General features: G+C 29.7%; 55 protein-coding genes (1 of these 55 running past the window's edge). 50 read left to right on the top strand and 5 right to left on the bottom strand.

Annotation, left to right across the window (positions count from 1 at the left end):
• Positions 1–160, bottom strand: partial view of a hypothetical protein gene (locus KQI30_RS07655; protein ID WP_216462714.1) — the 5' portion only. Its footprint begins 89 nt before the window's first position; 160 of the gene's 249 nt are visible here — the first part of the coding sequence; the start codon lies at positions 158–160; the stop codon falls past the left edge of the window.
• Positions 150–1,037, bottom strand: coding sequence for a ParM/StbA family protein (locus KQI30_RS07650; protein WP_216462713.1), 888 nt, complete (start codon positions 1,035–1,037; stop codon positions 150–152). Before KQI30_RS07650 ends, KQI30_RS07655 begins: the two co-directional genes overlap by 11 nt.
• 839 nt (positions 1,038–1,876) lie before the next feature.
• On the opposite strand from KQI30_RS07650, the gene KQI30_RS07645 reads away from it, so the two are divergent.
• From KQI30_RS07645 to KQI30_RS07495, 32 genes are all read left to right on the top strand, one after another.
• The gene (locus KQI30_RS07645; RefSeq protein WP_216462712.1) at positions 1,877–2,626 is read left to right on the top strand and encodes a hypothetical protein; all 750 of its coding nucleotides are present in this window, start codon (positions 1,877–1,879) and stop codon (positions 2,624–2,626) included.
• Positions 2,627–2,710: 84 nt separating this feature from the next.
• Positions 2,711–3,385, top strand: coding sequence for a hypothetical protein (locus KQI30_RS07640; protein WP_216462711.1), 675 nt, complete (start codon positions 2,711–2,713; stop codon positions 3,383–3,385).
• Positions 3,382–3,528 (top strand): hypothetical protein, encoded by a 147-nt coding sequence (locus KQI30_RS07635; protein ID WP_216462710.1) that lies wholly within the window; start codon positions 3,382–3,384, stop codon positions 3,526–3,528. Before KQI30_RS07640 ends, KQI30_RS07635 begins: the two co-directional genes overlap by 4 nt.
• Positions 3,529–3,575: 47 nt before the next feature.
• Entirely contained in the window at positions 3,576–5,606 is a 2,031-nt protein-coding gene (locus KQI30_RS17520; protein WP_216462709.1) for a carboxypeptidase-like regulatory domain-containing protein, read from the top strand.
• A 401-nt stretch (positions 5,607–6,007) separates the two neighbouring features.
• On the top strand, positions 6,008–13,777 hold the full coding sequence (locus KQI30_RS07625; protein WP_216462708.1) for a DNRLRE domain-containing protein: 7,770 nt from the start codon (positions 6,008–6,010) through the stop codon (positions 13,775–13,777).
• A gap of 20 nt (positions 13,778–13,797) precedes the next feature.
• A complete protein-coding gene (locus KQI30_RS07620) occupies positions 13,798–14,175 on the top strand; it encodes a hypothetical protein (RefSeq protein WP_216462707.1) in 378 nt (125 codons plus the stop codon).
• A 1,077-nt stretch (positions 14,176–15,252) separates the two neighbouring features.
• On the top strand, positions 15,253–16,200 hold the full coding sequence (locus tag KQI30_RS07615) for an RHS repeat-associated core domain-containing protein (protein ID WP_216462706.1): 948 nt from the start codon (positions 15,253–15,255) through the stop codon (positions 16,198–16,200).
• 57 nt (positions 16,201–16,257) lie between these two features.
• Entirely contained in the window at positions 16,258–16,689 is a 432-nt protein-coding gene (locus KQI30_RS07610; protein ID WP_216462705.1) for a hypothetical protein, read from the top strand.
• Between the two features lie 3 nt (positions 16,690–16,692).
• Complete coding sequence (locus KQI30_RS07605) at positions 16,693–17,184, top strand: hypothetical protein (RefSeq protein ID WP_216462704.1); 492 nt, start codon at positions 16,693–16,695, stop codon at positions 17,182–17,184.
• 82 nt (positions 17,185–17,266) lie between these two features.
• Entirely contained in the window at positions 17,267–17,413 is a 147-nt protein-coding gene (locus KQI30_RS07600) for a hypothetical protein (protein ID WP_216462703.1), read from the top strand.
• Between the two features lie 100 nt (positions 17,414–17,513).
• On the top strand, positions 17,514–17,657 hold the full coding sequence (locus KQI30_RS17050; protein ID WP_253287430.1) for a hypothetical protein: 144 nt from the start codon (positions 17,514–17,516) through the stop codon (positions 17,655–17,657).
• A 47-nt stretch (positions 17,658–17,704) separates the two neighbouring features.
• Positions 17,705–18,793, top strand: a complete 1,089-nt coding sequence (locus KQI30_RS07590) for an RHS repeat-associated core domain-containing protein (protein WP_367397837.1) — start codon at positions 17,705–17,707, stop codon at positions 18,791–18,793.
• A gap of 27 nt (positions 18,794–18,820) precedes the next feature.
• Positions 18,821–19,282: a hypothetical protein gene (locus tag KQI30_RS07585; RefSeq protein WP_216462702.1), complete on the top strand. Its 462-nt coding sequence runs from the start codon at positions 18,821–18,823 to the stop codon at positions 19,280–19,282.
• Between the two features lie 465 nt (positions 19,283–19,747).
• Positions 19,748–19,912, top strand: a complete 165-nt coding sequence (locus tag KQI30_RS07580) for a hypothetical protein (RefSeq protein WP_216462701.1) — start codon at positions 19,748–19,750, stop codon at positions 19,910–19,912.
• Positions 19,913–19,998: 86 nt separating this feature from the next.
• Positions 19,999–20,433: a hypothetical protein gene (locus tag KQI30_RS07575; RefSeq protein ID WP_216462700.1), complete on the top strand. Its 435-nt coding sequence runs from the start codon at positions 19,999–20,001 to the stop codon at positions 20,431–20,433.
• A gap of 178 nt (positions 20,434–20,611) precedes the next feature.
• Entirely contained in the window at positions 20,612–21,046 is a 435-nt protein-coding gene (locus KQI30_RS07570) for a hypothetical protein (protein ID WP_216462699.1), read from the top strand.
• Between the two features lie 603 nt (positions 21,047–21,649).
• Positions 21,650–22,546 (top strand): RHS repeat-associated core domain-containing protein, encoded by an 897-nt coding sequence (locus KQI30_RS07565; RefSeq protein ID WP_216462698.1) that lies wholly within the window; start codon positions 21,650–21,652, stop codon positions 22,544–22,546.
• Positions 22,547–22,568: 22 nt separating this feature from the next.
• A complete protein-coding gene (locus KQI30_RS07560; protein ID WP_216462697.1) occupies positions 22,569–23,237 on the top strand; it encodes a hypothetical protein in 669 nt (222 codons plus the stop codon).
• A gap of 240 nt (positions 23,238–23,477) precedes the next feature.
• Complete coding sequence (locus tag KQI30_RS07555; RefSeq protein WP_216462696.1) at positions 23,478–24,446, top strand: RHS repeat-associated core domain-containing protein; 969 nt, start codon at positions 23,478–23,480, stop codon at positions 24,444–24,446.
• A gap of 38 nt (positions 24,447–24,484) precedes the next feature.
• Positions 24,485–24,856 (top strand): hypothetical protein, encoded by a 372-nt coding sequence (locus KQI30_RS07550; protein ID WP_216462695.1) that lies wholly within the window; start codon positions 24,485–24,487, stop codon positions 24,854–24,856.
• Between the two features lie 251 nt (positions 24,857–25,107).
• Positions 25,108–25,230 carry a hypothetical protein gene (locus KQI30_RS17325; protein WP_301281811.1) on the top strand — a complete coding sequence of 41 codons (123 nt, stop codon included), beginning with the start codon at positions 25,108–25,110 and terminating at the stop codon, positions 25,228–25,230.
• A gap of 172 nt (positions 25,231–25,402) precedes the next feature.
• Positions 25,403–26,341: an RHS repeat-associated core domain-containing protein gene (locus KQI30_RS07545; RefSeq protein WP_216462694.1), complete on the top strand. Its 939-nt coding sequence runs from the start codon at positions 25,403–25,405 to the stop codon at positions 26,339–26,341.
• Positions 26,342–26,411: 70 nt separating this feature from the next.
• Positions 26,412–26,780, top strand: a complete 369-nt coding sequence (locus tag KQI30_RS07540; RefSeq protein ID WP_216462693.1) for a hypothetical protein — start codon at positions 26,412–26,414, stop codon at positions 26,778–26,780.
• 331 nt (positions 26,781–27,111) lie between these two features.
• The gene (locus KQI30_RS07535; RefSeq protein ID WP_216462692.1) at positions 27,112–28,809 is read left to right on the top strand and encodes an AAA family ATPase; all 1,698 of its coding nucleotides are present in this window, start codon (positions 27,112–27,114) and stop codon (positions 28,807–28,809) included.
• 264 nt (positions 28,810–29,073) lie between these two features.
• A complete protein-coding gene (locus KQI30_RS07530) occupies positions 29,074–29,733 on the top strand; it encodes a hypothetical protein (protein ID WP_216462691.1) in 660 nt (219 codons plus the stop codon).
• A 430-nt stretch (positions 29,734–30,163) separates the two neighbouring features.
• Complete coding sequence (locus KQI30_RS07525) at positions 30,164–30,859, top strand: hypothetical protein (protein WP_216462690.1); 696 nt, start codon at positions 30,164–30,166, stop codon at positions 30,857–30,859.
• Positions 30,860–31,077: 218 nt separating this feature from the next.
• On the top strand, positions 31,078–31,524 hold the full coding sequence (locus KQI30_RS07520) for a hypothetical protein (RefSeq protein WP_216462689.1): 447 nt from the start codon (positions 31,078–31,080) through the stop codon (positions 31,522–31,524).
• 112 nt (positions 31,525–31,636) lie between these two features.
• Complete coding sequence (locus KQI30_RS07515; protein WP_216462688.1) at positions 31,637–32,077, top strand: hypothetical protein; 441 nt, start codon at positions 31,637–31,639, stop codon at positions 32,075–32,077.
• Between the two features lie 18 nt (positions 32,078–32,095).
• The gene (locus KQI30_RS07510; protein ID WP_216462687.1) at positions 32,096–32,821 is read left to right on the top strand and encodes a hypothetical protein; all 726 of its coding nucleotides are present in this window, start codon (positions 32,096–32,098) and stop codon (positions 32,819–32,821) included.
• 220 nt (positions 32,822–33,041) lie between these two features.
• Complete coding sequence (locus KQI30_RS07505; RefSeq protein WP_216462686.1) at positions 33,042–33,413, top strand: hypothetical protein; 372 nt, start codon at positions 33,042–33,044, stop codon at positions 33,411–33,413.
• An 80-nt stretch (positions 33,414–33,493) separates the two neighbouring features.
• Entirely contained in the window at positions 33,494–33,892 is a 399-nt protein-coding gene (locus KQI30_RS07500; protein ID WP_216462685.1) for a hypothetical protein, read from the top strand.
• A 179-nt stretch (positions 33,893–34,071) separates the two neighbouring features.
• Positions 34,072–34,659, top strand: a complete 588-nt coding sequence (locus KQI30_RS07495; protein ID WP_216462684.1) for a hypothetical protein — start codon at positions 34,072–34,074, stop codon at positions 34,657–34,659.
• A gap of 216 nt (positions 34,660–34,875) precedes the next feature.
• On the opposite strand, the gene KQI30_RS07490 is transcribed toward KQI30_RS07495, so the two are convergent.
• The gene (locus KQI30_RS07490) at positions 34,876–36,075 is read right to left on the bottom strand and encodes an iron-containing alcohol dehydrogenase (RefSeq protein ID WP_216462683.1); all 1,200 of its coding nucleotides are present in this window, start codon (positions 36,073–36,075) and stop codon (positions 34,876–34,878) included.
• A 204-nt stretch (positions 36,076–36,279) separates the two neighbouring features.
• Between KQI30_RS07490 and KQI30_RS07485 the strand changes: the two genes are divergently transcribed.
• The 13 genes from KQI30_RS07485 to KQI30_RS07425 all read left to right on the top strand — a co-directional run bounded on the left by KQI30_RS07485 (position 36,280) and on the right by KQI30_RS07425 (position 48,375).
• Positions 36,280–37,617: a sodium-dependent transporter gene (locus KQI30_RS07485; protein ID WP_216462682.1), complete on the top strand. Its 1,338-nt coding sequence runs from the start codon at positions 36,280–36,282 to the stop codon at positions 37,615–37,617.
• Between the two features lie 184 nt (positions 37,618–37,801).
• Positions 37,802–38,305, top strand: coding sequence for a signal peptidase I (locus KQI30_RS07480; protein ID WP_216462681.1), 504 nt, complete (start codon positions 37,802–37,804; stop codon positions 38,303–38,305).
• A gap of 35 nt (positions 38,306–38,340) precedes the next feature.
• Complete coding sequence (locus KQI30_RS07475) at positions 38,341–39,159, top strand: hypothetical protein (RefSeq protein WP_216462680.1); 819 nt, start codon at positions 38,341–38,343, stop codon at positions 39,157–39,159.
• Positions 39,160–39,192: 33 nt separating this feature from the next.
• The gene (locus tag KQI30_RS07470) at positions 39,193–39,843 is read left to right on the top strand and encodes a hypothetical protein (protein ID WP_216462679.1); all 651 of its coding nucleotides are present in this window, start codon (positions 39,193–39,195) and stop codon (positions 39,841–39,843) included.
• On the top strand, positions 39,840–39,986 hold the full coding sequence (locus KQI30_RS07465; protein WP_216462678.1) for a hypothetical protein: 147 nt from the start codon (positions 39,840–39,842) through the stop codon (positions 39,984–39,986). The genes KQI30_RS07470 and KQI30_RS07465 overlap by 4 nt, the downstream gene beginning before the upstream one ends.
• A gap of 40 nt (positions 39,987–40,026) precedes the next feature.
• Positions 40,027–42,063 (top strand): carboxypeptidase-like regulatory domain-containing protein, encoded by a 2,037-nt coding sequence (locus KQI30_RS17515; protein ID WP_216462677.1) that lies wholly within the window; start codon positions 40,027–40,029, stop codon positions 42,061–42,063.
• 758 nt (positions 42,064–42,821) lie between these two features.
• Complete coding sequence (locus KQI30_RS07455) at positions 42,822–43,319, top strand: signal peptidase I (RefSeq protein WP_216462676.1); 498 nt, start codon at positions 42,822–42,824, stop codon at positions 43,317–43,319.
• A 13-nt stretch (positions 43,320–43,332) separates the two neighbouring features.
• On the top strand, positions 43,333–44,175 hold the full coding sequence (locus KQI30_RS07450; RefSeq protein WP_216462675.1) for a hypothetical protein: 843 nt from the start codon (positions 43,333–43,335) through the stop codon (positions 44,173–44,175).
• Between the two features lie 76 nt (positions 44,176–44,251).
• A complete protein-coding gene (locus KQI30_RS07445; RefSeq protein ID WP_216462674.1) occupies positions 44,252–44,887 on the top strand; it encodes a hypothetical protein in 636 nt (211 codons plus the stop codon).
• Positions 44,888–44,909: 22 nt separating this feature from the next.
• Positions 44,910–45,065, top strand: a complete 156-nt coding sequence (locus KQI30_RS07440; RefSeq protein ID WP_216462673.1) for a hypothetical protein — start codon at positions 44,910–44,912, stop codon at positions 45,063–45,065.
• A complete protein-coding gene (locus KQI30_RS07435) occupies positions 45,062–47,071 on the top strand; it encodes a carboxypeptidase-like regulatory domain-containing protein (protein WP_216462672.1) in 2,010 nt (669 codons plus the stop codon). Before KQI30_RS07440 ends, KQI30_RS07435 begins: the two co-directional genes overlap by 4 nt.
• Positions 47,072–47,334: 263 nt before the next feature.
• Positions 47,335–47,772 (top strand): GNAT family N-acetyltransferase, encoded by a 438-nt coding sequence (locus tag KQI30_RS07430; protein WP_216462671.1) that lies wholly within the window; start codon positions 47,335–47,337, stop codon positions 47,770–47,772.
• Positions 47,773–47,931: 159 nt separating this feature from the next.
• Positions 47,932–48,375, top strand: a complete 444-nt coding sequence (locus tag KQI30_RS07425) for a GNAT family N-acetyltransferase (protein ID WP_216462670.1) — start codon at positions 47,932–47,934, stop codon at positions 48,373–48,375.
• A gap of 249 nt (positions 48,376–48,624) precedes the next feature.
• On the opposite strand, the gene KQI30_RS07420 is transcribed toward KQI30_RS07425, so the two are convergent.
• A complete protein-coding gene (locus KQI30_RS07420) occupies positions 48,625–49,128 on the bottom strand; it encodes a hypothetical protein (protein ID WP_216462669.1) in 504 nt (167 codons plus the stop codon).
• Between the two features lie 132 nt (positions 49,129–49,260).
• Between KQI30_RS07420 and KQI30_RS07415 the strand changes: the two genes are divergently transcribed.
• From KQI30_RS07415 to KQI30_RS07405, 3 genes are read left to right on the top strand one after another with little or no spacing between them, the layout of a single operon-like run.
• Positions 49,261–51,183, top strand: coding sequence for a PrkA family serine protein kinase (locus KQI30_RS07415; RefSeq protein ID WP_216462668.1), 1,923 nt, complete (start codon positions 49,261–49,263; stop codon positions 51,181–51,183).
• 6 nt (positions 51,184–51,189) lie between these two features.
• Entirely contained in the window at positions 51,190–52,371 is a 1,182-nt protein-coding gene (gene yhbH, locus KQI30_RS07410) for a sporulation protein YhbH (RefSeq protein WP_216462667.1), read from the top strand.
• Position 52,372: 1 nt separating this feature from the next.
• A complete protein-coding gene (locus KQI30_RS07405; RefSeq protein WP_216462666.1) occupies positions 52,373–53,746 on the top strand; it encodes a SpoVR family protein in 1,374 nt (457 codons plus the stop codon).
• A 165-nt stretch (positions 53,747–53,911) separates the two neighbouring features.
• Here the strand turns inward: KQI30_RS07405 and asnB are convergent, their stop codons facing one another.
• Positions 53,912–55,759, bottom strand: coding sequence for an asparagine synthase (glutamine-hydrolyzing) (gene asnB, locus KQI30_RS07400; protein ID WP_216462665.1), 1,848 nt, complete (start codon positions 55,757–55,759; stop codon positions 53,912–53,914).
• 206 nt (positions 55,760–55,965) lie between these two features.
• On the opposite strand from asnB, the gene KQI30_RS07395 reads away from it, so the two are divergent.
• Both KQI30_RS07395 and KQI30_RS07390 read left to right on the top strand, forming a co-directional pair.
• A complete protein-coding gene (locus KQI30_RS07395; protein WP_216462664.1) occupies positions 55,966–57,111 on the top strand; it encodes a glycoside hydrolase family 5 protein in 1,146 nt (381 codons plus the stop codon).
• Between the two features lie 108 nt (positions 57,112–57,219).
• Positions 57,220–57,671: IS110 family transposase (locus tag KQI30_RS07390; RefSeq protein WP_216462663.1), on the top strand; the 452-nt coding region annotated here is incomplete at its 3' end.

Genomic DNA, 57,671 nt, shown 5'->3' with positions numbered 1-57,671 from the left:
TAGTGGAATGAATTCCACTATTAATCATTACACCTTTTACATCAGAATTAATTAAATAAGTTATATATAAAGAAAAGTTACCAGAAAAAAATTCATTAGCTCTATGTTGTCCTGTTTCTAATACGTCTTGTTGAATACTTATAGTTTTTTTAATTCGCAAATCGCTCAACTCCAATTCTATAAAAAGCATCGGCATTGGCAAAAATATTTTTTTCTTCAATAACGTCTGGTAAGTATTTTCTTAATACATAAGAGCCACCACCCATAAAAATATGTTTTGATATTTCATATTCACGGATTCCGGCCATAATTCTAGTTATTATTCTATTAGCATGAGCACTTAAAATTTGTTCGATAACATCGCTACAATCTATATCTTCACCATCTTTATGAATAACCTTGCTATTAATGATATCTTCAGCTTGTAGAATATCATAAGATACACCATAATTAGCTTTTATAGATTGGACAACAGTGTCATAAAGTTTTAGCATACCTTCTTCATAAGTTCTATAATTTTGGAGCGAAAAGTCGCTATAAAAAGCAACATCAACAGTCATACCACCGATATCAATAACAGTGATATTTTCTTTAAATAAATCCGGATATAATATTACTCCACCGGCAGATTGAGGAAAGACAAGACACTTTGTAATTTCAAAATTAATAGGTTTATTATTTAGTGTCATAGAAACATTTGTATTTTCTAAAGCATCAATCAATTGCTTTTTTTGATCTTTATAGTATTGTATAGGCAAGCCTATAACCAATTCTATAGAAGTATCATGATTTCTTAGATTTCTAGCTATTGCAGAATAGAGGCATAGTCTAAAAATCTTATCATTAATTTTATTCAATTTTACTGAAAAAGAACCGACTTTTTCACCTATAGTATAATCTTTTCCTTCAAAAGATATCTTAGTAGAATTGACATTAATATCTATAGCACCTTCATTTACTGTGCTTCGGAATATATCGAGACCATTTTCAGTACAAACCTTAGTGTGAGAGTATCCCACATCTATTCCCATTATCATTACTTTATCCTCCTTTTGTACGTATAAACAACAAATGTAAAATATTTACAGTTAAGATTATAATCTTTTGTAAGTTATTTGTCCATACAAAATGTGTAAAAATTTTCCATAAAGAATTTTTGCGTAGAATTTCATCGAAATTTTATAGGGTAAAGTAGGTTTCGGAAGTGTTGTATTAGTTGATAGATTAGAGTTCAGCAGTTTTTTAGCAAAATAGAATATCAAGGCACAGGTAGATATCAGGGCACAGGTATGAAGGCACAAGGCACAGGTGTATATCAGTGCACAGTTGTCAGTGCACAGTGCACAGTTATTGATGAAATTCCCTTTGGGGGAATTTCTGAAATTTTAAGTGCAATAATTTTTTGTATAGAATAAGATAGTTTTCTTAATATATTTGTATTTTATATAGAACTATCACAGGGGGCTAATGAAAGCTTTGCTTTCATGTAGCTTGTAGTAGAAACTCATGATTTGAGAAAACAACACTTAAGTATAACAGTTTTATATATGAACTAAATACATCTATTAATACAATTATGAAATGAAAATTTATTAACTGCCTGAATTGAAAATTGCTATCCGCAAAACTAAAATATTTTCTCTATGGGAGAAAATTAACATTCATTGTGAATTGAGAACTGTCTAAATTGTGAATTGATTGAATTGTGAATTAAATATATGTTTTACTTTAATTAAAAAAAATAAGAAAGCATATTGCATTAAGAAATACTATGTGATATTATTTAACAGAACTGTAAAATAAAGTAAATTAAATTATGTTAAACAAAGTAGCTACTGTTTAAATAAATTTTTTTATTTATAGGGGGATATGTTATATGAAAAGAAAGAAAGTTTTAGCGGGAATATTAGGAGCTGTGATGGTTGCAGGAGTTGCAACATCTTTTGCGTACTTTACAGGTAAAAATGATGGAATCGGTGATGGAGCAAATGGAAAATTACAAAAGATTCAAATTACTAATGGTAATGTTGTTGTAAAAGCAGAAGTAGACAATAATGGAGCTGATGAATTTCAATGGTCTTATGATGTAGCTAAACATTCAGGAGCAACTGCAGAAAGAGATGCCAGCCCTGATATCAATGCAGTTAAGAAGGCTAAAGATGCAAATGATATAGAAAGAGCTGTTATTGGATCACCAGTTAAAACACCAGTACAATTTACTAGACCAGGAGATGCATTAGTATTAGGTGTTCCGGGAGAAAATGGTGAAGAAGCAGGATTAGTTTTAAAGAATGAAAGTAATTTAACAGTTAAGATGCAATTAGTTGTTAAAAATGATGAAGCTGCAAAAGCTGAATTAGCTAAACTTACTGGTGCTGGTTGGGTGTTATATGTTAATGATGTAGAAGTTGACTTAGAAAACACATCAGCAGTTGATTTAGGAATAGTTGCAAAGGGTGCTGAAAAGAATGTTGATGTTAGATTCGAATTACCATTAAAAGCAGGAAATGAATATCAAAATGATAGTACATCAACTACTGCAGATGGAGGATTTGATCTTAATAATATAGTTGAATTACAAGCAACTCAAGAAAATAATCCAGGATGGGCAGAAGACGGTAAATAGTTTCTATAAATAATGGGACGTTGCACAATATAATGCATATTAGCAGTATTTTGTGCAACAATGCCTATATAGGTAGGGTGAGATATGAGTAATATGTTAAATAAAGCAAAGAAAATCTTATTACTATGTATTGTCACCATTTGTACAATTTGCTTTACTTCTATAGGAGTTCTTGGTGATGAAGATGACAATTATATTTATAGTAGAGAAAAAGAAGGGGTATGGAAACCTAGTGATATAGTTAATAATACTTTTACTATAAATAATATATGGGGAGAAAAGTGTTATCTCAAAGGAATTTCTTTTAAGAGAAGTTATATAAGTGATATAAATAGTGGCAAGGTATATAGCTTAGATGAAGCTAAAGAAAAGGGTATTTTAGATACAGAATACAATATTAATATTGCTCAGGGAAGTAAAAATATCTATAGTGGTAAAATAGCTGATCTTGCAAATAGGGATATAGATTTTGAGAATCCTATTTATATGGATGTGAATTCTAAGGTAGATTTTAATATGAATATATCATTCAATAGTTTAGCAGGGAATGAGTTTCAAAATAAGAACTATGAATATATATTATATCCCAATGCATACACTGTTACTGTAGAAAAAGATAATGTAATTACTAAAAATTTGACAAAGACAGGTTCAATTTTCAATAAAGAAACTTTAATTTTAGAAGCCTCAGTTTTGATAATTATGGGAGTGGTATTGGCAAGAATATCAAAAATCAATAGAAGAGGTGATAAGATTTGAGTAGAAAGAAAGTTAAAATAGTATTATTATTAGCATCCGTTGTTTTACTTGGATTATTGGTATCTAGTAGTTATGGTTATTTTAATGATGAAACAGAAGCTAAGATACCAACACTAGAAGTTGAGTATAACAATAAGAAATAGATTATATAATTATTATTTTAGTAATTATATAAGGGGTGATAAAAAAAGTGAAAAAGGGGAAGTATGTCATTTTAAGCATCATGGTAGCTTTTGTACTTACGGTAAGTATTAGCTACAGTTATTTTGCTAACAGAGTAAAGGTAACTGGCAATGATGGCAAGAAAATAAATAATCTTTATATAACAAATGGGAATGCTAAGGTTGAGATAGATACATCTAATAGTAGTTGGAAGTGTGGAGGGAATAATATTGATGGGAGCATATTAAACCCTGAAGATGGCTTAGAGGTAAATTATGAAGGGGTGAAAATTACTAATAAGTCTAATTTAACTGCTAATATGGATTTAAGCTTATTATTTAAAGGGGAGAAAATAGGCGGTACAGAAGAAGGAAAACCTAATATACCAGAAGATGATGTGGATGTAGATCATAGGGAAGATACTCCAGGATTTGATTTATTGGTAGGCGATATAGATAACTTAGGATTTGGATATAATGGCATAGATCCATTTACGCAAATTACACCAGTTCACAGTTTGGATGTTTATCCAAGAGAAAATGACGCACAAGGAACTGATAGAAAAATGGCGACAACGGGATTTTATAATCTTATAAAGAAAACTAAGAAAGGTAATATGGGTAATAAATGGAGTTGTATATTATATCAAACGAAGTCAGGGATAACTTTTGGTGAAAATGGAAATTGGAGAACTGAGGCTTATAAGTGGCCATTAGTTTGGAATACTAAAGATCCTAGAAATGGTTGGTGTTGTTTTGGTGGGTATTTTTATGAAAAAGAAGATGGTACATGGACAGAAGAAAGCAAGTTTTACGATGATTATTGGAAGATAGATACCAATAAGATAGGAAGGCTTGTTGAGGATAATGGGGAGATATTTTTTGATGGATATACAAACAGTACCTTAGGTAAGCATTGGAATCATTCACTTAATGGAGTAAACTGGGGAGACTTTCAAAAGGTAGAGCCGCTAAAGTTTGTTTATAGTGACAAAATTGAAAAAGATAAGAAAGTATCAAGTGCTACAATACAAGTAATGTTTGATGATGTTCAACCACAACCATCAGATGATTTCGTAGAGTATAAGAAAAATGATGGAGATTGGATAGTATCAGCTTATTCACCAAAATCAACAAACAAGTATCAAGTCACACTAGAAGTAGAAGGAAATCCAAAGTATCCAGCAGTTAGAGTTCAAGAGTTTGAAGAGATAATAAACAATATAGATCAACATGGACCTAGAGCAAACTTGGTGACTTTTGAAGTTCCAAAGAGATTGCTAAAGTATGTAGAAAATGGTGGTGATGGATTACTATTAAAATTAGATGATCCTAGAGATGGTACTATATATACAGGTATGGTTAATGCAGATGGATCAATAGTAGGTAAAAATTATGATGGAACAGAAATAAAAAAAGGTGATATTGCCGGAGGAGATTCATATGCAATAGACTTTGCCAAGATAATAGTAAATAAGGATATAAATAGATCATCTAATATTAAAGGAAAAGTTACTGATAAGGAAGAAAATCCTATAAGAGGTGCAGTGATAACAGGTAGTGGTATAGAAGGATATGTTACTACTGATGCAAATGGAGAATATTTCATAGAAGATGTAGCACCAGGACAAGTTATATTAAAGGTTACACATCCAGCTTATAATGATAGAATGTGCACAATATATCATTTAGGGGATAATGAAACAGTAACATTAAATATACAAATGCTGCCTAAAGGTACAACACCTATAATAAGTGCAGAGACTAAGTTTACCGGGAATATAATAGTTAATAAGTACAAAAAGGGTAGCAACGTTGCCATAGGAGATCCTATTTCCAAGGAAATAAAGATAGTTAAATCTGGGGAAGAGTATTCTATAGAAGATACAGCTCTAAAGGTAGAACCAGGATATTATTATAAAGTAGACTATAAATTAAAATTAGTATCTCAAGGAAAGATAGATGTTATTGCAGATGAGTTCAAATTAAAATTTGATAGCTCAATTAAAGCAAAAGTGACGCAAGAAAATAATCCAAGTTGGAGTGAAAGTGGAACTTAAAATATGATATGAGGACAAGCATTATGTTGAAGACATGGTGCTTGTTTTTTTAATTTGTATGCAATACATATAAATACACAATATTACAAAATAGGTATAAAAATAATATTTTGTTGTAATAATTACATATAAATGCAAAAAAATCGTATTACATCAAAATGCAATATTCAATGAAATTCAATAAACTAATATCATCAATTATAGTTCCAATTTTAATATTAATAAAACTTGCTATCAAATATATTAATTGTAATAAATGAAATATAAAATATTTTGAAAAAGAATAAAAAATGACATATATAAGTTGTTTAATACAATTTATATCAAATATATAATATTTTATGTATTAAAGGTAAATAATACAAAAATTCAGAAAAAAGTATATAAGGAGATGAATTGTATTGAAAAAATATTTAAAATTTCAATCTATAATTTTAGTATTAGTTATGACGTTAACACTAATATTTAAAGGTATAGATATGAACGTATTAGCAGAAGAAAATATTACTACTTCTAATACTGAAGATGTAGAAGAAAAGAAGGTAGTTGAAGAACCAAAAATAGTTGAAGAACTAACAGAGAAGAGGACGGAAAATACAAAATATTTTCTAAAAGAAGATGGAAGTACAGAAGTAGCTGTATATAAAGATCCAATTCATTATGAAGAAGATGGGCAGTGGAAAGAAATAGACAATACGTTAAAAGAAACTACTACAGAAACAGAAGATAATAAGAAAATAGATGCTATAGGAAGTGAAAATGGAGATTTAAAGTTCAACTTTGCAAAGGATTCCAATGAAGAAAAGCTTGTTTCTATAGTAAAAGAAGGATACGAGATAAGTTGGAATTTAGAAGGAAGTAAAAAAAAGAAGTTAGAAGAAGAAAAGAAAGATAAGAATAAAGAAAAAGAGCAAGTAGATGAATTAATAAAAGAAACAGTAGATAATACAATAAACAATGACAAAAAGTATGACAACATAACAGAAGAAAACAAGAAAGAGATTAAAGAAGTCTTAACTTACAATGAAAACATTAAGACTTTAGAAAGTAATTCAAATATAATAAATTATTCAGACATATTAGATGATGTTACTCTTCAATATATACAAGGGAGTACATCATTAAAGGAAAATCTAATAATAAATAAAAAAATTGATACTGAAAAGTTTCAATTCAATATAACAGCAAAAGATCTTAAAGCTGAATTAAATGAAGATAATACAGTTTCTTTTTATTCAGATAATGATGAAAAGAAAGAGATCTTTTTGATTAAGTCACCGTACCTTATTGATGCAAATGGAGAATCAACTACAGATGTAAAGGTTGAAATTAAAGGAGAAGATGGTAAGTATACACTCATCTTACAGCCAGATAAGTCATGGATGAATGATAAAAATAGAGTTTATCCTATTACATTAGACCCGGTAGTTTCAACATCTACAGATATAAGGGATATAGAAGATAATTCAGTTCATAGTAGATGGGATGTAGCTAATAAAAATTATTACAATACAAATCCATTAACTATAGGTAAGGCAGAAAAGGATGGTAATGATATTTCAAGAACATTTATTAAATTTAAATTGCCATCTGAAATTACATCAGCAGAGATGGTTCTTAAAGCTCAACTTAATTTAGCATTGTGGTCTAAAAGTGATGGAAGATCACAAATAAATGTACATAAAGTATTAGGTGATTGGAACACAAGAAATATTACTTGGAATAACCAACCAGGATACAATAATGTAATCGAAGATTATGCTATGGTAAATGGAAATGGGGGAACTTGGTATAGTTGGGATATAACATCTATAGCTAAAGAGTGGTTTACTACAGGTAATAACTATGGGTTACTTTTAAAAACTGAAGGTGATGGTGGTTATTATCAAGAATTTATATCTTCTGATGTAACTGATCCTAACGTTGTGGCAGGAAGACCTTTAGTACAATTTCAGTTTATTAATGCTTGTGGATTGGAATCATATTGGACATATACTACACAAGATATAGGTAGAGCAGGAACAGGATATGTTAACAATTATAATGGTAATTTAACTTTAATTCACGATGATTTATCAATGAGTGGAAATAGAATGCCTATTAGTATAAATCACGTATTCAATAACTATGAAAGAACTAGAAATATTGGTTATGGAAATGGATTTAGGTTGAACTTAGCACAAACTATTGAACGCAAAAAGTATGGTAACGACTGGTATTATGAACATATTGATGAGGATGGAACTAAACAACGTTATAAGGATGATGGTGGAACAACTCTCAAAAATGAAGTTCAAGAAGAGTTAACATTAACTAAAAATTCAGATGGAACATTTACTATAAAAGATACAGAAGATTCAAAACTGAATTTTAAAGATGGTAAGCTTATTTCAGTAGAAGATAGCAATGGAAACAAGATGACTATAGATTATTGGAATAATAAAATATCAAAGGTTACTGATGGTTCAGGAAGAGTAGTTACCTTAAATTATAATGGGCAAGGTCTATTAGGAGAAATAGTTTATCCTGATGGTAGAAAAAATACTTATGAGTATTCAGGTAATTCATTAACTAAGATTATATATCCCGATGGAAAAAGTAGTAGCTACGAGTATGAAGGTGACAACAGAATAATGCATGCTACTGATTATACTGGTAATAGAGTAAGATATGTATATTACAATATGTCTACATATAGAATGTCTACAGTAATAGCAAATAATGTAGATGGTGAAGAAAACAGTAGAGTAAATTTTGAATATGGAGATAATTCAACAAAGATAACAGATAATTCAGGGAAATACTCTTGTTATCAATTTGATAATACAGGAAAGACAATTTCTATAAGAGATGATGAAGGAAGTGCTAAGTACTATAAGTATGGTGCTTCAAGTAATAAAGGTAAGATAACAGAAGAATCTAAAATGCAAAAATCAGTCCTAAATTTACTTGGAAATCCAGGGGCGGAAGAAGAAAAATGTTGGGGATTTACCAAGGATGGTGGTAATGGATCTGGTGAGTATACTACAAACGAAAAATATGATGGAAATAAGAGTTTAAAGATAACAAAGACAGATGCAGTTTCAAGACAGTATGTTCAAGATATACCTACAGGATTGGATAAAGGTAAGCCATATACTTTCTCTGCTTATATAAAGACAGATAATATAGTATCGACAAAAAATAAAGGTGCTGGACTTGCAATTTACTACTTAGATAAGAATGGAAATTATGAAGAAGTAATTTCAGAATTTATAACAGGAACAAATGATTGGCAGAGGATTCAAGTAACCTTTACAATACCGGCTGATTCAAAAAGTAATCATCTTATTGTAAGACCGTTAGTACAAGAAGCAACAGGAACGGCTTATTTTGATAATTTGCAATTAGAAACTGGAGAAATTGCGAATAGATATAATTATCTAGCTAATAGTGGTTTAAATGGAGTAAATGCATCATCTTCAGGATTAAAGCCAGATTTTTGGAATGGAGGTACTTTTGAAACTGGTAAAGATGGCTTGCTAGAATGTAATGATATAGATCATCCAGAAAACTTAAGCAAATCTGTTATGAAGATTGTTACTAACGTAGATCAAGTAAAAAGACTTATGTGTGGAGCTGGAACTAGAGGTAAGAAAGGTGATGCTTTTGTTTTTAGTTCTTGGTTGAAAGCGGCATCAGTTTCACGTGGGAATATTCTAATTTCTTTGGCGTTTATTTCACCATCTGGTAATGTGTGGAGCCACATTAATATAAATAAGGATTGTAACGATTGGCAATATGTTACTGATGTTATAAAAGCACCAATTGATTATACAGATATACATGTATATGCTCAAGTTTTTAATGAAGCTAATCCAGTGTATCTAGATGGAATACAATTGTTTAAAGAAGAATTTGGAGACAGTTATACTTATGATAGTAAAGGAAATGTAGTATCTGTAAAAGATGCTTCAAAGGAAGAAAGTACTTTTAAATATGATGGAAATAATAATTTAATTAAAACAACAACACCAAAAGGAACGAGTTTTAATTACAAGTATGATGATAAACATAAATTAATACAATCTAATGATTTAAAAATTAGATATATAAGAGATACTCTAGGTGAAAACACGGTAAATAAAGACAATACATGGATAGAAATAAAGGCATTAGATGAAAAAGGTAATAATATTGCAAAAGGTAAAGATGTAATAAGTAATGAAAATGATGCAGTAGGAAGTAAATCAAATGTCGTAGATGAAGATTTAGATTTGGCAAAATGTTATCAAACGGATTCAACAAATTCAACGACAATAAGTTGGGTTCAGGTAGATTTAGGTAAGCAATATAGTATAGAAGAAGTTAAAGTATGGCATTGGTATGATGGTAGAATTTACAACAATACAAAGACAGAAGTGTCTGAAGACGGGAAAACATGGTATACAATTTTTGATTGTGAAACAGAAGGAAAATATTCAGAAACAAAAGATGGTAGAACCTACAAAATATCAGATGCTGTTCCATCAGATACAACTAAAGAAAATGATATATATAGCATTAAGTATGATAAGTATGGAAATCCTATAAAAACATCTATAGGAATGGGAGAAAAAAGTATATCATCATCATCTAGTTACACAGCTAGTGGAAACTATATGTCATCAATGACCGATAGTTTTGGAAACACTGTAAAATATGATTATGATGAAAATAGAGATGTATTAAATAGTGTTACTGATGCTAAAGGAAGTACTACAAATTATCAATATGACAGTTTAAACAGAGTAACATCTGTAAGTAAAAAGGTTGGGAATGAAACAATATCTAATTCCTATACATATAACAATGATAGATTAGAGTCTATTACTCATAATGGTTTTTCTTATAGATTTGGTTATGATAAATGGGGAAACAATACAGATGTATCTGTAGGAAACCAAAAACTTATAACAAATGTTTTTGAAGATAAAACTGGTAAGTTATTAAGTTCAACTTATGGTAATGGTCAAAAGATAACACCAGTTTATGATAAGAATGATAATTTAATTGGAAGAGCATATAGTGGAGATAACTTAGGAACTATCACATATAGTGGAAATGTTGAAGGTGTAGGAAATAAAGTAGCTGTAGGGAATAATTCTGTATTAGGTACAACTGGTGAATCAAAAAGATTAGAATCTTTGAATATAAATATGTCAGGTATGCCAAATGGAATGAAAATAAAATATCAAACTTGTATAGAAGGACAAGGTTGGCAAGAGTGGGTATACGGTGGACAAGAATCTGGAGCAGCAGGTAAGAACAAAAAGTTAGAAGCTGTAAGAATTAAGCTCGAAAATGCACCAGATGGTTATATTGTACAGTATCAAGTGCATATGGAGGATAAAGGATGGAACACACCGCTTTGTCAAGATGGAGAAGTTGCAGGTTTAGAAGGTAAAGGAAAAAGAATTGAAGCAATTAAGATAAATCTAGTAAAGGTAAGAAGTAAAAGTGCTTATGATAACAATGGAAACATTGGAGAATATAGAGATTATGTAAGTGGACTAAATTATAAATATAGATATGATTTATCTAATAGACTTAGAAAAGTAGAAGAATCTACAGGGGCTTTTACTGTTATAAACTATGATAATAAAAATAATGTATCATCAACAGTAGAAACAAGAAATGGTGTAAGTTATGATACAACATATGGATATGACGAAGATAATTATATAAATAATATAACTTATAACAGAAATAATAAAGAATATTCTCAAAAGTTAGCCTATGACGGATTAAACAGGGTAACAACAAAGACAAATATAATGGAAAGTGACACTTCAAGTACTGTAGGGACAGTAACCTATCAAACTAAAAGTGATGGACAAGGATGGCAAGGTAAAAAGACTAATGGAACTATAGCAGGTTCATATGGTAAAAATATTTCGCTTGAAGGAATAAAAATATCAATAAGTGATCTTCCATCAGGAACAAAGGTAAAATATCAAGCACATTGTGCAGACATTGGATGGCAAGATTGGGTATATGGCGGAGCTTTAGCAGGAACAGATGGAACTGGAAAAAGACTAGAAGCAATAAAGATACAATTAGAAGGAGCACCATCAGGATATAGCATAGAGTATAAAGCATATGTAAAAGATAAAGGATGGCAAGAATGGGTACAAAATGGTGAAGTAGCAGGAACAACAGGAGAATCTTTAGCAATGGAAGCAATAAAGATAAGGGTTGTAAAATCTGGAGTTTCTAGCAGCAAAAACTTTACTACAAAATATACATATGAAAAAGGAAAAGCAGAAGGAAGCGGAAGTGTAGTATATCAAAGTAAAGGTGTTAATGATTCATGGCAAGAAAATAAAACAGAAGGTGCATTATCAGGTACTGTAGGTAAATCAAAGGCATTAGAAGGAATAAAAGTTTCACTAAAAGATATGCCATCAGGAAGTAGAGTAAAATATAGAATTTATGATAAGGATGGAGCATGGAAAAATTGGGTATATGATGGTACATTAGCAGGATCAGAAGGAACAGGAAATAGGCTAGAAGCAGTACAAATAGAACTAGAAGGAGCGCCAGAAGGATATTCTATAGAATATAGAGCACATGTAGCAGATAAAGGATGGTTATCTTGGGTAGGAGAAGGAGATACAGCAGGAACAACAGGACAAGGTAAAGCAATGGAAGCTCTTGAAGTAAGACTTGTAAAAACAGGATCATCTGAAAGTACAAGAATAGCTTCAATGGACAACAACGGAAAGAAAATAAGCTATACTTATGATGCTAATGGAAATATAGAAACTATTACAGAAAACGGCAAGACAATAAAATATTATTACAACGAACTAAACGAAGTAGTAAGAGAAGACAACCAAACATTAAATAAAACAATAACTTATAGTTATGACCAAGGTGGAAATATTCTAAACAAAGTAGAATATCCATATACAACAGGAAATCTAGGAACAGCATCTAAAACAGTAGGATATACCTATGGAGATAGCAACTGGAAGGACAAGCTAACAGCATTCAACGGAAAAGAAATAACATATGATGAAATAGGAAACCCATTAACTTATGATGGATATAAGTTCACATGGGAAATGGGAAGACAATTAAAGGCTATTTCAGGAAATGGCAAAGAAATAAGTTATAAATATAACGACAGTGGAATAAGAACAGAAAAAACAGTAAATGGAGTAACAACAAAATATTATCTATCAGGAGATGCAGTAACACTTGAAGATAATGGAACAGATAAGATATACTATACATATGATGCCGATGGCGATTTAATATCTATGAATCTAAATGGCAAGGAATATTTCTATATCAGAAATGTACAAAATGATGTAATAGGACTACATGATAGTGAAGGAAAAGTAGTAGTAAACTATAGTTATGATACATGGGGAAATATAGTATCAATAACAGGAAGTTTAAAGGATAGTGTAGGAGTAAAGAACCCATATAGATATAGAGGATATAGATATGATGAAGAGACAGGATTATATTATCTGCAAAGTAGATATTATAATGGTTCGTGGGGAAGATTTATAAATGCAGATGCATTAATAGGACAACCAGGAGATATACTATCATTTAATATGTTTGCGTATTGTGGAAATAATCCAGTAATAATGGAAGATCCAAATGGATATAGATTTGATATTACTGGTGGACGTGATAATGGTAAATATATAAGTATGGCTATACAATCACAATATCCGGCAATAAAGAAGAATGTTCAGAAGAAAGAAACAATATTATCAGTTAAAAAGACTAATGAACAAATAAAAAGTGCTGTAAAAGGTGAAGCAGGAGGTGCTGCTGATAAAATAGTAGTAGAAGTAGCAAAGAAAATCAATTTACCCAAAGTAGGAAAGCTAGTTGATAAAATTGGACCGGCAGGAAATTACTTTAAATTTCAAGGAATATATTCTGATATGAAAACATGTAAGTTAAATAATGTGAATACTTTTAGATGGGATAATTTGGCTGTATTTGGAGCTATGACAATGTTTGACATTGGAGTAGGAGGATTAACATCAATGTGTATTGTAGGAGCTACAGCAGGAATGGCGTTTGTTCCAACTTTATTAATAGGAGCTGCTATAGGGTTTTCGGGAGCTGTTATTGGAGCTACATTAAAAGAAATGATGGGATTTGAAGAATTAGTAAGATAAATACTTAGGAGGATAAATTTATGAAAAATGAAACAAAAATTCAAGGTATATGTGCAATTATAGGTGGAATAATAGCTATATTAGGATTAACTTTTATAGATGAAGTTAGTATTATGACAATTATTGCAGGAGAATTAATAATTGCTGTAATAATTAGATTTATATATTTAAATATAAAAAAGATAAAGTTTGGAACAGATATAGATATGGCATTAGAGATATCAATATTAATTTTAGGTATATGTTCACCCTTTGCATATATACTAAAAAGTTGTGGGTATGGAGAAGTTAGTGTAATTATAGCTATAATTTCAGTTATGCAGTTTATTATAGTTAAGCCTAAAACTAAAACACATAAAAATTACATAAAACAAAAAGAGTTAGAAAAAGAAAATTAATAGTACTAGTAACTTCAATTATAATAAGGAAGGCAAATTTATTAGAGTATACAATTTAGGATTAAGTGAAGATTTTTATTTTAAAATAGATGAATATGCTAATCTGATAATAGTGACTGTAAGAGGGCATCATGAATTAACTTATAGATTGGATGGAACACTAATAAGTGATAAAACTTTAGATTATATAGATTATAGGGAAGTAAGAGTTATTAAACGTAATTCAAAAACATATACTCTGTCTAATAAATTCTTTTTTACAACTGTAAAATGTGTAGATGAAAAAGGAAATTCAAGAATAATGTACAGAGTACCAATTTATGCAACAATTTTTAGGTTAATACAAGCAATTTCGTTTATAATTTTATTAGCCCTATTTATCAGGTTGTGTATAAAAAAACTAGAGGATTCAGATATTTTTATAGATATAAATATTGGTAATAGGATAAATAAATATAACTTGGGAAATTTCTAATAGTAAAGCTTATGGTAAAAATTGCATAGAGTTATATACAAAGAAAATGAATTAGTGTTTAAAGAAGATAGTCATTAGTAAGTTACAGTATAATTATAATTTTCATTTAAAAGAGATAGAAGACGAAAGTTTTCTATCTCTTTTGTTTTAGTAAAACAATAAAACAGCAAAGCTGAGCCGTAGGCTGTAGAAGATAAAATAGAAATGATGAGATTAAAAGAGAAAGTTAAAAATATAGAAGAAGTAAAACACCAAAGGTGGTGGAGTAGGATATACTTATGGAGAAAGCAACTGGAAGGATAAGCTAATAACATATAATAGAAAAGAAATAAGTTATAAATATAATGATAGTGGAATAAGAACAGAAAAAACAGTAAATGGAGTAACAATAAACAGAGTTCTTGGATTTAGGGGAGCGAAGCGAGACTAAAGGTTAGAAATCGTTATCCAGGGACGTAGCAGCCGTTTATTCACGAAGTGAATATTACGGATGGTAGTCATCGGGCAAAATATTATCTATCAGGAAGTGCAGTAACACTCCTAGTGATAATGGAACAGATAAGATATACTATACATATGATGCCGATGACGATCTAATATCTATGAATCTAAATGGAAAAGAATACTTCTACATAAGAAATGTACAAAATGATGTAATAGGACTACATGATAGTGAAGGAAAAGTAGTAGTAAGTTATAGTTATGATACATGGGGAAATATAGTATCAATAAGTGGAAGTTTAAAAGATAGTGTAGGTAAAAAGAACCCATATAGATATAGAGGATATAGATATGATGAAGAAACAGGATTATATTATCTTCAAAGTAGATATTATAATGCAGAGTGGGGAAGGTTTATAAATGCAGATGCAGGAATTGCAGAAGTGGGCAGTATTCAGGGATATAATATGTTCCAGTACTGCAATAACAATCCGGTGAATATGAGTGATGAAAGTGGATATTTGCCAAAGTGGATGAAGAAAGCAGCAAAGGTGATAAAAAAGGCAGCGAAGGTTGTTGCTGTTGTAGCAGTAGTAACAGTTGCAGTCGCAGTTACTGTATCTACATTGGGATCTGCAGGAATAGGAGCTGCAGTTTTGGCTTCAGCAGCTATCGGTGCAGTAGTTGGAGGAGTTTCTAATGTAGTGAAGCAGAAAGTTGTTGATAAAAAGAAAATGAAAAATATTAATGTAAAAGAGACAGCAATAGCGACAGTGACTGGGGCTGTAGGTGGGGGATTGGCAGCTACAGGAATCGGACTACTGGGTCAAGTAGCAGGGGCAGCAACATTATCGGGTTCGTCAGCAATTTTGAATAATCAAGGACCAATAGAGGTTGTTAGAAGTATGGCAGTTGGAGCTTTTGGTGGTGCGTTAGGAGGTGCAGGTGCATATTCATCTATGAAGTCAGAGGGAGTAAAAGCATTATTCTTTACTAATACAGCACGTACCAAGTATCTAAGAGATTGTGCATCCAGTGCAATTTTTAAAGGTTGGGTTGTTAGTACTGGAAATGATTATTTAGGAATGATAAAGTGGACACAGGATTAAGTAAAGGAGTATGGTGTATAAAAAATAATAGTATAGTTAAGGCTGAGGTGGTTAAAATTGTGGAATGATATAGCTTATTATATGTACATACTTTTTAGACAATGGGTAATGGCAGTAGCGTTTTCTTCTGTTAGGCTGTCTTTTAAGATAGGAGGAGAAATAGAAGCAAGAGGAGTAGGTGTATGGAGAATTCCACCAAGGCTAAAAATATTAGAGAAAATCAATAGGCTTACTTTAAGAAGGGGAAGGTACTACATAAAGATACATGGGGTAATATATTTACTCGTTTGTTTTATACCATGTATGGTGCTATTTATACCTTATGTAATATTATTGCTAAATGGTATAGAGTTTCATGAAACTTTATTAAACATTGTAATGGTAATAGATGGGGTGAGTTTTATTGTGTTTGGTACAATCACGGTAATACAATTAATAATAGAAAATATTCAAAATATTAAGAGACGCAAAAAAAGGAGGCATAGATGATATATGTCAAATTCAAAATTGTTAGAAGTATCAATTGATAATAATAAATATAATATTGAATATAAAAGAAATATGTGGACAGGCAAAGAAATATTAGTAATTAATGGTGAAGAGATTCAATTACCTAAAAAGTCATTTCGAGCTTTTACAGGAATTGATGTTCCAGTTGTGTTAGGAAATGATAAATGTAGGTTTGTATCTATAGGTAGTAAAATTGATATAGCATATAATGGAAAATACTTAATAAGTGGTAACAAATATACAGGATTAAAGTCGATTTCATGGTGGTGTTGGATATTTATAACTCTATGTCTTGCTATTCCAGTTATATCGCTAGGTGGAGCATTGCCAGCAGTAATAGCAGTTATGGGTGTTATGGGATGCACAAGAATTAATGTAGGGGATAAGAGTACAATTTTAAAAGTTACTTTGTGTTTCTTAGTTACAGTTATGTGCTGGATTACATTTTTACTTTTATTATCCATATTAAGTTAAGGGGTTTGTAAATAAATTCAAAATGTATTTATATTATATGAAAGAATAAAAAAGAGATAGAAGACGAAAGTTTTCTATCTCTTTGATTGTAGGGAAACAATTAAACAGCGAAGCTGAGCCGAAGGCTGTAAAAGATAAAATAGAAATGATGAGATTAAAAGAGAAAGTTAAAAATATAGAAGAAGCAAAACACCGAAGGTGGTGGAGTAGGATATACCTATGGAGATAGCAACTGGAAGGACAAGCTAACAGCATTCAACGGAAAAGAAATAACTTATGATGAAATAGGAAATCCATTAACTTATGATGGATATAAGTTCACATGGGAAATGGGAAGACAATTAAAATCAATTTCAGGAAACGGCAAAGAAATAAGTTACAAGTACAATGATAGCGGAATAAGAACAGAAAAAACAGTAAATGGAGTAACAATAAACAGAGTTCTTAGATTTAGGGGAGCGAAGCGAGACTAAAGGTTAGAAATCGTTATCCAGGAACGTAGCAGCCGTATATTCACAAAGTGAATATTACGGATGGTAGTCATCGGACAAAATATTATCTATCAGGAGATGTAGTAACACTTAAAGATAATGGAACAGATAAGATATACTATACATATGATGCCGATGGCGATTTAATTTCCATGAACTTAAATGGCAAGGAATATTTCTATATTAGAAATGTACAAAATGATGTAATAGGACTACATGATAGTGAAGGAAAAGTAGTAGTAAGTTATAGTTATGATACATGGGGAAATATAGTATCAATAACAGGAAGTTTAAAGGATAGTGTAGGAGTAAAGAACCCATATAGATATAGAGGATATAGATATGACGAAGAAACTGGATTATATTATCTGCAAAGTAGATATTATAATGCAGAGTGGGGAAGGTTTATAAATGCTGATGCATTAATAGGACAAACAGGAGATATTTTATCATTTAATATGTTTGCGTATTGTCATAACAATCCTGTTAACATGAGTGATGAAAGTGGATACTTGCCAAAATGGTTGAAGAAGGCTGCAAAGGTAGTAAAGAAAACGGTAAGTAAAGTAGTAAAAAAGGTAAAGGCAGTAGTTAAAACAGTTAAAAATAAAGTAGTTTCATCATATAAAAATGTCAAAAATGCTGTTAAAAATTATGGGCCAGTTATAAAGAGTTCGATAAAGCAGACAAGTAAGAATGTAGCATCATCAGTAAAACAAACGGGTAGTAATTTAATAAATAAGGGAAAGAATTTTGTTACAAGTACCACGTCTGGAGATATAGTTAATGCAGTAGGATCAGGAATAGACAATTCATTATCAGCTATAGAGACTTTTAGCAAGTTTGCAACAAAAGTACAAAAAATAGGGGCGTGCGGAATAGGATTGACGGCATCTGGTATACTTTTAAATTTTAAGGATGGAATTACATTTGATGCAGCTATTTCAAGTGCAATAGATGTAGCTAGTCTGGGAATTGGTTATTTGGCAGGACTTGGAGTAACAGCTGTAATGTCTGCAGTAGGAGCTCCAGCAATAGCTGGAATATTAATTACGGCAGGATTAGGATGGGTAATATCAGTTACCGCAAGTAATATAAAACGAGATGTAATAGAATAAACAAATGAAAGAGAGGAAGTTGATTATATGAAAAGTAATAAGTCAATAAATAATAAAGTAGGCGGGACTTTAGTATTAGTAGCTATGTTTTTAGCACAATGTTTTACCGAAGAATTTGTATTAAAAGGGTGTTTAATAGCAGGTGTTTTGCTTGTATCAACATTAATATGGACTTTAGTTGCTTTTAATAAACCGCATAAGAAAAAGGTAGTAGGATTTATTATATCTGGTTTGGTGTTGTGGATTACTGTTACGATAGCATATTCTGATGGAATACTAATTAATATTAGTGATCGTTTTATATTGATAATATCGGTGATAGGTTTTGTACAGTTACTTATTTATTCAACGTATGTTATGTTTACTCTTGACAATAGTAATGAGAAAATAAAAGAAGCTAAAAAGACATTTTTAAAATCTATGATAGGAATAATAATCATAATAGTTTGTACTACCTTATTTATACTGGTAGTAAAGTGGCTTGAATAGTAAGAGTATTTTTAAATTACTTGAAAGTTTCTTTGTTAGCCTGAATATGGATAAAAATAAATAAAATTAAAAAGAGATAGATACGAAGGTTTTCTATCTCTTTTAGATTACAAAAACTATTAAAAAGAAAGCTAAGCCATAGGCTGTAAACAATAAAAGAAAAATGATGAGATGAAAAGAGAAAGTTAAGATTGTAGAATAAGTAAAAAGACTCCGAAGATATAGGAATAATAACACTAACAGTAGGATGTATCTAAGCAGATAGTAACTAGAAAGAAAATTTAGGATATGCAGTAATGCTTGAAAATAATAGAACAGATAAGGTGAAATATATATATGATGCTGATACGTTAATGGGATAACTTGAAGGCATCTTATTATTTAATATGTTTGCATATTGTCACAGGAATTCTGTAAGTATAAGTGATAAAAGTGGATATTTTTTAAAAGTCGATTAAAACGGCAGTGAAGAAAGCGGTAAGCAATGTAGTAAATAAAGCAAAGAATATTTATAATAATGTTAAAACAAAAGTGATAAATATATTAAAAAACACAGTTATAAAGAATTCATTAAAAGGTTTTGTGCAAGTGGCAGGAGAGAATGTTGTTGAACAAGCTATTAATAAATAATTAATAAAAACAACAACATCAACGAGGTATTTAAGAAGATTGATAATTATTTTGATAAGAATAAAAGGTAGTGAGGAATTATACATATGGAGAAAAAGAATAACATTATTAGAAATTCAGTTATATCGTCATTGTTAGGAATGTTTATTGTAAGGCAGACAGTAATACCAAAAGAGTTTTTATCAGTAATAATAATTATGGGGATTATAGTAGCAATTTTCTATTTTAAGTCAAGAAAAAAACAAGATAAGAAAACAAGAAGGGTAGTAATAATTTTAATTTCTACATTAATACTTGTTATTGGTACAACACTTTCAAATTTAAATGAAGAATATATAAATAGTAAATTAATAAGTGTAATTACTGATATATGTTTTATACAAGTATTTATTGTATTAATAATAGAAAGTATAAAAAGATACAAAACTGAAGAAATGTCTATTGAAGAAAAAATAGCAATGTGGGTTGGAGGAATAGGTTTTGTATTATTAGGAGTATTTCTTATTTTTATTAGTTTATAATTTTAAAAGTAAGGTTATAAAATTGTTAAAAGTGTAGCTGCAGGTTTAATGTTAGGAACAGGAGCTTTTGCAGCAATTAGTGGAGTATTTATTGCTGGAGTTATAGGATGGGAACTATCTGTCGGTGCTAATATTATAAAAGAAAAATATATTAATTAATAAACATGAGGTGAAGTTAATGAAAGATAAAAGAAGTAAGATTATGGGATTAGTGGCGGTTTTAGCTATGGCGTCAACAAGTTTTTTATCAAAAAATAGTATCTTTGTATGTTGTGTATTATCAATTTTAACATTAATAGGGTTGATTGTGTGGGTTTATTTATATCATCCTAAAGGTAAAGATAAAAGGTATTTAGGTATATATATATCTGGTATTATAATGGTAATTATGGTTGCAATAAGTTATAGTAATGCTTTTACTAAAGACATAAGAGGAATAATCTCAATAGTGGGTATTTTTCAATTTATAGTTTATATGTGTTTTTATACTTTTAAACTAGGAAATTCTGAAGAAGAGATAAAATTGAAAAAGGAAGCTACGAAAGGATTAAAGATGGTATTATTCGGTGTTCTGCTTATAATAGGTGCCATACTTTACGCAAAATGGTGCTAGTGTAGTAAGTAAGATAAAAGTATGTTGTAGGATTTATCATAAGTTTTAATGGGTTTTGAGCTATAAATAAAATGAAAAAGTAAGAAAAGAGATAGAAGACAGAAGTTTTCTATCTCTTTTGTTTTAGTAAAGAAATCAAACAGCGAAGCTGAGCCGAAGGCTGTTATAAATGAAAAATATAAGATGAAAAAGAAAGTTAAAAATATAGAAGAAGCAAAACATCGTAGATGGTGCAGTAGGATATACCTATGGAGATAGCAACCGGAAGGACAAGCTAACAGCATATAATGGAAAAGAAATAACATATGATGAAATAGGAAATCCATTAACTTATGATGGATATAAGTTTACATGGGAGATGGGAAGATAATTAAAGTCTATTTCAGGAAATGGAAAAGAAATAAGTTACAAGTACAATGACAGTGGAATAAGAACAGAAAAAACAGTAAATGGAGTAACAATAAACAGAGTTATTAGCTTTAGGGGAGCGAAGCGAGACTAAAGGTTAGAAATCGTTATCCAGGGACGTAGCAGCCGTATATTCACAAAGTGAATATTACGGATGGTAGTCATCGGACAAAATATTATCTATCAGGAGATGCAATGATGCTTGAGGAAAATGGAAAAGTAGTAGTAAACTATAGTTATGATACATGGGAAAATATAGTATCAATAACAGGAAGTTTAAAGGATAGTGTAGGTAAAAAGAATCCTTATAGATATAGAGGATATAGATATGACGAAGAAACTGGAATGTATTATCTTCAAAGTAGATATTATAATGGTTCGTGGGGAAGGTTTATAAATTGTGATAACATAGGTGGAAAAATAGGTGAACTAGGAACTCATAATGCTTTTCAATACTGTTTTAATAATCCAGTAAATATGAGTGATGAAAGTGGTCAATGGCCAAAGTGGATGAAAAAAGTAGCAAAGACAGTAAAAAAGACTGTAAGTAAGGTAGGTAAAGTAGTAAAAAACACTGTAAGTAAGATAGGCAATACGGTTAAGAATGTAATAAAAACTAAAATTAACTCATCACCAATATGTAACACTAATAAAAGAGGAACTGTTACAATTCCTATTATTTCAGGGAGCATAAAAGGTGGTTTATCACTTGGAGGAAGTATTGGAGTAACTATAGATACTAAAGGAAATATATCATTACAGGCAACAGGAAATTTTGGAGGTTCAGCAGGATTACCTAGTGCTAGTGTAGGTGTAGGATCACCAGTAGTTACCAATGCGCCATCTTATAAAAGTTTAGAAGGTTGGGGAGTACAAGTTGGTGGATCAGCACAGTTAACTCCATTTTCAGCAGACCTTGATTATTCTATAATACCTAATGGTAGAGGAGGAGCATATTCTGGAGTTGGTTTAAAAATTGGAGCTGGAGTTACTCCATTATTGGTAGGAGGAGAAGTTCACGCGGAAGCTACATATACAAAGACCTTAGGTGTTGTTAATTTATATGATGGTAGTATAAGAATTATGCCTTAATAATTGAAAGGATATATATAGTATGAAGAATGTAAAAAATAGAAGCATAATATTTTTAATATTAATGTTTATAGTTGTAATATTGATTTTAATTATATATTTTATTTGTTACATAAATGGTCGTGGTGAATCTAAATATGATAATTCACAAATTATTGATTCTAAAGAAGGAATGATAACTAATGTAAATGGTATTGCAGTAGATAATAATAGGAATGTATATTTGGGTGTAGGTGGGAAAATTAATGTTTATAATAGTAGTGCTCAATTTATTCATTCATATTTAATTAATACAGCAGGAAGTTATAGCTTTACTATAGACAAAAATCAACAGTTAATAATATCTGATGTAAGAGGAGAAAGAATATTAAAGTATAAGTTAGATGGAAATTATATTACGAAAGAAGATGATTATAATCTTGTTAAAGGAGAGGAGATAGATAGAAATAGTGATAAATTTATTACAACTAACGGTGAAAAGTACAAGTTAAGTAACACATTATTTTTTACAAAGATATATGGATATGATCAAGAAGGAAAATTGATTTTTGAATACAGTGCTCCTCTTTGGAATGGATTTCTTAGATTATCATTATTAATATCAATAATTATGTTATTTATTAGCTTTTTTATAGCAGTAAAGGTTAATGGAACAAAAGTAGGATGGGGATATAAAATTATATTTAAGTAAGATTCATCACAAGTTTTAACAGGTTTTATAGTATGTATAAGGTGGAAAAAGTGATAAAAGAGATAGAAGACGAAAGTTTTCTATCTCTTTAACTTTATGGAGATGGTTAAACATTAAGCTGTAACTAACAAATATCATAAGTGAAAAAATGAGACAAATAAATAAAAAATAGAATATATTGTAGATAATGGTGACGATGAAGTATAATATACCTATTATGTTTATAACAATCTAATATCTATGAATCTAAATGGAAAAGAGTATTTCTACATAAGAAATGTAGAAAATGATGTAATAGGACTACATGATACAGAAGGAAAAGTAGTAGTAAGTTATAGTTATGATACATGGGGAAATATAGTATCAATAACAGGAAGTTTAAAGGATAGTGTAGGTAAAAAGAACTCATATAGATATAGAGGATATAGATATGATGAAGAGACAGGATTATATTATTTGAAAAGTAGATATTATAATGCAGAGTGGGGAAGGTTTATAAATGCTGATGCAGGGATAGCAGAAGTGGGCAGTATTCAGGGATGTAATATGTTCCAGTACTGCAACAACAATCCGGTGAATATGAGTGATGAAAGTGGATATTGGCCAAAGTGGATGAAGACGGCGGCAAAGGCAGTGAAGAAGGCTGTAAGTAATGTAGTAAATAAGGTGAAAAAAGTATTTTCATCATCTAAATCAAATAATAAACCAAGTAATAATATTAAGAATACTCCTATTACTAAAAATGATGTTTCAAATTCAACAAAAGGTGGAGTTATTACAGCTATAGAAGGCGGAGTTAGTGAGGTTTATAAAAATGTTCCAAGTAAGGTTACATTAAGTACCGTTAATAGAGCGGGTAGAAGAGCTGGGCAGATGGCTGTGACGATGCCAGTAAAAGGCGCCAAGACATTACAAATGGTTTCTAAGGTAGAGAGTATAGGAGCTGTGGGTGTAGCACTTACTGGAGTGAGTGTATGGAATAACTATCATAGTGGATATAGTAAAAAGGAAGCATTTTGGAGGAGTGCTATAGATGTGGCACTAACAGGTGTTAGTATAATGGCAGGATGCTTTGGAGGACCATTAGCCGCAGCTGCTGTTTCACTTGTAGGTGGATTAGCTGTAGAAGCATTTAAATATTATTTGTGGGACGCTGAACTTAAAAAACCTTCAAAATATTTAAGCAGTGGAGGAGCAATTGTTGCATAGAATAAAAAATAATTATTTATATAAATATGGAGGGAATAATGAAAAAGAATAATTTTATTTCAGTAATGGTAGCATTAATAACTCTAGCAATAGTTAGGATTTTAATAAATAGGGTAGGTTATGAAAATATACCTGAGGGTATAATAATAGTTGCAGCAATAGCATGTTGTATAATTTTTTGTGTAAAAACTAAAACAGGATATGATAGTAAAAATAAATATAATATACTTGTGATGACTACATTTTCTATATTGTGTGCATTATTGATAATACTGGTTATATTAGGAGAAAGTTTTGTAAATCACTCTATTATAATATTAATAGGGATATTAATGGGAATAACTACAGTTTTAATGATAATAAGTATGATATGTGCGATTATACATAGAAATAAAATATTAAAAAAGTAACAAGAAAAGGATTAGGAAATGATAGTTTTCTAGTCCTTTTAAAATAAAAAGAAATTAAATGTACATCATGTATATTTAAAAATTTGAGATTACTTTTCTATTAAAAAACAGCGAAGCTGAGCTGGAGGCTCTAAAAGATAAAATAGAAATGATGAGATTAAAAAAGAAAGTTTAAAATATAGAAGAAGTAAAACACCGAAGGTGGTGCAGTAGAATATACTTATGGAGATAGCAACTGGAAGGATAAGTCCATGGAGCATAATGGAAAAGGAATACGTTATAAATACAATGACTGTGGAATAAGAACAGAAAAGACAGTAAATGGAGTAACAATAAACAGAGTTCTTAGCTTTAGGGGAGCAAAGCGAAACTAAAGGTTAGAAATCGTTATCCAGGGACGTAGCAGCCGTATATTCACAAAGTGAATATTACGGATGGTAGTCATCGGACAAAATATTATCTATCAGGAAGTGCAGTAACACTCCTAGTGATAATGGAACAGATAAGATATACTATACATATGATGCCGACGGCGATCTAATATCTATGAATCTAAATGGAAAAGAGTACTTCTATATCAGAAATGTACAAAATGATGTAATAGGACTATATGATAGTGAAGGAAAAGTAGTAGTAAACTATAGTTATGATACATGGGGAAATATAGTATCAATAAGTGGAAGTTTAAAAGATAGTGTAGGTAAAAAGAACCCATATAGATATAGAGGATATAGATATGATGAAGAGACTGGAATGTATTATCTTCAAAGTAGATATTATAATCCAGAGTGGGGAAGATTTATAAATGCAGATGCATTAATAGGACAACCAGGAGATATACTATCATTTAATATGTTTGCGTATTGTGGAAATAATCCAGTAATAATGGAAGACTCAAATGGATATAGATTTGATATTACTGGCGGACGTGATAATGGTAAATATATAAGTATGGCGATACAATCGCAATATACGGCAATAGCAAATAATGTTGCAAATAGAAAGCCGATTCCAAAACCAAAGCCAAAACCAACACCAAGGCCAACTCCTAAACCATTGAAAAATACTGAAGTTGTTGTTAATTTTGTAAGCGGAGCAACAGATCAAGCTATATCTGATTCAAAAAAGCTGAAGTCTGATATATGGATAGGCAAAACTGTAAAAAATGTTGGACCAATGAATATATCAGGTACAACAATTAGTATTGGTCAAAATATTTTAAAATGTAAGATAACAAGTACATTTAGTTGGAATAATGCAGCAACATGTATGGCAATGAGTATGTATGATATTGGAGTAGCACAATTAGGAGGTTATTTAACAAAGTGCCTTGTAGGATTAGTAGTAGGGGTGTTAACTGCTATGGAAGCACCGGCAATATTAGTAGGTGGTGCAGCAATAGTAACAGCAGGTTTGGCATCAATTGGTATTGGATGGGTAGCTTCAAAAGTGAAGGAGTCATGGTATGATAATTTAATAGAATAGAGGTAGGATAGCATGGGGAGAAAAAATCAAAATAATATACTTTATATTTATATTAATTATTATGATTACAATGAATTATACAAATAATCTTAATGTTGCAATTACTATTGCTTGTGGTTTACTTTGTATAAGTAGTATAGCATTTGCTATAGTAGAGAAAATACGAGGGAAAAGTGTTAAATGGATATATACATTTATATCATTATTAATAGCATCAATTCTTATATTGATAGTAGTTTTAGAGCATACAGATACAAATATGTCTTTTATATTACTTGTAATAGCAGCATTACAATTTTGCGCATGTCAGATAGTTACAATACATGTTTTTTCAAAGTCTAATGAAAAGATGAAAGAACTGAAAAAATATGTTCCTAAATTGTGGTTAGGAATAATAATATTAGTGATAGTTTTGATTGGATTAATAATTTATAGATAAATGTTATATTACAGTAAAATTACTTGTGAGTTTCACAAATAGTTTTTAGAAGAATTAACAGATAAATAGAGATAGAGAGGTAGAAGACGAAAGTTTTCTATCTCTTTTGTCTATATATAAATTATTAAACAGTGGATATGAGTCGTAGGTTATAGAAGATAAAATAAAAGTGATGATTAAGTATATATAGTAAAAATAATAGAAGAAGCAAAAACCACTGAAGGTGAAGGCGTGGTGAAGATAAATTTATTAATTCTTTGTGGAATCTCGTTTATTTTAATATAACTGTATTTAGTCTATAATAAAGATATACGAAAAGGGGGAGTATCAAGTGATAAATAAGCCACTTCCAATCGGAATAGATAATTTTGAAATGTTAATAACGAGAGGTTATTATTTTATAGATAAAACAATGCTAATAAAAGATTTGTTAGATAACAAAGCTTCTGTAAATTTATTTACAAGGCCAAGACGTTTTGGAAAGACCTTAAATATCAGTATGCTACAGTATTTCTTTGAAGATAGGCATAATGAAGTTACTGGAGAAAAAGAAGATAAGTCATATCTTTTTAAGGGACTTGATATAGAAAGTGCTGGAGAAAATTATACTTCCCATATGGGACAGTATCCTGTGATAAATCTCTCATTAAAGTCAGCGAAGCAAGGGGATTTACAATTAGCTTTTCAATGTTTAAGAGAAGAAATATCTAACGAGTTTAGAAGACATTTATATATTTTAGAAAGTGATAAACTAGCAACGGAAAAAGAAGAATATATGAGAATAGTCCGTAAAGAAGATGATATGAAGCTATATGCTACGTCATTAAGATTTTTAAGCCATTGTCTTGAAAAATATCATGAAAAAAATGTGATTATTCTTATAGATGAGTATGATGTACCACTAGAAAATGCATTTTTTGAAGGCTTTTATAAAGAGATGATTTCATTTATACGTTCATTATTTGAGTCATCACTAAAGACCAATCCATCATTAGAGTTTGCAGTAATTACTGGGTGTTTAAGAATTTCAAAGGAAAGTATTTTTACAGGATTGAATAACTTAAAAATAATCTCGATACTAGATGATAGATATGCAGAATACTTTGGATTTACCGATGATGAGGTTATGAAAATATGTAGTGATTATAATATGTCACAAAAGTATGAAGATATAAAGAACTGGTACAATGGGTATATTTTCGGAAATGTTAATGTCTACAACCCTTGGAGTGTAATGCAGTATATAGATGATCTTAAAGCAAATATTAATAGATTTCCTACATCATACTGGGCAAACACTAGCTCCAATAGTATAGTAAGAAGTCTTATAGAAAGAGCCGATGACATAACTAAAGGCGAGATTGAAGCTTTAATAGAAGGAAAAACTATAGAAAAGCCAATTCATGAGGACATTACTTATGATGAAGTTTATGATACTATGGATAACTTATGGAATTTTATGTTTTTTACCGGGTATTTTAAGAAAATAAATGAAAGAATAAGCGAAGAAAATATAAGATATATAGAACTTGCTATTCCTAACGAAGAAGTAAAATATATTTTTAGGACAAAGATATTAAAGTGGTTTAATGAACAAATTAATCAATGTGATAAAACAAGATTATTTGAGGCTGTTTTAAGTAAAAATCCAGAAGTATTCGAAGAGGAATTAGGAAAATTATTAATAGAAACCATCAGTTTTAATGATGCTTATGAAAACTTTTATCATGGATTTCTAACAGGAGTATTGTCTCATATGAAGGGATATATCGTTAAGTCCAATAGAGAAGGAGGAAGAGGACGTAGTGATCTTTTTATAAAGGCAGTTTCAAAGCGAGGAATTGCAATAGTAATTGAGTTTAAAATTGCAAATAATATTGATGATTTAGAGAAACGAGCAGATGAGGCAATAAAGCAAATAGAAGATAGACAGTATGATAAAGAACTAAGTAGTGAAGGATATAAAAATATATTTAAGTATGGTATAGCCTTTTATCAAAAGGATTGCCTTGTGAAAATTAAAGAATAAGAGAAATATAGGTGACATCTTATTAGTAGGTGTCACTTTTGTATTTAAAATATGGATAAAAACATAGAGAATAAGAAAAGAGATGTGTAAAAAATGTGGATATAAAAATGTAGTATTAATTACAAATGAAAATAATTTTGCTTATATTATTGAAAAGAGAAGAAAAAAGTGCGTATAATTTATAGTAATTATGTAATTTTATGCCTAGATGGTAAAAGTGTATATGAATATATTAATTAAAAGTATCACTGAGGTAGAATATAAATGAAAAAAGAAGATATAAAAGCTACATGGTTTGTTATTTTAATAGTTATTCAAGTAATAGCCGTCATATGTGTATTAAGAGGATTAGGGAGCGAAGATAAACAAGATAATATTATTAGTCACAAGGAAGGATTTCCTATGTATGTTCATGGATTAGCTATAGATAGTGAGGAAAATATATACATAGGTGTAGTAGGAAAAATAAATGTATATAATAAAGAAGTTAAATTTATTAGATCTTATAGTTTAGGAAGAGACCAAAGTTTCATTTTTAGAATAGATGAGAATGAAAATCTGATAATAGCAATAGAAAGTACTGAATTAATTTGTAGATTGGATGGAATGATAATAAGTGATAAAATTTTAGATTATACAGATGATAGAGAAGTAAAAGTCATTAAACGTAATTCGAAAATATATACTCTGTCTAATAAGTTTTATTTCACTACTGTAAAATGTGAGGATCAAAAGGGAAATTCAAGAACAATATACAGAGTACCAATTTATATAACAATTTTTAGGTTGATTCAAATGATTTCGTTTATAATTTTAGTAATATTATTTATTAAGTTGTGTATAAAAAAACTAGAGGATTTAGGTATTTCTATAGATACAAATATTGGTAACAGGATAAATAAATATAACTTGGAAGATTTCTAATAGCAAAGCTTATGGTAAAAACTGCATATAATTATATACAAAGAATATGAAAAAGATGAGATAATAAGTAATTATAGAAGTATTAAGGCAAGAAGAAAAATAGTAACTTTAGATGATGGTTCAGAATATAGATTATCTAGTTATTTTGGTTATAGTAAGGTTGTATTAGTAAATCAAGATGGATCTGAAGTTGATATAGTTAAGATAAGTTTATATGAATGGGTTTTAAAAATACTATTTGTAATCTCAATACTGGTTATATGGATTTATTTATATTATCTATTCTTTTCAAAATCAGGAAGTGATTTGGGATATAAATAACCTTCATAATATATGTTGTAAGTAATGGAAATAGATATAAATTATCAAATATTTTAGGACATGCGAAGATTCCTTATAATCATACTGTAATAGGAGATTGGGGAGATTTATGAAAACTTACTTAGAATTATGTGAAAACTTATGTGATTATTTGTATTTAGATGATAATAAAGCATTTAAAGATGTTGATAAGAGGAAATTAAACTTAGCTGTAGCTAGTATTAATGGTGATAAAATTTTTAGTATAAGTGAAAAAAGACAATTTATTAAGATGTGTAGTATGAAAATAATAAAGTTACTCTTATTACCTAAGTTAAAAGGATACAAATTATATTTGTTAGCCAATATTAATGGTTATAATGTGAATTCTAAGATTTCTGATTATAAAAAAGTTTGGAAAATTGTACAGAATCATATAGATATCAGCAATTTTGTGCTTGGATCAGAAATTAAATTTATCTTAGAAACAGGTGTTAATTGGTTTAGTATTGCAGAAGTAAATTTGCACCAGATTGATCAGGTGTTAAATTTAATAAGTGAGGATGCAAAGAATTTTATGCTTATCGCTAGTAGAAATGAAAATATGCTTACATATGATTCGATAAAAGAGATTTTTTATTATTCTTTTGTTGAATATAATAAAAAGAATATGAGTATAGACTATTTTAATTTATCAACTAAGTTATGTAAAAAGGGTGATGTTATATTTAGATGGGGAAATGATTCCGAATCATTAGAGTTAGATTTAATATTTGATAATAATTATTTAAGGTGTAAAGAACTTGGTGAATATTTAGAAATATAATTATTGATATATATAGAAAGCGAATAATTTTAAAAGCATGTTGTAATTGGTAGTTTTGCAACATGCTTTTATATTGGTAAAAATAAATCATAATACAATATCATGAAATTCTAAAGTTATATGGAATAACCTTTTTTGCATTGTTGCAAATACAAAAAGAACTATATATAATTTATAGTAATTATGTAAAGATATAGATAAAAATGGAGAGAAAAATAGTGATGTGGAATGAAATTATTGATGATAATGACTTAAGAAACTTCATGGAGAGGGTTGGATATTTTCATGATAGTTGTATAAAAGAATTAAAATATTTAAGTGGAGCATATGTTAATGAGGAACTATCCATGTATCCTATAAATGATCGTAGAGTGTTAAATGTTATTATACAATGTCAATTCGAAGATTTTTCTATGATTGAAATGGAATTTGAAGGATTAAAATATTTAAAGTTATTTCCTGTGGATGATAAATATACTTGTGAAATACTTGATTCAACTATGATTTTAAAAGAAGATGGTATTTACTGGTGTGATTGTGGCGGTTTATCTGAGGATGACATAAACGAATATAATGGTACTTTAATTTGTGCATCTAAACTTCGATGGCGTTCTATTAATAAATGTATGGGTCAGAAGGAATTTTTTGCATCAATATTTGAGTAGAAAAAATTTAGAGCTATAAAAAAAGAAGGCAAAAGTGGGTAGAAAAATAACTGGAGGGTGTAGATAGTATTGATTCACTTTATATTAATATGCTGTTATTGGGAGGATACATATGAAAAAAGATATAAATATTAAAGATATGGGCAAATTAGGAGCAATATCGGGGATTGCAGGGTGTATGATTGCAATGTCAGAGAAAGGTGATAATAAAATACCTTTTCCTATATGGGGTGGGTTAGTTATATTGATAATTTTTCTTATAGCTTATATAAGAGATCGAAAATTATTACCAATATTTCTTATAGGAGTTTCTATATTTATAATGTGTATAATGGGTGCGATTCCGATTTTTATAGATGCACCGCCTAAAGAACAAATAATTTGGTTGATTGCTGGAATACTTCAGTTATTTATTACTTCAGCGATAATGGTTTATATAAAAGGGATTAAAGGAAGATATAAGGTAGAAGAAGCTAAGAAGATATTATCAATTACTGTTCCAACAATAATAGTTCTTGTAGCAATATTAATACTAGTTTCGATATTTTTATAAAGGTTAAAGAGGTGGGGTATGGAAAAGATATTTATTAAATTAAAAGGTATGTTAAACATTGAAGAAATAGATAGTGAAAAGTTGGAATCATTTATTAATCATAATTACATACCACAAAAAAGATATAAAATAGTTAGGGATATTTTATTAATGTGGATAGTTGGTATAATGACTTCTATATTAGGTGCTAATCCAATAATAACTACTATATTAGTAATGAGTTTAGTTATATATTATACATATATATCTGTAAGAGTATTGAGAATTAAAGAGATAGATATGGCAAATACAAATTTATATCGAGGTGTACAAGGGGTAGTGATTGCATTTATATGCGTTGTTATCTCATATAAAATTCTCGCATGGAACAATAATGTGAGAATAATATTATTGATTTCATTTATTATTTTTATGATAATAAGCATGAATGTTTTTATAAAATTAGGAATTAAAAATATAAAAAATGATGCATTTAAAAATGTAAAAGGTAATACATCAATGATATATTCAGTAGCTTTTGCTGGAGGGGCATTAGGAATGTCTTTTGCAAGTATATTATTAAGTGATGCTAGTGAAGATGGAATATTAGTATTTGTAGCATTAGGATTTCTATTTATTGCGTTAGGATTTAGTTGTTCAGTAGGATATTTACTTAAATATTATATATTAACTAATATAGATTTTGATAAAAAAGAAGATAAAAGAAAAAAAAGTATAAAAACTAAAAAGAAAAGATACGTATAATAATTTAGAAACAAGGTTATTCAATAGTAATTTTGATTGAAAATATATGGAGAAAGTGAAACAATTAAATATTAAATCCTATATAAGAGATAAAATGAGTAAAAAGTGGAACAAGTGAATGAAATGTGGAATATATACCCAAAATGGTGGAAGCAAGATATAATATACTTATTATGGTTAATGTAGTCTAATATCTACGAAACTTAAAGTAGATAATTTTATGAAAAATGAAACAAAGATTCAAGTTATAGGAGCAAGTATAGGTGGAATAATAGCTATATTAGGATCAATTTTTATAGATGAGTTTAGTGTTATGACAATTTTAGCAGCTGAATTAATAATTGCTGTAATAATAAGATTTACATATTTAATTGTAAGAAAGTTTAAGTCTGGAAAAGACATAGATATATTATTAGAGATATCCATATTAATTTTAGGAATATGCTCACCATGGGCATATATTTTAAAAACTTATGGATATGATGTGATTTCTTTAATTATGGCTATAATTTCAATTGGTCAATTTTGCATAGTAAAACCACAAACTAAAACACATAAGAATTATATAAACCAAAAAGGGCTAGAAAAATAATTTGTAATTTGATCTAAGGGGAGGTAATTTTCCAATACAGTTATTTATTTTGGAAGGTACTTATTAAAGGTAGATTTAAGATGAATAAAAAAGAAAAAATATGTTGGACAGTAGCTATTATTACTATGATTATTCAGAAAAAAGTGGGGCTTAGAAAGTTTCCTCGTTTAGTACAAATTATTATAGCATATGGGTTAGTTATAGGAAGCTTTTTATTATTGATTAAATTAGGTAAGCCAACAAAAGAGGAGAAGAAAAATATATTAGTTGCGTTAATATTATTAAGTCTTTTTATCACAACAATACCAATTTATGATGGTTTGGCATATTTATATCCCAATAATGTATCCGATGTTAAAAGTGTGTGTGAAATTTATGTAAGCGTAGTAATGTGTATAATATTAATATTTACATACATAATTAATAAGAAAAAGAAGATGAGAAGAGAATTAGAAAAGAAACAAAATAGAAAGAAATAAGATTATTAATATATATAAAGTGAATAAATTTAAGAGCATGTTGTAATGGATAGTTTTGCAACATGCTTTTATATTAATAAAAATAGAGTATGATATTTCATCTTATCTCTATATAATGTAAAAACTTGAATAAATAAGGCGAATAATGTATAATAATGCAAAAAAGGAGGTGGGTTTTGATGAGTAAGAATAAGAGACTTATGGTTGTTGTTTTTTCAGTATTAACAATATTAAGTGTGTGTGATTATATAGAAATAGATGAAAAATCAATATTTGGATTGGCAATAGGAGCGTTAATTATAAGTATAGCAACATGTTTTGAACTACCAGAAGATGTTGAAAAGATGAAGAATGAAAAATATAAAAATAGTAAATTTAACAAGATACTTACTAATAAAAATAGAATTGTTCAAGAATTACTATATTATATAGGATTCGTAGATATGTTTATAATATTATTTTTAAAACCGGACACAGTTATGGATACAATAATAAAGAAGTTCAATATAGAAATTATAATTTTATTAGCAATAACAATAAATTTTTTATCTATGTGTATTGCCGATATAAATACGAGAAGAATAAGAAGATATTATACTGGTGAAAAAGCACAAGAAGATAAGAAAAAAGCAAAAGAGAAAGAAGAGAAACGTAAGGCAAAAGAAGATAAGAAGAATAAGAAAATTCAAGAGAAAGAAAGAAAGTTAGCAGAGAAGAGGCAGAAAAAGATTAATAAGATAAATCAAAAGCCTGGAGAAGGGCAGTAATAATTTATAATTTAGCTAAAGAGAGATCATAGTAACAAATGAAAGTTTGTTACCGATATATTTTTTATAAAATAGAATGCCATGGCACAAGTATGAAGGAACAGGGCACAGGTATGGATGAAATTCCCTACCTGTGCCTTGTGCCCTTATCTGTGCAATAATATAAAAGAAGGTATCGCTAACAACTTTTTATATGTTAATGCGATACCTTATTTTTTATAATGATTGAGAATAAATTCCTTCCACTAATTCTTTTGTAGCTTTAACTGGAGCTAGACCTAAAAGGGAGTCTAGACTAGGTGTATTAAATGAAAGATCTACTAATTTTTTTACATCATTTTCTGTAAAACCTAAGGTTGTTAATGTATCAGTAACACCTACTGATTGTAACCAAGTCTTAACTTTTTCAACTGCAACTTCAGTTTCATCAGCAATTCCTTTTAATCCTGGAGCTATTGGTTCAAGGATTTCAGCTAATACTTCTGGTCTAGCTGGATAAATAGCTCTTATAACTGCGGGAAGAATAACTCCAAGACCTAAACCATGAGCTAAATCTGGTTTTACGGCACTTAGTGGATGTTCAAGTGCATGAGTTAAGTGAAGCATACCATTGTCAAAACATGTTCCAGCAATCATTGAAGCATAAGTTAGATAATATCGTGCTTCTAAATCTTCACCGTTTTCTAAGGCTTTAGGTAGATATTTTGTAACTAATCGAATAGTTTCTTTTGCAAGTAACATACAGTAAGGGCTGGCAACAAGAGATGTACATGCTTCAATTACGTGATTTACAGCATCTACTGCAGTGTATGAAGTTTGATTTTTTGAAAGACCTGTCATAAGTTTGGCATCATCAATTGAATATAAAGGATAGCATACATCATAAGCGATAGCAGGTTTGTAATTCTTATCAAGAAGACTTACAACAGCAAATCTATTAACTTCACTACCAGTACCGTGAGTAGTATTTATAGCTATAATAGGTAATGCTTTTTCAGGTGTAAATTTTAATTCATATAAATCAGAGGTAGTATATTCTGGATAGCAAGACATAATTGCAACGGTTTTAGCTGAATCTATAGGACTTCCACCACCAATTCCAATAACAGCTTGTGCTCCAAATTCTATAGAAAGCTTAGTTGCTTCATCACAATCATAAGAATTAGGATTTGGAGTTATTTTATTAAATAGTAAATATTCAATACCGTTATTTTTTAATGCTGGTTCTACATGACCCCAAGCACCATTTTTTATATAAGAAGATTTACCGGTTAAAAGGATAACCTTCTTTATACCTTTTGTAGATAATTCTTTTGCTATATCGTTAATTTTAGATATTGCTCCTATTCCAAGATATAAATTTGTCTTTGTTCTAATTTCATTAATATCATTGATTGATACAGATTTTTCCCACATAAAAATACCTCCCTAAAGTAAAATTTATTAATTATATTTTAATCCAAATAAATGGAAAGTTCAAATGAATATTATAAAAATACAAAATTGTATAAAAAAAGAATGAAAAATGTCTTATTATTGATAAAAATGAATAAAATAAGTATAATATCTGTAAACACATAATAATTAACACAGTAGTATAGTAGGAAGGAAGAAGTTAATATGAAGCAGAGAGAAGGTTTTTCATCGGGACTTGCAGTATTTTTAGTTACATTAAGTTCCGCAGTAGGTTTAGGGAATATATGGTTGTTTCCGTATCTAACCGGTAGTAATGGTGGAGCAGCATTTATTCTTATATATTTATTATGTATAGCAATTGTAGGGTTACCTGTTATGCTTTGTGAATTTTTCATGGGAAGAAGAACAAAGAAAAATGTAATGGGAGCAGTAACAACTTTATCAGACAAAAAAGCATTTAAGAGCATTGGGTATTTAGGGATGATATCAACAGCTATGATAGCATTTTTTTATGCAGTAGTATCGGGATGGGTATATTCTTATGTGTTTAAATCTATAAAAGGAATATTTAAAGATGTAACTACTGAAGGGGTAAAGGAAATTTTTACCAGTCACACTACAGCAATTTTCCCTCCAGCAATGTGGGTATTTGTTGTATTAGTAGTAGTATCAGTAATTTTAATTTCTGGTGTGAAAAAAGGAATTGAGAAAGTAACAAAAGTTTTAATGCCTATATTATTGATATTATTAGTTATTTGTACAATAAAATCATTAACGTTGCCAGGAGCAAAAGAAGGAATAGAATTTTTATTTAAGCCAGACTTTTCAAAGGTAAATATGGCTGTAATAGTATCAGCATTAGGATTATCATTTTTTAAATTATCTTTAGGAATGGGAACAATGGCTACTTATGCAAGTTACTACACTAAAGATAGTAATTTATATGGAAATGCAGCTAAAGTTATAATTTCAGACACTTTAGTTTCATTATTAGCTGGACTAGCTATTTTCCCAGCAGTGTTTTCTTTTGGATTAGATCCAAGTTCTGGTCCATCATTATTATTTGAAACAATTCCACTTATATTTTCAAAAATTCCAGGTGGATCAGTGTTAATAGTTGCATTCTTTTTAACAGCGGCGTTTGCTTCTACAATGGCAATAATATCTATGATGGAAGTTCTTGTAGCATATTTCACAGAAGAAAAAAATATGGATAGAACAAAAGCTGTTATCATGATTACAAGTATTACATTTATTGTTTCAGCAATAACATCTATGACAGTAAGCGGCGGAGTTTTAAATCAATATCCACTGTTTGATTTGTTTGATAAAATAACATCTAGTATATTTTTACCATTAGGAGGATTATTAATTGCTATTTTTATAGGATGGTTTATTAATAAAAAAGATTTCTTAGATGAAATGTCTAATGGAGGAACTTTAAATAATACTTTAGCAGCAGGAATTTCATATGCAATAATTAAATTTGTGACTCCTATCTTATTGATTATAGTATTTTTGTCATCTATAGGAGTTATTTGATAAAAAATATATACTTTCAAAAGACAGTTGAACCAAAAGTTTGACTGTCTTTTTTTAGTTTATGTAATAAAATGGTAAAAGTTATCAAAAAAAGCACTATTTTTATCATTGAAATGGTATAAAAATAATTATATAATTTACCAATAAAGGTAAAAATTTATGATTTGTGATTAGGTATGGTGTTATGAAAAAGTTTTTTAGGGGATTAGGTAATACAATTTTTACATTAATTATAATCTTGATGGTAATAGGGCTTGTAGGAAATTTATCAGCAAAATCAGATAAAGTATATAATATCGTAAAATATAGAACTTATATAATTGTAAGTCCTAGTATGAAACCAGCAATTAATCCTGGTGATTTGATTTTCGTAAGAAAAGTTGATGTAGATAAGATTAAAGAAGGAGATATTATAACTTTTAAAAATGAGGATATGGTAGCAACACATAGAGTTGTTAAAGTTGATAAAAATACAATTACAACAAAAGGGGACAGTAATAATACTGAAGATTATCCAACAGACAAAAAAGAAATAATAGGGGAGTTTTCTTTTGCTATTCCCAAAATAGGGTATGTTTTTGCTTTTGCAACATCTTTAATAGGAATGGTGACAATAGGTTGCGTAATCATATTTATTTTTATATATGATTTTATTTTTAAAGAAAATAAAAAAAGTAAAAACAATTAAAAAATTGATTGTTTTAAATCTTAGGAGGAGTTTTTATGAGAAAGAAAAAGATTATTGCATTATTATTAGGAACAACAATAATAGCAGGAATAGCAACATCATTTGCTTATTTTACTAACAAGTCAAACAATATAACTGATGCAAATGGAGATGCACTTCAAAAAATTCAAATTACTAATGGACAAGTAGAGGTTTTAGCAGAAGTTACTTCAGAAGGAGAAGACTCACTAGATTGGTCATATGATGTAGTAAAGTATAGTAAAAATGCCGATGGTACAGAGATTGTTTATAATGATGACTTTAAAGCTAAAAATGCCAGTCCAGATATAAATGCAACTGAAAAGGAAACTGCAAATGGACTAGAAAGAGCAAAGATAGGTTCATCACTTCCAACAGAGATTCAATATACTAGACCAGGAGACGCAATAGTATTAGGAACAAAAAATGATAATGGAGAATTAGGATTAAAAATTAAAAACAATAGTAATTTAACAATTAAGGCACAATTAAATGTTTTAAATGATGATGTAGCAAAGGCGGAACTTAAGAAGGTAACTGATGCAGGATGGGAGTTATATGTAAATGGTAAAAAGGTAGATTTAGCATCAGGAATAAAGGTGGATTTAGCATCAATAGCTGGTAAGAAGTCACAAGTAGTTGATGTAAGATTAGAATTACCATTAGCTACTGGAAATACATATCAAAATAAGGCAGTTGCAACAAATGCTGAGCAAGGATTTGATATAAGTAAGATATTTGAAATTAGAGCAACTCAAGAAAATAATCCAGGATGGAATGAAGATGGATCTGGAGCAAATGGAACAGGAACTGTTACAAATCCAATTCAACCATAGTAAACATTGTATTTTTGTCTGAGGAGGTGAACTATGAGTAAGAAGAAATCGGGCATAATTAAGTTTTTGCTGATTATGTTAGTTATAGTTACAAATCCTATAATAGCTAGGGCAGAAAATATATATAGCATAGAAGAAGACGGTGTTTGGCGACCTACAGATGAGATAAGAAAGGATTTTGTTATAAAAAATGTTTGGAAAGAAAAATGTTTTTTAGAAAGTATAAGTTTTGATAGAACTGTAATTAAGGATATTAATACAGATAAAGAATATTCTATTGATGAAGCTATTAAGGAAGGTATATTAGATGATGAATATAATGTAACAATAAATATGGGAAAAGAAAAATTATATTCAGGAACTATTAATGAATTAGCTAAAAAAACAATAGTATTAGATAAACCTATATTCATGGATTTAAATTCAAAAGTTGATTTTTGTATTAATATAAATTTCAATGCAATGGCAGGAAATTCATATCAAAATAAGAGATATGAATATATCTTATATCCAAGAGCATTTAAAGTAGTAGAAGATACTAATATAGATATGCCAAGGTTTATTACTCAAACTGGTTCAAGCCTTAGTAGCACAAATTTACTTATAGGATCATTAGCAATAATTATTTTTGGAACATTATTGCTAATGGTTCCAAAGATATATAAAAGGGGTGACGATGTATGAGTAAGTCAAAATTTAGAATAAAAATTTTATTACTCTTAGCATCGATAATTTTTATGGGGGTTTCAGTAAGTGCTAGTTATGGGTATTTTAGCAATGAATCAACTTCAGAAATATCTACATTAGAAGTAGAGTATGATAAATAAGTTTATATGATTTATTTATTATATGAGAGGTGATGGTAGAGTGAAGGGAAAGAAAATTGCTATTACCATCATGATTATTACATCGCTTTGTACTGTTAATATAGGATATAGTTATTTTAATGCTAGAGTTAAGATGAAAAATCGTAATAACAATCCGATTAATAAGATGTATATAACTAATGGGAATAGTAAAGTTGAGATAAACACTGCCGATAGTAAGTGGCAATATGGTGATAGCAAAGATGTTGAAGGTAGTGTTGTTAATCCTGAAGATGGATTAGAGGTAAGTTATAAAGGGGTAAAGGTAACAAATAAATCTAATTTAACATCTAACTTAAGTTTGAGTTTAAATTTTACGGGAGAAAAGGTAGGCGGAACGAGAGAAGGAGACCCTAATATTGGTGATGACAATGTTGATGTAGATCATAGAGAAGATATGATGGGTTTTGATTTATTGGTAGGCGATATAGACAATTTAGGTTTTGGATATGAAGGTATAGATCCATTTACGCAAATTACACCAGTTCATAATTTAGATGTATATCCTGAAGATAGCGGAGATGTGCAAGGAACAGATAGAAAGATGGTAAATACGGGATTTTATAATTTTTTTAATAGAACTAGTAGTGGTGGGTTTGGTAACACATGGAGTTCATTATTATATACAACTAAATCAGGAATTACTTTTGGTGAAGATGGAAATTGGAATACGGAAGCTTATAAGTGGCCATTAAAGTGGAATACTATCAATCCGCAAAGTGGTGAAGGATGTAGTTTTGGTGGATACTTTTACAAAAAGAAAGATGGTACTTGGACACACGAGAGTAAGTTTTATGATAAAAGATGGAATATAGATACTAATAAAGTTGGAGAACTAGAAGAGGATAATGGAGAGATATTTTTTGATGGCTATACTAATACAACTTTAGGACATCAAAAAACGCATATTTTTGACGGGGTAGATTGGGGGACTATGCAAAAAGTTGAGCCATTAAAATTTATCTATAAAGATAAAATTAGAGAAGAAGATAAAGATAAAAAAGTTTCTAGTGCAACTATTCAAGTAATGTTTGATGATGTTCAACCACAGCCATCAGAGGATTTTAAGGAGTATAAAGCCGATGATGCAGAATGGAGAATATCTTCTTTTTCAGCTAAATCTACAAATAAATATCAAGTTACTCTTGCAGTGGAAGGTAATGATAAGTATCCAGAGGTTAGAGTACCTGAATTTGAAGAGATAATTAATAATATAGATCAACATGGACCAAGAGGAAATTTAGTTACATTTGAAGTACCAAAACGATTCTTAAAGTATATAGAAAATGGTGGAGATGGATTATTATTAAAAGTAGATGATCCTAGGGATGGCACTATATATACAGGGATGAAAAAAGAGGATGGAACTGTTGTTGGGAAAAATTACGATGGTACCGATATTAAGCTAGGGGATGTAGCTAGTGGTGATTCATACTCAATAGATTTTGCAAAAATCACTGTTAATGGAACTATAGATAGAAGTGCTGGTATAGAAGGTAGAATATTAGATAATGAAGGAAATCCTATAAAAGGGGCAGTAATTACAGGTAGTGGAATAGAAGGCAATGTGATAACTGATGAAAATGGATATTATTATATCGATAAGGTGGCACCAGGGCAAGTAATTTTAAAAATTACGCATCCTCTATATACCACAAGAGTAAGCACCATATATCATGTTAATTCAGGAGATATAGTCACATTGAATGTAAATATGCTACCAACAGGTGAGGAACCAATAATAAGTGCAAAAATAAAATTTACAGGTAGTATATTAATAAATAAATACAAGCAAGGTACTAATATACCGGTTGGTGAACCTATAGTAAAAGAAATTAAAATAATAAAGTCTGGTGAAAAATATTCAATAGATGATATATCATTAAAAGTTGAACCAGGATTTTATTATAATATTGACTATAATTTAAAGTTATATTCTAAGGGCAGTATAGATACTATATCTGAAAAGGGATTTAAGTTGAAATTTAATAGTGAGATAAAAGCAAAAATAACGCAAGAAAATAATAATATAAGTTAGTGAAATATAAAGTTCTTATAAAGAAGAAGGTGTCGCATTAACAAATAAAAAATTGTTAGCGATACCTCTTTTTTTTATAGTGAATAGAGAATAGTGAAGGTTAATTTTCCCTAAAGGGAAAATATTATAAGTCCTGTGGACGTCGAATTACAATTATATATTTAGTGCATATGTAAAACTATTGTGCTTAAGTGTTGTTTTTCATAAACTGTGCCTTGTGACTTCATACTTGTGCTCTGATATCTACCTGTGCCTTGCACCTCTATTTTTCTAAAAAAATGCCGTATTCTGATTTTACTCCTTTGTGCGACAACTCCCTTTTAGCGTTTATTTATATGATAGGGACTTAGTTTTACATAACGATTATATCAATTTCAAATAGCATTGTTGTAAATTACAAAAAAATTTATTTTCTATATTATGAAAAAAGTGGAAAAAACAAAAGTGGATATATTTATTGCAAAAGTGTGAAAAAGAAAGAAAGTTAATGTTATATGTAACATTTTATTAATTATTTTTTTTGATAAAAATAGGATAATAATTGGTTTTAAATATAATTTTAAATAAATTTAAAATTATATAAAAATTTTTCTGAAAGAATGATAGAAAAAAGTCTTGAAATAAGTAGAAAATAATTATATAATTTACCAAAAGATACATTAATATATAATTAATAATTGGAAAACTATTATATTCAAATAGAATGTAAATGTTATCATTAATCAGTTTACTATTTATATAAAAAAGAAGGTGAGATTATGAAAAAAGGTATTAAAATCTTAGGAAACCTGATATTTGTAATAGCAGTAGCATTACTATTGATAGGGCTTGCAACTAGTTTGTCTAGTAAATCAGACAAGATATATAGTGTAATAAAATATAGATCTTATGTAATTGTAACACCTAGTATGAAGCCGAAAATTAATCCAGGAGATTTTATTTTAGTAAAAAAGACAGATGTAGATAAATTAAAAGAAGGCGATATTATAACATTTACTAAAGACAATATGGTAGCTACTCATAGAATTAAAGAGATTAATGGAGATAGTATTACTACTAAGGGAGATAATAATAATCTTGAAGATACACCTATTAATAAAAATGATGTAATAGGAAAGTTTGCATTTTCAATACCAAAGATTGGGTACATAATTTCATTTGCTATATCAAAGGTGGGACTAGTAACTATAGCTGCTATAATAATATTCATTTTTATATATGATTTTATTTTTAGAGAAAAAAGCACAAATAAATAGGGGGTTTTAAATTATGAGAAAGAAAAAAGTTATTGTGTTATTGTTGGGGATAATAATGATCGTAGGAATAGCTACATCCTTTGCATATTTCACAAATAAGACAAATGATATCACAGATTCTAAAGGTGAATCATTACAAAAAATTCAAATAACTAATGGTAAGGTTGAAGTTATAGCTCAAGCAACAAATGATGCTACTGCTGTTAACGATTGGTCTTATGATGTAGTAAGAAAGAGCAATCCGTCATTACCAACAGATACTGCAGAGTTAGCTACATATGAAAGAACCAATGCTAGTCCTGATATAACAGGAGTTGTAAAGAAAGCATATGACGGGGATACTAGCGGACTTGAAAGAGCCACTATAGGAGCTCCATTTACTGATACAAATATTCAATATACAAGACCTGGTGATGCAATAGTCCTTGGAACTAAAAATGATTTAGGTCAAACAGGTTTATTAATAACTAATAATAGTAATATAACAATAAAAGCACAATTGAACGTAGTTAGTAATCAAAATGCCGTTAATGAAATAACTAAATTAAATAATGCTGGTTGGAAGCTATATGTAAATGATTCAGAAGTTAATATGGAAAATCTAGCTACTGGAGCACAAGTGGATTTAGCAACATTGGCATCAACAAAATCACAACTTGTAACTGTTAGATTAGAATTGCCACTTACTACAGGTAATGAATATCAAAATGCAGATGGTGGAGTTGGAGCTGTTACTGATTTAAATATATCTAATCTTTTCGAAATTAGAGCTACTCAAGAAAATAATCCAGGATGGGAGCAAAATGGAAGTGGCTCAGATGGAACTGGAAGCGTAAAGAATCCAATAAAACCATGATAGTTTAAATAGTGTATTAGTAGTAAGGCCATAAGCAATTTTAGTTTATGGTCTTATGCATATAACGAGGTGAACTATGGATAAAGATGTTTTGAGAAGAATAAAACTTTTTATATTTATACTTAGTTTATCAATAATTAAGGTTGTAGGTGCAAAGGCAGCAACTACAAATATATATAGTACAGAGGAAGATGGGGTATGGAGACCCACAGATAAGATTTCTAAAACATTTGAGATAGAAAATATTTGGGGTAAGAAGTGTTATTTAGAAGGGATAGAGTTTAGTAGAAGTTATATTAGGGATACTGATACTGATTATAAATATAGTATAGAAGAAGCGGAAAAAGAGAAAATATTAGACAATATATATAATGTAACTATTACATATAATGATGAAAAAATATATTCTGGCACCATGGAAAACTTAGCTAGTAGAACTATAAAATTTAAGAAGCCTATATTTATGGATTTAAATTTTGTGGGAGAGTTCTATATAACAATAGTGTTTAATAATCAGTCGGGAAATGATTATCAAAATAAGAGCTATGAATATATTTTAGAACCAAAGGTATTTGTAGTAACGGCAAACAATAAGGTGGAAAATAATTTGTCGTCATTAACGAAGACTGGAGGATTTAGTGATAGAGATACTTTAATTATGGTAGGCGTATTAATAATATGTGGAGGAATAGTAATATGGCTTAAAGGATGAAAGATAGTTATGGGAGGCAATGATGAAAAGCAAAAAGGGATTTATTATGTTAATTTTAGTTTTAATATTAATAATTAGTATATCTATTGTTATTCCTCAGAGCTATGGATATTTTAATGATAATAAGAGTGATCAAATAGATGGATTAACTATAGATTATCAGGTGGAAGAACAATGAGAAAGAAAAAGTTTAAAGTAATATTAATGATGATATTATTTATAGTTTTTATTATAAGTACTTCAGTGAGTTATGGATATTTTAATAATAAATTCAAAGGGATACATGGGGCAAATGGCTTGTTGCAAGGAATAAATATTGAAAATGGTAAAGAGGCCATAGTTGTAGACAAGAGTGCAGCAAAATGGTATGGGGTAGATGGAGATACAATAAGTAATCCGCAAGAAGGGCAAGAATTGGAATATAAGGGATTGAAAATTATTAATGATTCTAATTTAGTTTCAAATGTTCAAGTAAAGATGAAGTTTAATGGTAAAAAAGAAGGGGGAACTGTAGAAGATAACTCTGGTGGAGAATCAGGTGGAGGAATTTCAGAAGAACCATCAGGACCAGATGCTGCGGGTTTTGATGTATTAGTAGGTGATGAAGATAATTTTGGTTATGGATATGGAACAACAAATATATATGCGGGAGAAATAACATCAGGACATCCTTTAACAGTGTTTCCTGATGTTAATGACCCTGATGGAACAGATAGAAAAATGGTGACAACAGGATTTTATAATTATTATAAAAGTATACCAATAATTTCAGAAAATAAAGATTACACAGGTGGACTTTCATTAGTAGCGTATACTAAAGGCGCTGATGGTCTAACATGGAAATGGTCCAATAGTACTGATGCTAGTAAGAAAGCTAATGATAATTGTCAGTGGGATGCTAATTTTTATTCTATTTATTTTAAGCAAGATGGAACATGGGGGAAAATGAGTAGTTTTGAAAATGATAGTGCAAAGTTAGGCTGTTTTACAGCGGTAAATGATGAAATATTTTTTGATGGGTATACACAAAGGTCTATAAGAGGATGGACATCATCAAGTTCATGGACAAATAATTCTGATAAAATAGATTCTAAAAATGTTAACTGGAGATATTTACACCCAGTAGAACCGGTGACAATAAAATATGATGGAAAGATAGGCGAAGAAGAAAGGATTAATAGAGCCGTTGTAAAAATAATGTTGGATGATATACAACCAATGCAAGATGATACGACAATTAGGAATTCATTAAGTTTAGCAGTTGATAATGATAGTTGGAGTAGTATGTATGGATGTAGTAAATCAGAATGGTATTTAGGATTTTCAGCAAAGTCCCGTGCTGTATATAAAGCAACTATACGAGTACCTGGTGATGATAAGTTTGGAGAATTTGTTGAGGTAAAAGAATGGTCAGATACAATTAATAAATTAAGTCAAACAGGGGCTAGATCTAATATGATTACACTTGAAATACCACAAAGATTTTATAAATATATAAGAAAAGGTAGTACTTCAGGTAATGGGATACAAATAAAAATTGATGATGATAGACAAGGTATAGCCTCAGGAGATTCTTATGCAATAGATTTTGTAAAGTTAATAGTAAACAAAGCGGCGGAGTATCATTGTACAGTAAAGGGTACAGTTTATGATAATGATACTAAGAAGGTAATTCCTTATGCATCAATTATGGTAAATGGTATAGAAAAAACTAAAGCAGATGGAAATGGAGAATTTCAATTAAATGACGTAGAACCTGGACAAGTGGTTATAGCAGCTGAACATCTAGCTTACAATAAAGGTAATAAGTTAATATATAATATCTCAAGTAATTCAGAGGTAAATGTAACATTGTATTTATCGAAAAGGGAAATACCGATTACTATGGAACCGCAACTTAAGTTTACAGGAGAAGTTACAGTACGAAAATATGACAAGGCTAAAGGAAATGTTAAGGTAGGAGAAGATATTATAGTACCTATAAAAGTAGTAGAAAGTGGAGATGGCGGTGAAATAAACATAGAAGATTTAAAAATAGATCCAGGATTTTATTATACTGTGGATTATAAGATAATTTTAAAGTCTAAGGGGCTTATAGATCCATTTAAGAGTTTTAAGTTAAAGTTTGATAGTAGCATAGATGTAAAGGCAACTCAGGAAAACAATGATGAATGGGAAAATTGATATAGGACAAAACTGATGTTATAAGATAACTTTTTGATTAAGTTACAACAATATAAATAGTATTTTCTTTATAAATTCAATTGATTTAATAAGTGCTTGACAAATATGCTGAACTTAACTACAATATTAGCAAACTTAACAGAGCTGTCATTTACCACCGGGTAAATGGATCAACAGCATTCAAGAACAATCGTAGGTACGGTGCGTTTGCATTACAAGATTGTTTTTGGACGCTGTTTTATTTTGCAGAAAGAAGGATTTTTATGGAATTGGTTGTAAAACATTTTAGTGAACTAAGTTTGGAAGAGTTGGTTGATATTTATAAATTACGAGTATCAGTATTCGTAGTTGAACAAAAATGTCCTTATCAAGAAATTGATGATGCCGACAAAAAAGCATATCATTTATATTTAAAGGATGATAATGGCATACAGGCATATGCACGTGTTTTGCCACAAGGTACAACTTTCGACGAAGCCTCCCTTGGACGAGTTATTGCAAGAAAGCGAAGATGTGGTCTGGGTAGCCAGATTGTTGCCGCTGCTATTGAGACTGCAAAGGAAAAGTTCTCTGCAACAGCAATTAAAATAGAAGCACAGGTTTATGTACGAGGATTATACGAAAAAGCAGGATTTGTACAAGTGTCAGAACCATTCCTCGAGGATAATATTCCACATATCCTTATGGAGTATACAATATGAAGCTTTTGAAAAAGGTAAAAATATAACATAGGGAGGGGACTCGCCTGATATAAATCCAGTACTTGCAAGGGTTTGAGATAAATGTGATAATAGAACATAACAATTTTTAAATCTTTTAGAACAGGTGAAATTTCAATCGGAATTTGTGGAGGAAAACATATGAAACTATATGATGCCAAAACACGGAGTAATCAGCTAATTCAGAATCTCTTGACAGTTTGGGAAAACTCAGTTCGAGTAACCCATTTGTTTTTGTCTGATACTGAAATTGAGCAAATCAAAAAATACGTTCCTCAGGCATTGAACAGTGTTACAAATCTTATTATTGTTGAAAATGAACAGAAAGAGCCAATAGCCTTTATGGGTATTGAAGAAAAAAGATTGGAAATGCTTTTCTTGTCTCCAGAAGAACGTGGCAAAGGAATTGGAAAGCGTCTAATTCAGTATGGTATTCAGAAATATGGTGTTCAAGAAGTAACTGTAAATGAACAGAATCCACAGGCAGTTGGATTTTATGAGCATCTTGGGTTTGAGGTATATAAACGCACAGATTATGATGAGGAAGGAAATCCTTATCCACTTTTGTATATGCGATTAAAGTGAATACTTATATAGAGACTAAGGAACGTAGATTTATTACGTTCCTTTTTTTACAGGTGGAGAGTTTGGAATTGAATCATCTATTATTTCGCTTGTAGGTTATACGATAGTTACCTTATTAGCAGTATATATGATTAAGATAAAGAGTAAAGTGTCATAAAAAGTGGATTACAAGAACTATATGAAAGGATTAACTTCATATGTTTTTTGTAAATGTATAGTGATTATTAATTCAAATTACCAATATAAATATTATTTTCTTTTTATAAATTCAATTGCAGATATATAAAATGTCATGAAATAAAATAGAAGTGCTATAAATATCCTAAGGATTATTTCCGTATAAATATTTTTTTTAGATTCTTTTGAATATATGTGAAATAAATTATTTATTGAATTATTAACTTTAGAATATAATTTTTGTGAATCTGTATTTGGGTATATTTTTGAGTATTCATCAATAAATGAATTTGCGTCAAGAGTATAATCACTGTTAGTATCAATACAGTCTAAAGCAATCATTGTTTCTATAGGTAAATCTGAATATTTTGTATAACGTTCACCAGCATTTTGTGTTGGTTTATTTTTTTTGTAATTAAAATAACTTTTGAATTTGTTGTGGATAGAAGAATATATAGAATTAGGATTATGTGAAAAATTTGTGTCTGAAATTATAAGATATGAATGAGGAATCCAAAATAAAAATGTAAAAATAATAATAGCAATAAATACTTTTTTGGGAAGCCGTTTCTTCAACTAAATCACTCCTTGAAAATAATTATTGAGAAGGAATAAAATGTAAAATATTTTCTTTGATGTGATTATATATTAATTTGTAATATATTTCAACAATTACTGAATATATTTAGAGTAAAGGGGGTGCAGTTCATGGATTTTAAAGAATTTATAATAAATGATCGTGAACGTCGCAATAAAGAAAAGTTTGAAGGTAGCTTTTTAGAGTATTTGGATATAGTAAAAGAAAATCCTGATGTTGCAAAACTTGCGCATAAGAGAATGAACGATATCATAACAAGTCAAGGATATGAAGTTTTAAAACCAGAAGAAAATCCGAGAATAAAGAAAATATACGGAAATGAAATTATAAAAAGATACAATTTCTTTAAAGATGACTTTTTCGGAATTGATAAAGTGTTAATGAAACTTATGAATTATTTAAATTCTGCATCTATGAAAGGTGAAGAAGCTAGACAAGTATTATATTTAGTAGGACCTGTAGGGGCTGGTAAATCCTCTTTAGTTGAATCATTAAAAAAGGCGTTAGAGAGTGCAGACAGAATATATACAATTAAGGGATGCCCAATGCATGAAGAGCCACTACATTTGATTCCTAAGCACTTAAGGAAAGAATTTGAGGAAAAGTTAGGTGTTCAAATAGAAGGAGATTTATGTCCAATTTGTAAGTATAGGTTGATGCATGAATATGATGGTAAATATGAAGAAATGCCTGTAACAACTAGTAGTTTTTCAATAAGATCTAGAAAAGGTGTGGGAGTAGTTCCTCCTGTAGATCCTAATAATCAAGACACGTCTATATTAACAGGATCAGTTGATATTTCTAAAATGGATTTATATGCGGAAGATGATCCAAGAATATTTTCTCTTAATGGTGCCTTTAATGTAGGAAATAGAGGAATAGTAGAATTTATAGAGGTATTTAAAAATGATGTTGAATATTTGCATACTATAATTACCGCTACACAAGAAAAATCAATACCATCTCCAGGTAAAGGATCAATGATCTATTTTGATGGTATAATTTTGGCGCACTCTAATGAAGCTGAATGGAACAAATTTAAATCAGATCATACCAATGAGGCTATATTAGATAGAATAGTAAAAATAGAAGTACCTTATTGTTTAGAATTAAATGAAGAAATAAAGATATATGAAAAGATACTAAAAAAATCAAACTTCAAAGCTCATATTGCACCACATACTATAGAAACAGCAGCCATGTTTGCTATACTTTCAAGACTTACATTATCCGCTAAGGCTGATCCTATGACTAAGCTTAAAATCTATAATGGTGAGGAAATTGTGGAAAAAGGTACAACAAAGAGAATAGATATAATGGAACTAAGAGAAGAAGCAGGACCAAGAGAAGGTATGAAGGGTATATCTACTAGATTCATTATAAAGGCTATAGATAATGCATTGTCTAATTCAGAACATGATTGTATAAATCCACTTAGTATAATGGAGAGCATTATAAAGTCTGTAAAAGAATTAGATATTGCAGAGGATGAAAAGAAGAGATATTTAGGTCTTGTCCAAGACACTATAAGAAAAGAATATAATAAAACTTTAGAAAAAGAAATAACAAGAGCATTTATCCATTCTTTCAGAGAACAAGCAGAATCACTATTTAACAATTATCTTGATAATGCAGAAGCTTATGTTAATAAGACAAAAATTAAGGATGGCTCAACAGGAGAAGAATTAAATCCAGATGAAGAATTTATGAGAAGTATAGAAGAACAACTTGGAATATCTGAAAGTTCAGCTAAAGGATTTAGATCTGATGTAACTTCATATATGTTCTATGTTGTAAGAAATGGTGGAACAATAGATTATACAACTTACGAACCGTTAAAAGAGGCTATAGAGAAGAAATTAACTATGTCTGTAAAGGATCTTTCAAGAATTGTTACTAAATCTAAAGTTAGAAATAAGGAGCAAGATCAAAAATATAATGCAATGGTTACAGAGATGATATCTAATGGTTATTGTCTAAACTGTTGTGATGTAATTTTGAAATATGCAGCAAACAACTTGTGGAAGGATTGATAGACTATGGCCATATTTAAAGATCATAGTTTAAATCCTGTAGATCATGATAGATCCATTGAAGATAGAAGAAGACATAGGCAGTTAGTTGAAAAATCTATAAAGGATAATTTAGGAGATATACTTTCAGAGGAGAGTATTATTGGTGAAACTAAGAATAAGAAATTTAAGATTCCTATACGAGGACTTAAGGAATATCAATTTATATATGGCAAAAACTCTGGTGGCGTAGCTAGTGGTACTGGTGAAGAAAAAAGAGGAGAGAAAATAGGTAGTGATAGAGGGGGAAAAGGAAAAGGCCCAGGAAAAGGTCAAGGTGCTGGTAATGCTGAAGGTGAAGATTATTATGAAACAGAAATAACATTAGATGAAGTTTTTGATTATTTAGCAGAAGACTTAGAACTACCTAATATGGACAGGAAGAAGTACTCAGAAATTATTACTGAAAGTTCTTTTAAGAAGAAGGGATATCAAAAACATGGGATTAATCCAAGATTAGCGAAGAAAAAGACTGTTATGACTAAAATAGAAAGATTGCAGTCAAAAAAGAGAGCGCTTAGAGAAGCTAATATTGATGAAGAGATAGAGAGATTTCCTTTTATAGAAGATGATCTTAGATATTATAGAGTAAAAGTACAGCCTAAAAGAGAAAGTAATGCAGCGATAATATTTGTAATGGATGTATCTGGATCTATGGATAATACTAAAAAATATTTAGCTAGGTCATATTTTTATGTGCTATCAAGATTTATAAAGAACAAGTATAACAATGTAGAAGTAGCTTTCGTTGCTCATTCTACTACAGCAAAAGAGGTAGGAGAAAATGAGTTTTTCCACAAGGGACAATCAGGGGGAACTTATATATCCTCCGGATTAAATAAGGCATTGGAAATAATAGAGGAAAGATATGACCCAGCTATGTGGAACTTATATACATTCTGTGTATCTGATGGAGATAATTGGAGTGAAGATAATGAAAAAACTATAAAAGCAGTAAAAGATTTATGTGAAGTCTGCAATCTTTTTGGGTATACAGAAATTTTACCTATTACCTATGCAACGACAATGAAGTATAAGTTAAATAATGAAATTAAGAATAAAAATTATATATCTGCATCAATAAAACAAAAGTCCGATTTGTGGATTGCATTAAAAACCATGCTGAAGAAAGAGCTAAAGGAGGAGTAGCATGGATTATACAGTAAAAGATTTAGAAATGTGGAATGATAGGATTGAGGAAGTAGTAAAACGTGTAAATTTAGATTATTATCCACAGGAATTTGAGATTATAGGGTATAAAGAAATGATTGGCTATGAAGCTTATGTAGGAATGCCTTCAAGATATCCACATTGGAGTTTTGGAAAAGCCTATGAAAAAAACAGGACATTATATAGATATAACTTAACAGGATTACCTTATGAGATGGTTATAAACTCTAATCCATGTTTAGCATATTTAATGAGAGAAAACACGTTACTTCTTCAAATATTAACAATGGCACATGTATATGGACATAATGATTTCTTTAAAAATAATAGGTTGTTTAAAGAAGGTACTGATGCTAATAGAACAATTGAAATGTTTAAGGTACATGCTGATACTATAAGGAGCTATATAAACGATCCTTCTATAGGCTATGAAAATGTAGAGAGAGTTTTAGACGCTGCTCATTCCTTGAAAATGCAGACATCAAGAGCTGTCGGAGAAAAGAGAATAGATGAGGAAGAGATTAAAAAAAGAATGATGGATAGTTATTTAGAGCAGACAGGAAGTTATTCCATTTTAGATGGATATAAGGAAGTTCCGGCGCCGGATATATCTAAAGTCCCATTATCACCAGAGGATGATTTATTATATTTTATTATTAAGCATGGAAATTTAGCTGAGTGGGAAAAGAATATATTATCTATAGTAAGAGATGAAACATTATATTTTATACCGCAAATTGAAACTAAAATAATGAATGAAGGATGGGCATCTTATTGGCATTATACAATATTGAAGGAATTAGAATTGCCAACAGGACTACATCTAGAGTTTATAAAGAGGCATAATGATGTTATTGCACCTATAATTGGCGGTTTAAATCCATATTTCTTAGGTTTCAAAATTTTTGAGTATTTAGATAAAACTTATGGTAGAGAAAAGATATTTGAAGTGAGAGAATGCGATAGAGATTCATCGTTCTTAAGACGATATCTAACAGAAGATTTATGTGCGGAGTTTAATTTATTTGAGTATGTTAGAAAATCAGGAGATATATATGTAAAAGAAGTTGCAGATGAATCTGGCTGGAAGGAAATAAGAAATTCTCTAGCAGCAGATTGTGGTATGGGATCTGTACCGTATATAAGGGTGTATGATATGAACTTAAAAGATAAAACATTAACATTAGAACATGTTTATGATGGTCGTGAATTACAACTTTCTTATACTGAAGGTACATTAAAATATATACAAGAACTATGGGGATACAAGGTAAGGATGAAAACTGTCATTGATGGAAAAGAGTTATATATAGTTTGTGATGAAAACAAAAAACTTATGGTAGCTGAGATTTGAATAGGGGAGTTTTCGCAATATCGAATAAGATTCGTGAGCGGGAACTCTTTTTTACAATTTACAATTATAGTGATATATTTATATGTTCAACTCATAATTCACTATATATAAGGAAGAACTGAAGCATAAGGCTATAAAATTCATTATGCAACAGTTCTATTAATTTTACTTAATAATATCTATATTATAATAGTCAAGCCATGCGTTTAAGCCAACTAGATATGCTATTAATTGTGGACCGGTCATTAATTGACCAAACCAAGGTGTTTTATAAGAAGAGCCTTTTGAATCGATAATTTCATGAATTTTCTTCTTATTTATTATTTCTAGTATAGGTGAATTAGGGTTGTCCATAATTTCGCTTAGCATAGAGCAAACTTTATTTGTATAATCTGGATGATAAGTTTTAGGATAAGGACTTTTCTTTCTATATATAACATCATCAGCGAGAATACCTTTAAGAGCCCTTCTAAGTAAGCCTTTCTCTCTTCCATCAGCAAATTTTATTTCATAAGGTAGATTAAATGCATATTGAACTAATCTATAATCTGCAAAAGGAACTCTAGCTTCAAAAGAGTTACTCATACTCATTCTGTCTTTTCTATTTAATAAGTTAACCATAAACCATTTAATATTTAAATAGAATAATTCTCTCATTCTATAATCCATAGGACTTTCATCATCGAGATGAGGTGTTTCCATTAAAGTTTTTTTATAATGATAGTAAGCAAAACCATCTAAATCTAAAGATTGCAAATCATCAGATAATAGAGTTTTTCTATCGTCAACGAAGCGTGACCAAGGGAATGTTGGATAATTAATAAGTTCACTTCTAGTGAACCAAGGATATCCTCCAAACAATTCATCAGCACATTCTCCAGATAGTCCAACAACGAAATTCTTTCGTATTTCTTTACAGAATAGATACAAAGATGAATCTACATCTGCCATTCCAGGTAAGTCTCTTGCTATTACTGATGGAATAAGTGCTTCTGCTAGTTCTATATTGTCATTAACAACAGTAACGTGGTTAGAGCCAATATCTTTTGAAACCTTTAGTGCCCAAAATTGATCAGAAGTAGGTTGATATAAAGATGATTTGAAATACTTATCATTATCTTTATAATCTATAGAATAAGTTGTTAGAGTTTTGCCATTTTCTCTAAAAGTTTTTGCTGCTATAGCTGAAATTGCAGAAGAATCTAAACCACCGGATAAAAAAGTACATACAGGAACATCACCGACTAATTGTCTATTAATTGCATCTATTAATAAGGATTGTAGGTGAATAGTTGCTTCATCTAAAGATTCGGTAAATGGTTCTGGGGTAACCTTCCAATATTCCTTTAATTCTTCTTTATCTTTACTTATTATAATGTAATTAGCAGGTGGTATTTCCTTTATACCTTTAAGAACACCGCTGCCGAGAGCTGTGGCTGGACCAAGAGCGAACAACTCTAATATACCTTCTTTATCTAATACCCTATTAACTTTATTATTTGCAAGTAAGGTTTTTATTTCAGATCCAAATATAAAAGAATTTCCCTTTTTAGTATAGAATAATGGTTTGACACCAAGGGGATCTCTTACTAAAAAAAGACTTTCATTTAATTTATCCCATATTGCAAAAGCAAATATACCGTTAATGTGACTTAAGCAATCTACTCCCCAATGTATATAAGAGGTTAATAATACTTCAGTATCAGAATATGAATCAAAAGAGTAACCTTCCTTTATTAATTCAGAGCGCACATTTTCTGTGTTATAAATTTCTCCGTTGTAAACAATAGTATATTCATTAGTAGAAGTTTTTTTAGTCATAGGTTGTAGACCACCTTCTGGATCAACAACAATAAGTCTTCTATGACCTAAAGTACAGTGAGTGTCAATGTAAATACCAGATGAATCAGGACCTCTCTTTTCTAAAGTTTTTGTCATATCTTCTATGGTCTTAATATTAGAAGAGGAATTTAGATTCTCTCTATAATTAACAACACCGGCAATTCCACACATGTTAAGTCTCCTCATATAAAAATTAGTTCTATTTAATATATGATTGATGATTAATAAAGGTTAAGAAAATAGATTTAGAAGTATTTTAAGTAAATTTATAAAATGATTATAAAAACAATAAAAAAAGTTGAAGATTTTCAAAAAATAAATTACCATGAATAGAACCCTAAAAATAGAATTAAAGGGAAACGGAGGATGAAATGTATATGATAATTAGGAAAATGATAAAGAGGTTACCAGCCTACTTGATAATGACTATATTATTAGCATTAGGAATGGTAAATGTTATGGCTGATGAGGTAAAAGCAGCAGAAATGAAAAGTTCTAATGAAATAGTTAAGGATATGGGTATAGGGTGGAATCTTGGTAATTCACTTGATTCACATGGAGAATGGATTGGAAATAATAAAACATCAGAAGAATATGAAATAGCCTGGGGAAATCCTAAAACAACAAAAATAATGATAGATAAAATTAAAGAAGGTGGATTTAATACTGTAAGGATTCCAGTAACTTGGAGTCAGCATATGCAGGAGGCACCTGATTATAAAGTTGATGAAGAATGGATGGCAAGAGTTCAAGAAGTAGTAGATTATTGTATAAGTAATGATATGTATGCAATAATTAATCTTCATCATGATGATTGGATTATTCCATTAAGAAGTGAAGAGGCAGAAGTTAAGGATAAACTTGAAAAGTTATGGTTACAAATTGCTAATCATTTTATAAATTATGGTGATAAATTAATATTTGAAACAATGAATGAGCCAAGATTAAAAGGTACTGAATATGAATGGACAGGTGGTACTAGTGAATCAAGAGCTATGGTCAATGAATATAACAAGGTTGCATTAGATGCAATAAGGGCTACTGGTGGAAACAATGAAAAAAGAGCAGTGATGATGCCAACATATGCTGCAGGAGTAGTAGATGTAGCTATAAATGATATGGTTATACCAAATGATGATAATATCATAATATCTCTACATGCATATTTACCATATGATTTTGCAATGAATATCAATGGTACAGACATATGGGGATCTGATCAAGATAAGAAGAATTTAGATTGGGAATTTGATAAATACTATAATGCTTTTGTTTCAAAAGGGATACCAGTGGTTATAAGTGAGTTTGGATCAATAAGTAAAGGAAATGTTGAATCTAGAATGAATTTAGCAGAATATTATGTTAAGGAAGCAGCAAAAAGGGGAATGACATGTATTTGGTGGGATAATAATGTATCAAGAGAAAATGAAGCAGAGACTTTTGGTTTGTTTAATAGGGATACGTTAGAGTGGTATGATGAAAGATTGAAAAATATACTTGTGGAGGCGGCTTATAGTGCATAGTTTTCAGTGCACAGCATTCCTGTTTTGAGACTTTATAAGAATTGAAAAAAATAACCTCCCTAGGTAAAATAATAATCGTAAAACAAAAATACCAAGGAGGTTATTCAAATGAATAATAACATAGTTTCATTAAATCAGTCAAAGGTTTTTATAGGAATTGATTTAGCTAAAAAAATACATGTAGCAAAAGCAATAGATATAAATGGTATACAAGTTGGTTATTTATCATCACTTAAGAATGATAGGGAAGGATTTAAAACCTTTAAATCATGGGTATATAAGATTATGAAGGAAACAAACACAGAATCTTGTATAATAGGCATGGAGCCTACCGGCATCTATTGGCAACGTATTGCATCATATATTATTACTTCTATGGATAACTGCGAAGCAGTATTCGTTAATCAGCAAAAAGTAAAATTAACAAGATTATTATATGGAAATGGTAAAGGTAAAAATGATCCTATAGATGCATTATCTATAGCAAGATGTGTAAAACATAATAATTACTCTAAAATGAATACTCATGAGAAAAAGTTTACAAATTTAAAGATACTAAC

This window comes from Clostridium bornimense, assembly GCF_018917145.1.
GTDB lineage: Bacteria > Bacillota > Clostridia > Clostridiales > Clostridiaceae > Clostridium_AN > Clostridium_AN bornimense_A.
This window is presented reverse-complemented; position numbering and strand designations above follow the sequence as displayed.

Coding starts and splice junctions, on each gene's coding strand:
- KQI30_RS07405 (WP_216462666.1), top strand. CDS start 52,373: ATGGATTATACAGTAAAAGATTTAGAAATGTGGAATGATAGGATTGAG.
- KQI30_RS07525 (WP_216462690.1), top strand. CDS start 30,164: ATGAAAACTTACTTAGAATTATGTGAAAACTTATGTGATTATTTGTAT.
- KQI30_RS07425 (WP_216462670.1), top strand. CDS start 47,932: ATGAAACTATATGATGCCAAAACACGGAGTAATCAGCTAATTCAGAAT.
- KQI30_RS07620 (WP_216462707.1), top strand. CDS start 13,798: ATGAAAAATGAAACAAAAATTCAAGGTATATGTGCAATTATAGGTGGA.
- KQI30_RS07465 (WP_216462678.1), top strand. CDS start 39,840: ATGAGTAAGTCAAAATTTAGAATAAAAATTTTATTACTCTTAGCATCG.
- KQI30_RS07395 (WP_216462664.1), top strand. CDS start 55,966: ATGATAATTAGGAAAATGATAAAGAGGTTACCAGCCTACTTGATAATG.
- KQI30_RS07455 (WP_216462676.1), top strand. CDS start 42,822: ATGAAAAAAGGTATTAAAATCTTAGGAAACCTGATATTTGTAATAGCA.
- KQI30_RS07500 (WP_216462685.1), top strand. CDS start 33,494: ATGAATAAAAAAGAAAAAATATGTTGGACAGTAGCTATTATTACTATG.
- KQI30_RS07495 (WP_216462684.1), top strand. CDS start 34,072: ATGAGTAAGAATAAGAGACTTATGGTTGTTGTTTTTTCAGTATTAACA.
- KQI30_RS07570 (WP_216462699.1), top strand. CDS start 20,612: ATGAAAGATAAAAGAAGTAAGATTATGGGATTAGTGGCGGTTTTAGCT.
- KQI30_RS07515 (WP_216462688.1), top strand. CDS start 31,637: ATGAAAAAAGATATAAATATTAAAGATATGGGCAAATTAGGAGCAATA.
- KQI30_RS07435 (WP_216462672.1), top strand. CDS start 45,062: ATGAGAAAGAAAAAGTTTAAAGTAATATTAATGATGATATTATTTATA.
- KQI30_RS17325 (WP_301281811.1), top strand. CDS start 25,108: ATGGAGCATAATGGAAAAGGAATACGTTATAAATACAATGACTGTGGA.
- KQI30_RS07470 (WP_216462679.1), top strand. CDS start 39,193: ATGAGTAAGAAGAAATCGGGCATAATTAAGTTTTTGCTGATTATGTTA.
- KQI30_RS07415 (WP_216462668.1), top strand. CDS start 49,261: ATGGATTTTAAAGAATTTATAATAAATGATCGTGAACGTCGCAATAAA.
- KQI30_RS07490 (WP_216462683.1), bottom strand. CDS start 36,075: ATGTGGGAAAAATCTGTATCAATCAATGATATTAATGAAATTAGAACA.
- KQI30_RS07555 (WP_216462696.1), top strand. CDS start 23,478: ATGAATCTAAATGGAAAAGAGTATTTCTACATAAGAAATGTAGAAAAT.
- KQI30_RS07560 (WP_216462697.1), top strand. CDS start 22,569: ATGAAGAATGTAAAAAATAGAAGCATAATATTTTTAATATTAATGTTT.
- KQI30_RS07450 (WP_216462675.1), top strand. CDS start 43,333: ATGAGAAAGAAAAAAGTTATTGTGTTATTGTTGGGGATAATAATGATC.
- asnB (WP_216462665.1), bottom strand. CDS start 55,759: ATGTGTGGAATTGCCGGTGTTGTTAATTATAGAGAGAATCTAAATTCC.
- KQI30_RS07565 (WP_216462698.1), top strand. CDS start 21,650: ATGATGCTTGAGGAAAATGGAAAAGTAGTAGTAAACTATAGTTATGAT.
- KQI30_RS07650 (WP_216462713.1), bottom strand. CDS start 1,037: ATGATAATGGGAATAGATGTGGGATACTCTCACACTAAGGTTTGTACT.
- KQI30_RS07430 (WP_216462671.1), top strand. CDS start 47,335: ATGGAATTGGTTGTAAAACATTTTAGTGAACTAAGTTTGGAAGAGTTG.
- KQI30_RS07445 (WP_216462674.1), top strand. CDS start 44,252: ATGGATAAAGATGTTTTGAGAAGAATAAAACTTTTTATATTTATACTT.
- KQI30_RS07440 (WP_216462673.1), top strand. CDS start 44,910: ATGAAAAGCAAAAAGGGATTTATTATGTTAATTTTAGTTTTAATATTA.
- KQI30_RS07605 (WP_216462704.1), top strand. CDS start 16,693: ATGTCAAATTCAAAATTGTTAGAAGTATCAATTGATAATAATAAATAT.
- KQI30_RS07575 (WP_216462700.1), top strand. CDS start 19,999: ATGGAGAAAAAGAATAACATTATTAGAAATTCAGTTATATCGTCATTG.
- KQI30_RS07545 (WP_216462694.1), top strand. CDS start 25,403: ATGAATCTAAATGGAAAAGAGTACTTCTATATCAGAAATGTACAAAAT.
- KQI30_RS07485 (WP_216462682.1), top strand. CDS start 36,280: ATGAAGCAGAGAGAAGGTTTTTCATCGGGACTTGCAGTATTTTTAGTT.
- KQI30_RS07510 (WP_216462687.1), top strand. CDS start 32,096: ATGGAAAAGATATTTATTAAATTAAAAGGTATGTTAAACATTGAAGAA.
- KQI30_RS07475 (WP_216462680.1), top strand. CDS start 38,341: ATGAGAAAGAAAAAGATTATTGCATTATTATTAGGAACAACAATAATA.
- KQI30_RS07540 (WP_216462693.1), top strand. CDS start 26,412: ATGAATTATACAAATAATCTTAATGTTGCAATTACTATTGCTTGTGGT.
- KQI30_RS07640 (WP_216462711.1), top strand. CDS start 2,711: ATGAGTAATATGTTAAATAAAGCAAAGAAAATCTTATTACTATGTATT.
- KQI30_RS07480 (WP_216462681.1), top strand. CDS start 37,802: ATGAAAAAGTTTTTTAGGGGATTAGGTAATACAATTTTTACATTAATT.
- KQI30_RS07505 (WP_216462686.1), top strand. CDS start 33,042: ATGAAAAATGAAACAAAGATTCAAGTTATAGGAGCAAGTATAGGTGGA.
- KQI30_RS17050 (WP_253287430.1), top strand. CDS start 17,514: ATGGGAAGACAATTAAAATCAATTTCAGGAAACGGCAAAGAAATAAGT.
- KQI30_RS07585 (WP_216462702.1), top strand. CDS start 18,821: ATGAAAAGTAATAAGTCAATAAATAATAAAGTAGGCGGGACTTTAGTA.
- KQI30_RS07615 (WP_216462706.1), top strand. CDS start 15,253: ATGAATCTAAATGGAAAAGAATACTTCTACATAAGAAATGTACAAAAT.
- KQI30_RS07530 (WP_216462691.1), top strand. CDS start 29,074: ATGAAAAAAGAAGATATAAAAGCTACATGGTTTGTTATTTTAATAGTT.
- KQI30_RS07645 (WP_216462712.1), top strand. CDS start 1,877: ATGAAAAGAAAGAAAGTTTTAGCGGGAATATTAGGAGCTGTGATGGTT.
- yhbH (WP_216462667.1), top strand. CDS start 51,190: ATGGCCATATTTAAAGATCATAGTTTAAATCCTGTAGATCATGATAGA.
- KQI30_RS07550 (WP_216462695.1), top strand. CDS start 24,485: ATGAAAAAGAATAATTTTATTTCAGTAATGGTAGCATTAATAACTCTA.